Origin of the sequence: Psychrobacter sp. I-STPA10, from assembly GCF_021012795.1 — a bacterium.
Taxonomy (GTDB): Bacteria; Pseudomonadota; Gammaproteobacteria; order Pseudomonadales; family Moraxellaceae; genus Psychrobacter.
In genome coordinates this window covers 1-53,478 of sequence record NZ_VFYU01000033.1, presented here as the reverse complement: position 1 = coordinate 53,478, position 53,478 = coordinate 1, and the positions used below count along the sequence as shown (strand labels likewise).

44 protein-coding genes are annotated in these 53,478 nt (G+C 41.0%); 31 read left to right on the top strand and 13 right to left on the bottom strand.

Annotation, left to right across the window (positions count from 1 at the left end; translation table 11 throughout):
• Window positions 1–185: 185 nt before the first annotated feature.
• From FHK89_RS14855 to FHK89_RS14840, 4 genes are all read right to left on the bottom strand, one after another.
• The gene (locus FHK89_RS14855; protein ID WP_230656588.1) at window positions 186–1,292 is read right to left on the bottom strand and encodes a helix-turn-helix transcriptional regulator; all 1,107 of its coding nucleotides are present in this window, start codon (window positions 1,290–1,292) and stop codon (window positions 186–188) included.
• Window positions 1,293–1,339: 47 nt separating this feature from the next.
• Window positions 1,340–2,281: a PP2C family protein-serine/threonine phosphatase gene (locus tag FHK89_RS14850; RefSeq protein WP_230656590.1), complete on the bottom strand. Its 942-nt coding sequence runs from the start codon at window positions 2,279–2,281 to the stop codon at window positions 1,340–1,342.
• A gap of 174 nt (window positions 2,282–2,455) precedes the next feature.
• Window positions 2,456–5,386, bottom strand: a complete 2,931-nt coding sequence (locus tag FHK89_RS14845; protein WP_230656592.1) for a DUF3427 domain-containing protein — start codon at window positions 5,384–5,386, stop codon at window positions 2,456–2,458.
• Complete coding sequence (locus FHK89_RS14840; protein ID WP_230656594.1) at window positions 5,383–5,781, bottom strand: (deoxy)nucleoside triphosphate pyrophosphohydrolase; 399 nt, start codon at window positions 5,779–5,781, stop codon at window positions 5,383–5,385. The genes FHK89_RS14845 and FHK89_RS14840 overlap by 4 nt, the downstream gene beginning before the upstream one ends.
• Before the next feature lie 349 nt (window positions 5,782–6,130).
• Between FHK89_RS14840 and FHK89_RS14835 the strand changes: the two genes are divergently transcribed.
• The gene (locus FHK89_RS14835) at window positions 6,131–6,706 is read left to right on the top strand and encodes a hypothetical protein (RefSeq protein ID WP_230656596.1); all 576 of its coding nucleotides are present in this window, start codon (window positions 6,131–6,133) and stop codon (window positions 6,704–6,706) included.
• Window positions 6,707–6,818: 112 nt separating this feature from the next.
• On the opposite strand, the gene FHK89_RS14830 is transcribed toward FHK89_RS14835, so the two are convergent.
• Both FHK89_RS14830 and FHK89_RS14820 read right to left on the bottom strand, forming a co-directional pair.
• A complete protein-coding gene (locus tag FHK89_RS14830) occupies window positions 6,819–8,498 on the bottom strand; it encodes an aminotransferase class I/II-fold pyridoxal phosphate-dependent enzyme (protein ID WP_329958678.1) in 1,680 nt (559 codons plus the stop codon).
• A 269-nt stretch (window positions 8,499–8,767) separates the two neighbouring features.
• Window positions 8,768–10,210: an aminotransferase-like domain-containing protein gene (locus tag FHK89_RS14820; RefSeq protein ID WP_230656598.1), complete on the bottom strand. Its 1,443-nt coding sequence runs from the start codon at window positions 10,208–10,210 to the stop codon at window positions 8,768–8,770.
• A 405-nt stretch (window positions 10,211–10,615) separates the two neighbouring features.
• Here FHK89_RS14820 and FHK89_RS14815 point away from each other — a divergent pair, with 405 nt between their 5' ends.
• From FHK89_RS14815 to FHK89_RS14805, 3 genes are all read left to right on the top strand, one after another.
• Window positions 10,616–11,536, top strand: coding sequence for a DMT family transporter (locus FHK89_RS14815; protein ID WP_230656671.1), 921 nt, complete (start codon window positions 10,616–10,618; stop codon window positions 11,534–11,536).
• A 247-nt stretch (window positions 11,537–11,783) separates the two neighbouring features.
• The gene (msrB, locus tag FHK89_RS14810) at window positions 11,784–12,203 is read left to right on the top strand and encodes a peptide-methionine (R)-S-oxide reductase MsrB (protein ID WP_230656673.1); all 420 of its coding nucleotides are present in this window, start codon (window positions 11,784–11,786) and stop codon (window positions 12,201–12,203) included.
• Between the two features lie 182 nt (window positions 12,204–12,385).
• On the top strand, window positions 12,386–12,868 hold the full coding sequence (locus tag FHK89_RS14805) for a glutathione peroxidase (protein ID WP_230656600.1): 483 nt from the start codon (window positions 12,386–12,388) through the stop codon (window positions 12,866–12,868).
• Window positions 12,869–13,042: 174 nt separating this feature from the next.
• Here FHK89_RS14805 and leuA read toward each other — a convergent pair whose 3' ends face one another.
• Complete coding sequence (gene leuA, locus FHK89_RS14800; protein WP_230656602.1) at window positions 13,043–14,806, bottom strand: 2-isopropylmalate synthase; 1,764 nt, start codon at window positions 14,804–14,806, stop codon at window positions 13,043–13,045.
• A 512-nt stretch (window positions 14,807–15,318) separates the two neighbouring features.
• On the opposite strand from leuA, the gene FHK89_RS14795 reads away from it, so the two are divergent.
• The 3 genes from FHK89_RS14795 to argF all read left to right on the top strand — a co-directional run bounded on the left by FHK89_RS14795 (window position 15,319) and on the right by argF (window position 18,071).
• Window positions 15,319–15,831 carry an Lrp/AsnC family transcriptional regulator gene (locus FHK89_RS14795; protein WP_230656604.1) on the top strand — a complete coding sequence of 171 codons (513 nt, stop codon included), beginning with the start codon at window positions 15,319–15,321 and terminating at the stop codon, window positions 15,829–15,831.
• Between the two features lie 277 nt (window positions 15,832–16,108).
• On the top strand, window positions 16,109–16,993 hold the full coding sequence (locus FHK89_RS14790) for a class I SAM-dependent methyltransferase (RefSeq protein ID WP_230656606.1): 885 nt from the start codon (window positions 16,109–16,111) through the stop codon (window positions 16,991–16,993).
• 160 nt (window positions 16,994–17,153) lie between these two features.
• Entirely contained in the window at window positions 17,154–18,071 is a 918-nt protein-coding gene (gene argF / locus FHK89_RS14785) for an ornithine carbamoyltransferase (protein WP_230656608.1), read from the top strand.
• A gap of 268 nt (window positions 18,072–18,339) precedes the next feature.
• Here the strand turns inward: argF and rpiA are convergent, their stop codons facing one another.
• Window positions 18,340–19,023, bottom strand: a complete 684-nt coding sequence (rpiA, locus tag FHK89_RS14780; protein WP_230656610.1) for a ribose-5-phosphate isomerase RpiA — start codon at window positions 19,021–19,023, stop codon at window positions 18,340–18,342.
• Between the two features lie 142 nt (window positions 19,024–19,165).
• Between rpiA and FHK89_RS14775 the strand changes: the two genes are divergently transcribed.
• The 11 genes from FHK89_RS14775 (at window position 19,166) to FHK89_RS14725 (ending at window position 28,871) form a co-directional block, all read left to right on the top strand.
• The gene (locus FHK89_RS14775) at window positions 19,166–20,212 is read left to right on the top strand and encodes a leucine-rich repeat domain-containing protein (protein WP_230656612.1); all 1,047 of its coding nucleotides are present in this window, start codon (window positions 19,166–19,168) and stop codon (window positions 20,210–20,212) included.
• Between the two features lie 160 nt (window positions 20,213–20,372).
• Window positions 20,373–21,926: a threonine ammonia-lyase, biosynthetic gene (gene ilvA / locus FHK89_RS14770; RefSeq protein WP_230656614.1), complete on the top strand. Its 1,554-nt coding sequence runs from the start codon at window positions 20,373–20,375 to the stop codon at window positions 21,924–21,926.
• 115 nt (window positions 21,927–22,041) lie between these two features.
• Window positions 22,042–22,587, top strand: coding sequence for an energy transducer TonB (locus FHK89_RS14990; RefSeq protein ID WP_230656616.1), 546 nt, complete (start codon window positions 22,042–22,044; stop codon window positions 22,585–22,587).
• Window positions 22,588–22,663: 76 nt separating this feature from the next.
• On the top strand, window positions 22,664–23,095 hold the full coding sequence (locus tag FHK89_RS14760; protein WP_230656618.1) for an energy transducer TonB: 432 nt from the start codon (window positions 22,664–22,666) through the stop codon (window positions 23,093–23,095).
• 38 nt (window positions 23,096–23,133) lie between these two features.
• Window positions 23,134–23,559 carry an RNA-binding S4 domain-containing protein gene (locus FHK89_RS14755; protein WP_230656620.1) on the top strand — a complete coding sequence of 142 codons (426 nt, stop codon included), beginning with the start codon at window positions 23,134–23,136 and terminating at the stop codon, window positions 23,557–23,559.
• Between the two features lie 90 nt (window positions 23,560–23,649).
• The gene (locus tag FHK89_RS14750; RefSeq protein WP_230656622.1) at window positions 23,650–24,159 is read left to right on the top strand and encodes a low molecular weight protein-tyrosine-phosphatase; all 510 of its coding nucleotides are present in this window, start codon (window positions 23,650–23,652) and stop codon (window positions 24,157–24,159) included.
• 43 nt (window positions 24,160–24,202) lie between these two features.
• A complete protein-coding gene (murB, locus tag FHK89_RS14745; RefSeq protein ID WP_442966550.1) occupies window positions 24,203–25,312 on the top strand; it encodes a UDP-N-acetylmuramate dehydrogenase in 1,110 nt (369 codons plus the stop codon).
• A gap of 107 nt (window positions 25,313–25,419) precedes the next feature.
• Entirely contained in the window at window positions 25,420–26,256 is an 837-nt protein-coding gene (locus FHK89_RS14740; RefSeq protein ID WP_230656626.1) for a YdcF family protein, read from the top strand.
• Between the two features lie 494 nt (window positions 26,257–26,750).
• Window positions 26,751–26,963, top strand: a complete 213-nt coding sequence (ccoS, locus tag FHK89_RS14735) for a cbb3-type cytochrome oxidase assembly protein CcoS (protein WP_442966551.1) — start codon at window positions 26,751–26,753, stop codon at window positions 26,961–26,963.
• 134 nt (window positions 26,964–27,097) lie between these two features.
• Entirely contained in the window at window positions 27,098–27,961 is an 864-nt protein-coding gene (locus tag FHK89_RS14730; RefSeq protein WP_230656630.1) for a sulfite exporter TauE/SafE family protein, read from the top strand.
• 331 nt (window positions 27,962–28,292) lie between these two features.
• The gene (locus FHK89_RS14725; RefSeq protein ID WP_230656632.1) at window positions 28,293–28,871 is read left to right on the top strand and encodes a hypothetical protein; all 579 of its coding nucleotides are present in this window, start codon (window positions 28,293–28,295) and stop codon (window positions 28,869–28,871) included.
• A 151-nt stretch (window positions 28,872–29,022) separates the two neighbouring features.
• Here FHK89_RS14725 and accC read toward each other — a convergent pair whose 3' ends face one another.
• The 4 genes from accC to FHK89_RS14705 all read right to left on the bottom strand — a co-directional run bounded on the left by accC (window position 29,023) and on the right by FHK89_RS14705 (window position 33,488).
• The gene (gene accC / locus FHK89_RS14720; protein ID WP_230656634.1) at window positions 29,023–30,375 is read right to left on the bottom strand and encodes an acetyl-CoA carboxylase biotin carboxylase subunit; all 1,353 of its coding nucleotides are present in this window, start codon (window positions 30,373–30,375) and stop codon (window positions 29,023–29,025) included.
• A 143-nt stretch (window positions 30,376–30,518) separates the two neighbouring features.
• The gene (gene accB, locus FHK89_RS14715; RefSeq protein WP_230656635.1) at window positions 30,519–30,941 is read right to left on the bottom strand and encodes an acetyl-CoA carboxylase biotin carboxyl carrier protein; all 423 of its coding nucleotides are present in this window, start codon (window positions 30,939–30,941) and stop codon (window positions 30,519–30,521) included.
• A 521-nt stretch (window positions 30,942–31,462) separates the two neighbouring features.
• Window positions 31,463–32,836 carry an MATE family efflux transporter gene (locus tag FHK89_RS14710; protein WP_230656637.1) on the bottom strand — a complete coding sequence of 458 codons (1,374 nt, stop codon included), beginning with the start codon at window positions 32,834–32,836 and terminating at the stop codon, window positions 31,463–31,465.
• Between the two features lie 178 nt (window positions 32,837–33,014).
• Complete coding sequence (locus tag FHK89_RS14705; protein WP_230656640.1) at window positions 33,015–33,488, bottom strand: EVE domain-containing protein; 474 nt, start codon at window positions 33,486–33,488, stop codon at window positions 33,015–33,017.
• A gap of 307 nt (window positions 33,489–33,795) precedes the next feature.
• On the opposite strand from FHK89_RS14705, the gene hemW reads away from it, so the two are divergent.
• On the top strand, window positions 33,796–35,094 hold the full coding sequence (hemW, locus tag FHK89_RS14700) for a radical SAM family heme chaperone HemW (protein WP_442966553.1): 1,299 nt from the start codon (window positions 33,796–33,798) through the stop codon (window positions 35,092–35,094).
• Between the two features lie 159 nt (window positions 35,095–35,253).
• Here the strand turns inward: hemW and FHK89_RS14695 are convergent, their stop codons facing one another.
• Window positions 35,254–35,406, bottom strand: coding sequence for an entericidin A/B family lipoprotein (locus FHK89_RS14695; RefSeq protein WP_230656644.1), 153 nt, complete (start codon window positions 35,404–35,406; stop codon window positions 35,254–35,256).
• A 167-nt stretch (window positions 35,407–35,573) separates the two neighbouring features.
• On the opposite strand from FHK89_RS14695, the gene FHK89_RS14690 reads away from it, so the two are divergent.
• From FHK89_RS14690 to FHK89_RS14635, 12 genes are all read left to right on the top strand, one after another.
• Window positions 35,574–36,155 carry a tRNA (cytidine(34)-2'-O)-methyltransferase gene (locus FHK89_RS14690; RefSeq protein WP_230656646.1) on the top strand — a complete coding sequence of 194 codons (582 nt, stop codon included), beginning with the start codon at window positions 35,574–35,576 and terminating at the stop codon, window positions 36,153–36,155.
• A gap of 106 nt (window positions 36,156–36,261) precedes the next feature.
• On the top strand, window positions 36,262–36,705 hold the full coding sequence (locus tag FHK89_RS14685) for an acyl-CoA thioesterase (protein WP_230656648.1): 444 nt from the start codon (window positions 36,262–36,264) through the stop codon (window positions 36,703–36,705).
• Between the two features lie 202 nt (window positions 36,706–36,907).
• Complete coding sequence (locus tag FHK89_RS14680; RefSeq protein WP_230656650.1) at window positions 36,908–38,665, top strand: AMP-binding protein; 1,758 nt, start codon at window positions 36,908–36,910, stop codon at window positions 38,663–38,665.
• 151 nt (window positions 38,666–38,816) lie between these two features.
• Window positions 38,817–40,562, top strand: coding sequence for an AMP-binding protein (locus FHK89_RS14675; RefSeq protein ID WP_230656652.1), 1,746 nt, complete (start codon window positions 38,817–38,819; stop codon window positions 40,560–40,562).
• 89 nt (window positions 40,563–40,651) lie between these two features.
• Window positions 40,652–42,274, top strand: coding sequence for a carboxyl transferase domain-containing protein (locus FHK89_RS14670; RefSeq protein WP_230656654.1), 1,623 nt, complete (start codon window positions 40,652–40,654; stop codon window positions 42,272–42,274).
• Window positions 42,275–42,451: 177 nt separating this feature from the next.
• Window positions 42,452–43,279 carry an enoyl-CoA hydratase/isomerase family protein gene (locus tag FHK89_RS14665; RefSeq protein ID WP_230661759.1) on the top strand — a complete coding sequence of 276 codons (828 nt, stop codon included), beginning with the start codon at window positions 42,452–42,454 and terminating at the stop codon, window positions 43,277–43,279.
• A gap of 23 nt (window positions 43,280–43,302) precedes the next feature.
• Window positions 43,303–44,151 (top strand): hypothetical protein, encoded by an 849-nt coding sequence (locus tag FHK89_RS14660; RefSeq protein WP_230661757.1) that lies wholly within the window; start codon window positions 43,303–43,305, stop codon window positions 44,149–44,151.
• A gap of 116 nt (window positions 44,152–44,267) precedes the next feature.
• The gene (locus tag FHK89_RS14655) at window positions 44,268–46,490 is read left to right on the top strand and encodes an acetyl/propionyl/methylcrotonyl-CoA carboxylase subunit alpha (RefSeq protein WP_230661755.1); all 2,223 of its coding nucleotides are present in this window, start codon (window positions 44,268–44,270) and stop codon (window positions 46,488–46,490) included.
• A 41-nt stretch (window positions 46,491–46,531) separates the two neighbouring features.
• Window positions 46,532–47,449, top strand: a complete 918-nt coding sequence (locus FHK89_RS14650) for a hydroxymethylglutaryl-CoA lyase (protein ID WP_268993075.1) — start codon at window positions 46,532–46,534, stop codon at window positions 47,447–47,449.
• Window positions 47,450–47,477: 28 nt separating this feature from the next.
• Window positions 47,478–48,653: an isovaleryl-CoA dehydrogenase gene (locus tag FHK89_RS14645; RefSeq protein ID WP_230661753.1), complete on the top strand. Its 1,176-nt coding sequence runs from the start codon at window positions 47,478–47,480 to the stop codon at window positions 48,651–48,653.
• Window positions 48,654–48,940: 287 nt separating this feature from the next.
• Complete coding sequence (gene yidD / locus FHK89_RS14640) at window positions 48,941–49,843, top strand: membrane protein insertion efficiency factor YidD (RefSeq protein WP_230661751.1); 903 nt, start codon at window positions 48,941–48,943, stop codon at window positions 49,841–49,843.
• 16 nt (window positions 49,844–49,859) lie between these two features.
• A complete protein-coding gene (locus FHK89_RS14635) occupies window positions 49,860–53,105 on the top strand; it encodes an Lcl C-terminal domain-containing protein (RefSeq protein WP_230661749.1) in 3,246 nt (1,081 codons plus the stop codon).
• Window positions 53,106–53,478: the final 373 nt, after the last annotated feature.

Below are 53,478 nucleotides of genomic sequence, written 5' to 3'. Positions count from 1 at the left end.
ATATGACCCCTCCCAAACCCTCCCCTTGAAGTAAGGGGAGGACTTAAAAACCAGTTCCTCTCCCTGAGGAGGAATATAGCGAAACACTGTTTCGCCCCGACGCAAGACAAGAGCTATACTCGCGTAGTAAGGGGGAGGTTAGGAGGGGGTCTTATAAGTTGAGAGTGGCGTACTTTTTTATTTTGCTATTTTTTATCGTCCGTTTGTTGATACAACTCCATTGCCTCTTGTAGTCTTGCATAAACCGTATCGCGTACATGCGTTGGCTCTAACACTACTGCCAGTTGTGACATTCCCACTAGCCAATCTTGCAGGCGAGTGGTATTGGCAACGGTGGCAGTGACTTTTTTGTAGGTATCGTCGATATCGGTGATGGTTTGGTCAGTGGATAAAGGGCGTTCATAGAGGTGCTGGCAAGCATAATGCTGTACCTTTAATACCAATTTTATTTGAATGTCTTCAGTGGGCTCTAATTTGCCCAGTTGTTTAAGATTTTTTAATGATAGCCCATCACGAGTGACCCAGTTTGGAATAGGTGTGTCAATAAGGCGGGCAGATTGAATGCGACAGACAGCAAAGTTTCGGTGTTGTTTTAATAAAACATCATCATCAATATGGTCATCAGCAGGGTTAAAGGCAGATAGGTACATCATGTTGTCAATAAACACTAGACCATGCGGATAAACAGTGCGGGTTTTGCCTTGTTGTTGCCATTTGTTGCAATAGCAGATTTCAAGGATTTGTTGATTGAGTAGTGCTTGATGTATGGTAGCAACAACATCATTATCAAGTGTAGGAGCATGAATCACACTGGGTAGGGTGATGAGGTGTTGTTGCCATTGTCCAAGAGTACTGATATTAAATTGCTGTTTTTGTTTTTTTTCAATTTGAGCAAGTTTTTTTTCAATGGTTTGCTGTAATGAGTTGGGTAAATAATGGGTGGTATAGTTGGCTAACATTTGCCAAAAAAACAGAGTTTCATTATTGATAATATCTAGGCTAAAGTTAGGGTTCATATAAAAGCGAGGTGTTTGCCCTTTAATTTTTGTTCCCCAAGCAGGAATACGTAATAGGGCATTATTTCTACCCATTAACTCGCTAAAGATAGTGTGCAGACTTACTAGGTCATTTTCTAAGGTTTTGCGTTCGGAGTCATATTTTTCATGATTGTTACCATAAGATTGCATTAATTCTGTGAGAGTTTTGGCTTTTTCTGGTTGACGCGGTAGTTGTTGATATAACAAAAATAAGCGTTCAGATTTTTTGTAATGAGCCAGTGGATAGGCGGACATATGAGTTTCCTTTTATTGATAAAATAATAACAGTTAATAGTTAACAGCTAATCAAATCGCACCACAATCGCAGTACCATTGTCATAGGCTCTGCCTTTGGAATGATAGACTTGATTTTTCAGGTCTTTAAGCCATGTATCAAGCTTGGTATCTGCATCAATGCTTTGCCAGTCTTGGCAGGGTACAAGGTCATGAATACCATCACTACAAATTAGCAAACAGTCGCCTGCTTGTACAGTTAGCGTTTGCTGTGTACCTTCGTTGCCAATATCTTCTAGATCATTGTCATTACCAAGCATAAAGCATTCAGTTAAGCCATACAAACTGCCTGCCATACCATCTTTGTTGTAGTCATCAGGGTTAACGGCTATGCCTTGCTCGTCAGCCTTTTGCTTGACCAGTTCATTGAGTAAGTTATGGTCACGAGTTAGCCACCGCCAGCCATTTGTGTTTTGGGTGTCTGTTAGCCGTTGCAAATACACCCGACTGTCACCCATATGCGTAATGGTGATGTTATAACTTTTATTGTTGTCATTATCGTTATTGTTATTATTGTTATGAAAGCTATTAGGGCAAGCTTGTACCATAGCTAAAGTAGCACAAGCACCCAACCATTTTGGGTTAAGTTTTTTGCCATTTTTGCAGATATTTTTGGGGTTATTTATCCATTGATAAATATCATCAATGCTGACGCTGTGCTTTTGTTGCCAAAGAGTGGCAATGGCTTTTACTACCGCTTTGGCACAGTGCTGTGAATAGTTAGAGCTGGCAACGCCATCGGATACCGCAAGGCAAAATTGCCCGTCAATGTCTTGTATTGGCATGATGCCTAGCGTTTCTTGATACCAATCATCTAAAAAGAAAAAGGCATCTTGTTGTAGTCCATTGCTGGCATTACCTTGAAAGGTGATAGCACAGGCTTGTACTGTTTTGATGCAGTCATGGTGATTGATGGGGGATAGGGAAGAGACTATAGGTGAGGTATTCATGAGTATTGCCTTATGGTGAGAGAACAAAGGGCGCATGGAGTAAAAATAGTATGTATTTAGATATTATATAGCACAACCTAGAAAAAAAACATCTAGGTTATGATTTGTTATATGTTATTTGTAAAATAAAGACAGATGAGGTGTAGAAAAATGGGGGAACGTATTTTTAAGAAGCTAATTATCAAGTAGGTAATGATAAATATCACTTCGAACCTCTGTGTGCATATCAAATTCGACTTTTACGACAGATTTACCAGAAATGGTGGTTTGCTCAAAGCTGTCTGGTCGTGGCGACATATCGCCCATATAGTAAAAATCACCGCCTTCACCATTGTGTTTTTTTATAAATAAAAGAATACGGCAATGCTGATTATTGTCTTGAAATAACTTGATTTCTGGGCTGTTTAGGGTGCGATTCGATTTGGACATCCAGCTTAATCTAGAGCTGCTGATAAATCTGTCTTCATATTTTATGCTATCTGCAATGTCATCAGCTTTATGATAGTTGATAAAAATGGGGCAGTTGCTTTTATCTGTGCTAACCATATAGCCACCAACATTTTGTGCCACTGGATTGGTGGCTGCGTTTAAAATTCTAAACACATCTTTACGTGAATATTTTTGATATAGCTGAAAACCATCAATAAAATCAGATCGTTTAAACTGCTCAGTGTATTGATAAATAGCGTAATCCGTGCTATCTGTTAAAAATTTTACCAATGTCTGATTGGCCAAGTAGGGAAGAAAATCTGGGTGCCAGATAAATTCATCACCATCAAGTTGCACAATATTAAAGCCATAGATTTCTTGTATGCTCTTTAATTGTTTGTTATGTTGTTCGGTGACAAATCCTAAGTTAAGATTATTAAGCACTGATGGTATGACGTTGGGATTCATCTGATAACCATATTGCTCTTTGATATTTTGCGCTAATGTATCCACTGTGATAGGTCGGTGTGCAAGTAGTTCACGCAATACCAAGCTTTCTTCAATACGCTTACTGTTATTAATTTCTTTGGCAAATGTCGTCAGTAGTTTGCTTTCATTGTTATTTAAAGTTGGTAGCGTCTCTGGCTCTTGTTGTTTTGCAAAATGGTAAAGAGAACCTGAATAGTCAACATAAGAGAAGGGATCACGCGAGCCATGTTTGACAAAATCCATCATCATCGGACTATGACCTAACTTAAGTTTGAGTAGGTCATAGTCTTTTGAAAGCTCTCTTTTTGTTTGTAAGTTGGTTGTATCAATGGCTTGATAGATACGCTCTTTTGCAATTTTATCAAAGCTGACGGTTGATGTACCGGGAAGATAAGCGCTTTCGGTTGATAATAAGCGACGCAGGGTATCTTTGTTATATGATTTATCACCATATAAAGCAATGGGTACCATAAAGTTATTTTTGTAGTTTCCAATAAAGTCGATGACAGTGAGATATTCTTTATTCGCTGCTTTTCTTAAACCACGGCCTAGTTGTTGAACAAAAATGATGGCCGATTGGGTGGGTCGTAACATCACAATTTGATTCACACAAGGAATATCAATGCCTTCATTAAAGATGCCAACAGAAAAAATATAATGCAGCCGCGTTTTGGGGTCATTAGATTCTAAACGCTCTATGGCGTGTTCGCGCTGGGCCTCTGAATGCTCTCCAGTAAGTGCCATCGATGGCAGGTTATGAGTACTAAAAATATCTGCCAGCGCCTTACATTCTTCAATGCTAGAGCAAAATACCAGCCCGCGTATTTCACCATTATCACAGCCATAACGCTGAATATAGTTTAAGATATGCTGAACACGCTCTTTGCTGACCAGCATATTGAGCTTAGAGGTATCATCTATCGTCTCTCCATTAACCGTCAGGTCGGTAACGCCGTAATAGTGGAAGGGTGCCAAAATACCCATCTCTAGCGCGGTGTGTAGGCGAATTTCATAAGCAATATTATGATCAAAAATTTCAAAAACATCATTATTATCAGTTCGCTCTGGCGTTGCCGTCATGCCCAAAAGAAATTGAGGCTTAAAATAATCCAATATTTTTTTATAAGTGGCTGCGCTGGCGCGATGGGTCTCATCAATGACGATATAATCAAAGGTGTCAGGTTGAAAGCGGGTTAAATGCGCCTCTCTAGAGAGGGTTTGTACGGTTGAGAATATATAATCACTGTCAATATCAGTATCTTGGCCACTATATAAACCAAAGGTTTTGTTATTTTTAAAAATGGTTTGATAGGTTTGTAATGCTTTTTTGGCAATATTGGCGCGGTGGACAATAAACAGTAAGCGGTTGGGGTTCATACTCAAGGCGTCAAACACTGACAGATACGTTTTTCCAGTGCCTGTCGCAGAAATCAATAATGCTTTGTTTTTATCTTGCCTACGTAGCGTTGCTAAGTTGCTTAAAGCTTCCTGCTGCATGATATTGGGTTCGATGGCATTATCTTGCTCTTGCCGCAATTCTTTTTTTATTTGTTGTGCAATCAATTGTGCTTTTTGATATTGCAACTCATAGTGTTCGATAAAATCAGGGGTAACCAGTTGTGCCGATTGAAATTCATGGGTAAATTCATCGATGGCTTGCTGAATAATAGCACCCGATTGGGTAGAGCTCACCTTTAAATTCCACTCTTTATTAGATGTTAAGGCATTAGCAGTTAGATTGCTGCTGCCAATGATTAAATGGTGAATATTAGCGGTACGAAATAAATAGCCTTTTGCATGAAAATTTGATGCTGTGGCAATACGAACGGTTAGATTTTTAAATGCTAATAATTCACGCAATGCTTCTGGTTGGGTGAAGTTAAGGTATTGTGAAACAAGTATGTGACCTGAAACTTTTTTTGTTTCAAGCTCTAGTAATTGCTGTTTAAGGCACGCAATACCACTGGTTGTGACAAATGCCACAGAAAACCAGAATTCATCACAAGTTTGTAAATGTGTACTGATTGAATTTAATACCTTTTTGCCTTGACCATCATTGGTAAGTAGCTCTGGCTTGAGGGTTTGTTTTGAAGCTTGTGTATGGTCTATAAAGCCAGAAATTAAAGCGTTTTGTAGTTCTTGAATGTGGCTGTTTGTGACATCATTATTCATAATATTAGTGCTCATGACATTATTGTTTTAAGCTGTTGCACAATTGGCAAGTCAGCGGCTGCCCAGTCAAGGGTATCAAGCTGTGTTATATCCAGCCAAAGTGCTTGTAGATGCTCATTTAATGTGAGAGTTTGGCTTTGGGTATGGCATATAAAAGCATGCATAATAATCTTAAAATCTGGATACTGATGCTTAACTGTTTGCAAAAAATCTGCGACAGTGATTGATATGTTTAGCTCTTCTTGGATTTCGCGAATTAAGGCTTGTTCAAGCGTTTCATCTTTTTCTAGTTTGCCACCAGGAAACTCAAATTTCCCTGAAAGATAGGCTAATTGATTGTTACCACGTTGCGCACATAAAATTTTCCCATCATGGATGATGATGGCAGCAACAACTTCGACGGTTTTCATTTATTTTCCTAATTAAAGATGAATGGTTTGTGTTTTGTTGTCTTTAGAACTTATAGGTAAAAAGTTATTATTGTGGGTTTTGAATACAGGTTCTAAGCATATATTAATAACAAAGATAAGTTAACAGAAAATATATAAAATTGGGTAGTTTGCGTGGAGAGTTTACGACAATAATTGTCGTTTATTTTAGGTGCTTGCATTAAGGCATTTGGGTTGATTAAGGTAGGTATGTTGGTTTTTAAGGTATTATTTAAAATATAACCTAACAAAATTTTATTGTTATAATAGCAATCATCATATTTCACTAAATTCATAATGTTTTATGGATAAAAAGTTCTAAGGATAAAAAATGCACCTAGATTGTTATTGTTGTAAAACGCACCCTTTAAAACCCACCAAGTTAGACTATGCCTTACCTGCACTGCGTTGTGAGGCGTGTCAAGGTACATATCTGGACTTGCTGACTTATCGTACATGGCTTGAAAATAACCTTGCTAATATTGAACAAGAAAAGATGGCACAAGAAAATACTGGCGATAAGACAGTCGCCATTGATGCGTTAACCAATAGTGAGGGGGCATTAATATGTCAGCGTTGTAGTAAATTTATGTTGAAATACCGCATTAATAATGAGCAGGATAATACCATCAATGTGTGTCATACCTGTGATGATGTGTGGCTTGATCAAGGCGAGTGGGAGCTATTAAAGCTGCTAAAAATTCAAGATAAATTGACCCAAGTGATGGGTGAGCCTTGGCAACAAGAGCTGCGTAATCAAGAGCGTGAGCAAGCATTTAAAAAACGCTATCAACAGCTTTTGGGCGAGGACTTTGAGCAAGTTGAGGCGTTTGCTACATGGTTACATAATCATCCTAAAAAAAGTGAAATTCAACATTATTTATCAGCGTTTAAACCTATAGCGTGATGAATGATTGATGAATAAATTACGTGGGTTAATTTATTAAATTGCTATATGACCCCTCCTAAACCCTCCTCTTGAAGATAAGGGGAGGGCTTAAAAGCAAGTTATTTATATTTTATTCCGTCCCAAATTCTCTGCGTTTTTTGGCAAAGAAGCGATCCAATCTGTCCATCGCATCTTCTAAATCAAGCAAATTGGGCAAAAATACCACTCTAAAATGGTCAGGTGCGTCCCAGTTAAAGCCTGTGCCTTGTACCATCAACACTTTTTCTTCTCGCAATAAATCCATCATAAACTGCATGTCATTTTCAATAGGATATACCTCAAGGTCTATCTTAGGGAAGCAGTAAAATGCGCCTTGTGGCATGGTACAAGAGATGCCTTTGATGGCATTAAGACGCTCAATTGCCATGGCGCGTTGTTTATATAGTCGTCCTGTCTCATTAGTGAGATCTTGCATACTTTGATAGCCACCCATTGCGGTTTGAATGGCATATTGTGCAGGCACGTTGGCACATAGACGCATCGAGGCAAGCATATCTAGCCCTTCAATAAAGTCGCTGGCATGGTCTTTTTTGCCCGATAGCATCATCCAACCTGCGCGAAAGCCTGCAATACGATGTGATTTTGACAGCCCATTATAAGATAAGATAAGCACATCATCACTTAGGGTACACATCGGTGTGTGGGTGACATTGTCATATAACACACGGTCATAGATTTCATCAGCCATGATAACCAGATTGTGCGCTTTTGCGATGGCAATGATTTCACGTAATTTATCATCGGAATACAATGCCCCTGTGGGGTTATTGGGATTAATCACCACGATACCTTTGGTTTTATTGGTGATTTTGGCTTTGATATCAGCAATATCAGGTTGCCAGTTATCTGCCTCATTACAACGATAATGCACTGCCGTACCCCCTGCTAAGTTTGCGGCGGCTGTCCATAGTGGGTAGTCAGGCATAGGAATTAATACCTCATCACCATCATCCATTAAGGCTTGCATGGTCATTACAATCAGCTCAGATACCCCATTACCCAGATAAACATCACGTACATCGACGGCGGATAATAATCCTTTGGCTTGATAATATTGCAAGATGGCTTTGCGGGCTGAGAAGATGCCTTGTGAGTCTGAATAGCCTTCGGCTTTGGTAAGATTCATTGCCACATCATGAATAATCTCTTGTGGGGCTTGTAGTTTAAAAGGTGCAGGATTACCAACGTTAAGCTTGATAATACGATGTCCTGCTGCTTCCATCTCCATGGCAGTTTTGAGCAAAGGACCACGAATGTCGTAGCAGACGTTTTGTAATTTGGTGGATTTTTTCAGTAAATGAGTAGATGAACTGGGTTGCATAGCAGTACCATAATGTTGTGATGTTGGTGAATTTGTGTTTGATGAATGTGGTTGTGCTTGGGTTTTTTTACCATTTTTAAGCTGAGTCGTATCTGAGGTATTAGGAGCGTCACCACGTAATAGATAGCCTTCGCTACAGTGTAAAATCTTGGCGAGTGTGGGCAGTTTTGAGGAGACAATACCATTAATGCCACGCTCCCAGTTAGAGATAGCACCCCGACTCACTTTTGCACCCGCTTTGGTCATTTGTTCGGCTAATTGCTCAGCGGTCAAACCTTGAGCGTGTCTGAGTGCCGCTAGGCGTTTGCCTTGCTCAATATATTCATGGCATTCAAGATTGCTACTTTCTGTTGTGGGTTCTGTTGTCGTTTCACCTTGCTTATCCTCAGTAGGGTTTGGCAGGGTGTCTGTATTTATGGGTGATTTCATAGTAAATCAATCAGTTAGTGGAGAAAATATAGACACAGTTATACAATTATCTAAATTTTTATGCAAGTATTTATTGCGCTATTTTGTAAAATTTCTAGCTTTCAATTTACTTTTAAATATAAATGCAAGAAAAACTTGCAAAGTCATTACCTTTTACTTGCTTTATTGCAATTTTTTGATAATAGAATAGAGTTGCGCCACACGGAACTTTATTTTTTTAAAGTTATATAGAGCCCTCCCAAACCCTCTCCTTGAAGTAAGGGGAGGGATTAAAAGCCAGTTTTCCCCATAACCTCAGCCAATACCTCAAATATACGTCCATCATTGCTCTGTGCCACATTAAAACGCATAAAATCCTCTGCATTTTGTGCTTGGCTAAAGGTATTGCCAGGGGCTAAGACGATACCGTGTGCCAGACATTGCCTTGCCAGCTCTGAAGCTCGGTTATGCTTGGGTAGCTTGCTGTCTGTAGGCAGTTGACACCACAAAAACATGCCTGCTTGTGGCAGTATCCAAGGGGTGATGCCAAGTTTTGCCAGTCGCGGCAATACATGGGTACGTGCTTGTGCTAAGCGGCTGTGCAAATGGCTTAAATGTTTGCGATAGCCACTGTCACTAAGTGCCGATAACACCACACTGGCAGCCAGTTGTCCACCACCAAAACCTGTGGCAATTTTTAAGTCCAGTAAGCCTTCTAAAAAACGGGGATTGGTGGTAATAAAGCCACAGCGCAGTGAGGCAGATAAGGTTTTAGAAAAGCTGCCAATATAAAATACCTGTGATGCGCCTTGTAATCCAGCTAAAGCGGCAAGTCGAGGCGCAGGGGTTATTTCAAAATCAGCAAAAATATCATCTTCAATAATATAAGTCCCTGCCGCTGATGCCAGTTGCAAGATATGATGCGCCGTTGTTGCGGATAAAGTTGCCCCTGTGGGATTGTGAATGGCAGCATTGGTGATATATAGGCGCGGTTTGTGTTCATTTAATATGTTGGCATAGGCGGTGACATCTGCACCATGAGCGGTATACGGCACACCAACTACTTTGACCCGATGCGCCCGTAGCAGGGCATGAAAATTAAAATAACACGGGTCATCTACCACAACAGTATCATTTGGGCGCAATAAATATCGGCAAATAAGGTCGATGGCATGAGTACCCGAATCGGTGAGCATGATTTGGGTAGGCTCAGCAGTGATGCCCACATTCGCCATACGTCGAGCGAGAAACTGGCGTAATTCAGGCTGACCCATTGGGGTGGCATAGTTGCTCATCACGCTGGCATCTGCTTTGGCAGCCCGCCTCAGTCCTCGGCGCATACCCTCTTCATAAAGCCAATCAGCAGGTAGCCAACCACAGCCGGGTTTGAGTGCTTCATCAGATGATTCCAGTGCTTGCCGTGATACCCAAAGTGGGTCAACCACACGGTCAAGTTTTGGTCCAATCTCTGCCAGTGAGAGAGGGGTAGTAGGCTCAGCCACATAAAACCCTGCCCCTGCTTTTGCATAGATGATGCCTTTAGTGACCAAGCGTTCATAAGCTTCTACCACGGTAGAAGGGGAGACTTGGTGTGTGTTGGCAGCGGCACGTACAGAAGGCAGGCGTGTACCGGGTAAATAGGACATGGTGGCAATTTTGGTTTTGACATCTGCCATTAGGGTTTCAATTTTGGTGAATCCAGAGTGCATACCGATTCCATCTTTAATTATCATTGATTGGTTCATTATCTTTTAGTTACCACTGTTTTTAATCACGCTTGTAAACTTGGGTTTGACCACATTAGGCTTTAACTGGGCTTGTGTTGTGCCTACCGAGTGTCTAGTGTGGCTGTATGGGTAGATGATACCAAACAGTTTGGCTAAATTGTATTGGATTGTACATGGTTGTGATAGCACACTTTTGTTTTAATCATCGAGGTTTTGTTGGTAATTGAGGTTTTGTTGATATTAGAAGCTTAGTAATACCAAGCCTAGTCAATACAAAATTTAAACATAAGCTAAAAATCTAAGGCAGCGATAATGAAACACCCAGTTAACAATCCAGTTCCAGTTCAGAAAAAATCAGAAATAACAGATACAACTATCAGCCAACCAGCCAGTGAGCCAAACACCAATGAGATGGCAAACACCAGTACACAAGACTGGAGAGGTTGGATAAGTGGCTTTATTGGGGTAGTTATTTTTGCAGGCTCATTACCTGCGACTCGCTTGGCAGTGATGGAAATTGACCCTATCTTTCTGAGTGCAGCCAGAGCCAGCATTGCTGCGTTGGTCAGTGGGGTGGTGTTACTGTGTATAAAGCAGCCATTACCAACAAAATCAGATTTGCCTGCATTAATGATGGTTGCATTTGGGGTGGTGATTGGATTTCCATTGTTTAGTGCCTTGGCATTGCAGTATGTGACGTCGGCTCATGCCATCGTATTTTTGGGTATTTTGCCTTTATGTACTGCCATATTTGCTGTGTGGCGTGGTGGTGAGCGACCCTCAAAGCAGTTTTGGTTATTTTCGGTGTTGGGCAGTGTTTGCGTGATGGGTTATGCACTATTTAGCAATAGCTCAGTTATCCTGACCTCAGTAAATGGCACACATAAGGCATTACTTGGGAGTTTATTAATGCTTGTAGCGGTGCTGACATGTGGTTTGGGTTATGCCGAAGGTGGACGTTTATCCCGTACATTGGGTGGCTGGCAGGTAATCAGTTGGGCGTTATTACTGTCTGCACCTATGATGCTGTTACTGGCATGGTGGACACTACCAAATAATTTGCAACAAATCAGCATGTCAGCGTGGGCAGGACTGCTATATGTGTCCTTATTTAGTATGTTTATTGGCTTTGTATTTTGGTATCGTGGGCTTGCATTGGGTGGTATCGCGGCGGTGGGGCAACTACAATTGCTACAACCATTTATGGGGCTTGCCCTTGCTGCCCTATTGTTGCATGAGACGGTGAGCTTTGCGATGCTGATAAGCACCCTCGGTGCGGTGTTGTGCGTGATGGGCGCAAAAAAAGAAGCAAAAAGAGGGGCAAAAAAATAGCAAAAGAAGGGGCAAAAACAAGTACAAAGAAATTTGCCAAATCTTAATTGCTTGTTTTTATTAGAAGTTGTTAGGATTTTGTGATTCTAAGTGTGGTTTTATGATGAGTTGATAATGGTTGGCGTACGCTGTTAATCTATAAAAACCAAAGCGAGTGTGGTAAGTTAGTCTCTAATATTTTAATGATATTTTAGGCACAGTTTAGGAGATAGATAGTATGACAGATAATTCACACAGCTCATCACAAATTAGTTCATCACAGCTTAGCTCTGAGCAGATTGCTCAACTTACCGATGCCGATTGGCGCGAACGCCTTGATGACGATGCGTATCATGTATTGCGTCAAAAAGGCACTGAGCGACCTTTTACAGGTATGTATACAGATAATAAAGATGAGGGTATTTATCGCTGTAAAGGCTGTGGGGCAAAGCTGTTTACGTCAGACAATAAATTTGACTCAGGCTGTGGTTGGCCAAGCTTTGATAAAACCATTGACGAGAGTGCGGTTGAAGAGCATTTAGACACCTCGCATGGTATGCGCCGCGTGGAGGTCACCTGTCGTAATTGTGGCGGGCATTTGGGGCATGTATTTCCTGATGGACCACAACAGACCACAGGTATGCGCTATTGCATTAACTCAGTGGCGATAGATTTAGATAAACAATAAAACCAACCTAAAATAGCCTAAGCAAAAATAAATTACAGACAATCTAATATAATTTCACCACAAGACAACTGAGTGCAGATAGTACACCCATCTAGCGAAGTTAACACCGGGGTGAATTTATAGTAGGCAGACTATAACCACGCATAACCAACAACACGTATAATAAATAATAGGAAAGTATTATGAGCAGTATCTATGATTTTAACGCCAAAGATATTACAGGACAGACAGTGAATTTTGCCGATTATCAAGGCAAGGTATTATTAATTGTCAATACCGCCAGTAAATGTGGATTAACGCCACAATTTGAGGGGTTAGAGGCGTTATATCAACAATATAAAGACGAGGGGCTGGTGGTGATTGGGTTTCCATGCAATCAATTTGCCAATCAAGACCCCGAAGATGCCCAAGCAATTGGAGCGTTTTGCCAAAAAAATTATGGGGTTAGTTTTCCAATGATGGATAAAATCGAGGTCAATGGCGATGAAGCACACCCTATTTTTGTTTGGCTAAAACAGCAAAAAGGAGGCGTATTACTTGATGCCATCAAGTGGAATTTTACGAAGTTTTTAATTGGGCGTGATGGACAAGTAATTGCCCGTTATGCCCCCACTACTAAGCCAGAAACGATTGCAGAGGATATTAAAAAAGCATTGGCAAAATAAGTGAATGGCTATTGATTTATTATTCATTATTCACTGTTATTTGCTGATTGATATTTTGTATAAAAAACCCCTCACTATCAAAAATGATAGCGAGGGGTTTTTGGCTTTAATGGCTTTAATAGTTTTGTTATTTCATCAAGGCCATCATAACCACTGACAGTGTCTATATCAGATTTATAACGCCTGAGCCAATGCCGATAACGCCCCTTTTAGCATCGCAGAGACAGTACTGGTACAGGTACCAACGCCTGAATAAATTTGACCATCAACATTGAGCTGAATATAGGCCACGGCATTGGCATTGGTTTTATCACTGCTACTATCATAGTCTTCATCAGGTTGTCTTTGTTGACTGATGGCGTGTTCAGAATAATTAGCAATATGTAAGCGTTTGCCAGTATGACGTGCCATGCCATCAATAAAGGAAGATAAAGGACCATTGCCTTTGCCATCTAGGGTGATGCGCTCACCATTGATATCCACTTCACCAGTAAACATCACTTCACCGCCTTTATTATTAACGCTGTAGTCGTGTAGGCTGAGGGCGGTTTGTGCAAGATAGGTGTCTTCAAAGGTCTGGATAATCTCTTCCGTTTTTAGCTCACGCGCCACTTCTTCGGCTTGATTTTGTACCACTTTACTAAAGTCAATCTGCATCCAGCGTGGTAGCTTAAAGCCATAATGACGCTGTAAAATATATGCCACACCGCCTTTACCTGATTGGCTATTAATGCGTACCACATCTTGATAAGTACGTCCAATATGAGCAGGGTCGATGGGCAAGTAAGCCACGTCCCAGACGTTTTCGGTTGCCTCTTTATTCCTCTCATTATAATCAAGCGATTTTTTGATGGCATCTTGGTGCGAGCCGCTAAAGGCAGTAAATACCAACTCACCCACATAAGGGTGGCGTGGGTGTAATGGCAAGTTATTACATTCACCGACTATCTGCGCAATCTCACTCATATTACTAAAATCAAGCTCAGGGTCGATGCCTTGGCTGTATAAGTTCATCGCCATCACGATGATATCCATATTACCTGTGCGCTCACCATTACCTAAAAGTGTACCCTCGATACGGTCAGCACCTGCCAATACCCCAAGCTCAGCGGCAGCAACTGCACAGCCTCTATCATTGTGGGTATGCAAGCTGACAGTAATTAGGTCACGCTGCTTTAGGTTGCGACAAAAATACTCGACTTGGTCAGCAAATAGGTTTGGCATGGAAGACTCGACGGTGGCAGGCAAGTTGATAATTACTTCTTGACCTGTTTCGGGCTGCCATACTTCTAGCACCGCATCACACACCTCAACGGCATATTCAGGCTCAGTTTGGCTAAAGCTCTCAGGAGAATACTGAAACACCCATTCGGTTTCGGGGTATTTTTCGGCATATTTTTTCAGCAAATTTGCACCATCAATGGCAATTTGCTTAATCTCTGCTAAGTTTTTGCCATAAACCTTGTCACGCTGCACACGGCTGGTTGAGTTATACACATGCACAATCGCTCGTCTTGCGCCTTTTAAGGACTCAAAAGTACGCTCAATTAAATGCTCACGTGCTTGTACCAATACTTGCAACGTCACGTCGTCAGGCACATGATTTTCTTCAATCAATTTGCGAGTAAAATCAAACTCAACTTGTGCTGCTGAGGGAAAACCAATTTCAATTTCTTTAAAGCCCACTTCAACGAGCAGCTTAAAGAAGGTCATTTTTTGTGGAATGGTCATAGGGTCAATTAACGCCTGATTACCATCACGCAAGTCTACGCTTGCCCAAATCGGTGCTTTGGTGAGGGTTTTGCTTGGCCAAGTACGGTCATCAAGCTTGGGTGCAAACGCAAATGGACGATATTTGCGAAAGTCAAAAGCGGCATTCTTTGGTTTAATTTTAGGCTCGACGATTGCTTGAGTGTTTGTTTGTGCTGGGCTGCTCATGGAAGTTCCTTAAATGAGTGGCGAATAATGACCACAGTACTTATGAATAAATAAAACTTTTAATAAATAAAAAATTGCTGTTATTAGGGTCTGTTAAACTTTCACCCTGTTAGGCTAATATCTATAAGGGAGACAGCTGTTTTTTACTTTCATGTAAAAATTGGCTAAATTTACCTTATTCTGCGTTAATGAACTTGTTAATATCCCGATATTACCTACGTTCATTGCCTTGACTAAGCCACCGTTTATTAAAATCAGTATCTCAATTTTTCCTATGAAGATGAATGTTCAACAGACCCTAGCAATATTGGTTTGTAGTCTATGAGCAAATTTGCATCACTTTGAATAAGACCACAGAACTGATTTTTGATTGTGAATATGATAACAAAAAGTGAATAGTGAAAAACGGCAAAATATTTATAAAATTCAGAGAATTTGATGGATTTATCTAATTTTTACGCTAATATTAGAGAATTACTTTAATTTTTCCTATTATTAATGGGTGTGAGTAGATGAAGACTGACCTATCTGTGCAAACAAGAGAAAAAAGTTTAGACAAGCCATTAGAGAAGCCACTGGATAAAGTTGATAAGCAATTATTGGCATTATTACAACAAGATGCCCGTTTAAGCATTACTGAGATGGCAGAATACGTCAATTTATCACCCACACCTTGTGCTAGGCGTATTAAGCAGTTAGAAGAGCAGGGGGTCATCACCGGCTATCATGCCCATACCAATGCACAAAAGCTTGGTTATAGTTTGGCAATTTTTATCGCTGTGGGTATGGATAAGCATACCGCAGAGCGTTTTGAGCAGTTTGAACAGCAAATCCAAAGTTTTGAAGAGGTGGTGAGCTGTAGTATCGTCACAGGGCGTAGTGAGGATTATTTAATCAAAGTGGTGGTGCGTGATATGGCACATTATGAGGAGTTTTTGTTGCATCGGCTCAATCGTATCGAAGGGGTGTCGCAAGTGCATACCAGTTTTGAGTTAAGAGAGGTGTTTAGCCGTTCAGTGATATAAATGATATGAGCGATATGAATGATATAAGTGATGAAGGGGTTTGTGAAAGTGAGATAAAACAGGGATAAAAAAGAGATAAACGCTGTAATTAATATATAAAAAATAGTTTCCTATATTACTATAATAACTCACTTTTATTTATTATTTTAACTTGTTACTCTATTTTTAGCGTTTGCAGTGACCTCTTGTTTCTAATGCATTTTTAATGCGTTTTTAATGTGTTTTAAGGGGGTGCTTATGTGTTTTTAATACCACTTATTGAGAGTAAAGCATTTTTATGAATCATAATAACGATATGGTAAGCCAGCCAGTTCAATCAGAGCAGTTAGCCGCCAAGTTAGACCAGACAACTTCATCAGACAATCAAACCCAACAATCATCTCAACTTAGCCATAATGAGAATGTTAATAAACAGTTTGGTGAGCGTGCCAATGCGTATCTAAGCAGTGCGGTACATGCTAAGGGACGTGAGCTACAATTAATGGCGCAAAAAGTAGCGCAAATAAACGCTGCCACTGTGCTTGATTTGGGCTGCGGTGCAGGGCATGCCAGTTTTGCCGTTGCTCCCCATGCCAAATCAGTAGTAGCATACGATTTATCTGGCGAGATGCTGACCGTGGTCGAGCAAGCAGCAGCAGATAAACAATTAACCAATATCAGCACCAGTCAGGGCGTGGTAGAAAAATTGCCCTTTGCTGATAATAGCTTTGATGTGGTGGTCTCACGCTTTTCTGCGCACCATTGGCAAGATGTGCTAGTAGCCTTGCAAGAAGCAAAGCGGGTATTAACCGCTGATGGGCTGTTTATCATGGTCGATGTGATTGCGCCGTCTAATCCTGCGGCGGATAGCTTTTTGCAAACCATTGAGCTGCTACGTGATACCAGTCATGTTCGAGATTACTCGCTTGCCGAGTGGCAAAGTTTTTTGAGCTTAACAGGATTTCGGGTAAATGAGATGCACACTCAGCGTCTGCCTTTGGATTTTGCTACTTGGATTGCCCGTATGCGTACGCCTAAGCATTTTGCAGTGGCGATAACGGAGCTGATAAAAACCAGTAGTCAGGAAGTCAAAACTTACTTTGATATTCAAGCTGATGGCTCATTTAGCAGTGATATGCTGGTGTTGAGCGCACAGCCTAATCATTTATCAGGGAGCATATAGGTTCACTTAATGGATATTCAGGCAAAAACATAATTTACATTGGTATTATTTTCGCTATACTGGAGCTTTGAGCAGTTATTTCTAATTTATCGATATATTATTAAGAAATTAATAGACTAAATTAATTGCAAACTGAACGATAGCAAAAAATAGGATAGCCATGAGCGTGCGTCATTTTTTAACCCTACTTGATCTCTCAAAAACCGAACTTGATCAGCTAATAAAACGGGCATGTGAGCTGCGAAAAATGCAGCATGCAGGCGAGATTTATCAGCCGTTTGTGGGGCGAACGCTGGGAATGATTTTTGAAAAATCCTCGACTCGTACTCGTATCTCGTTTGAAACAGGCATGGGGCAGTTTGGTGGGCAAGCGATATTTTTATCACCCAAAGATACCCAGTTAGGTCGCGGTGAGCCGATAGAAGATTCTGCTCGGGTGATCTCAAGCATGGTTGATATCATTATGATTCGTACCTTTGAGCATGAAAAGGTGCAAAAATTTGCTGAATATTCTTCGGTACCGATTATTAATGCACTCACTGATGAGTTTCACCCTTGCCAGTTATTGGCAGATATGCAGACCTTTTATGAGCATCGGGGCAGTATCGAAAATAAAACGGTGACTTGGGTTGGTGATGGCAACAATATGTGTTCCTCATTTATGCATGCAGCGCATCAATTTGGCTTTGAGCTGCGGGTAGCCTCACCTTATGGTTTTGAGCCTGATCCTGATTTGACCGAAAAATTTTCGCATTGTGTGACACTTATTGAAGATGTACAAGAAGCTGCCAAAGATGCACATTTAATTGTCACTGATGTGTGGGCAAGTATGGGGCAGGAAAATGAGCAAAATACCCGAGCCAGACGTTTTGCCCCCTATCAAGTCACGCCTGCGATGCTTGATAAGGCAGACCCTGAGGTGCTGTTTATGCACTGTCTGCCTGCCCACCGTGGTGAGGAGATTTCACATGACTTGCTTGATGACCCACGCTCGGTGGTCTGGGACGAAGCTGAAAACCGCTTACATGCGCAAAAAGCACTGATGGAATTGTTGTTGCAGGATAAAATCAAAGTTTAAATTTTATTTGATAGTCGATTTAACAAAAATAAAAAAGCCCCTAAAAAGAAAAATTTAGGGGCTTTTTGATTTTTAGTTTTGGTATTTAGAACCTGTATTCATAAGTCAAAATTAGGATATTTTTAGATTAAAATGGCGTAATATAAGGCAAATTTGGGGCAAATAGTTATTCTATTTAACCCAACATTTAACGCAGTAGTACGTCTATTTTAGGCAAAAAGCCACTATTGTGGGTTGTGAATACAGGTTCTCATAGACTTAGCTTAGATTAGCGTTTTAATGTCTCAACCCCACTGGCTTTGGCAAGCAATAATGTATCGGCTTGATTGGCAGCAAAGATACCATTACATACCACGCCAACGATGTTATTGAGTCGTTGTTCCATCTCACTGGGGCTAGTTATCTCAAGGTCATAAACGTCCAAAATCAAATTGCCATAATCAGTGACAAAGCCTTCTCGATACTCAGGTTCACCGCCTAATTTGACCAATTCCCGAGCCACATAAGAGCGTGCTTGTGGTAGCACCTCAATAGGAACAGGAAATTCACGTCCGAGGGTATCTACCCATTTGCTTTCATCAACCATACAGATAAACTTCTTGGAAGCGGCAGCGACGATTTTTTCTCGAGTTAATGCACCGCCACCGCCTTTAATTAGTTGTAAGTTTGGATTGACCTCATCTGCACCATCAATATACAAATCCAGCTCACCAACAAAGTTTAAATCCATCACTTCAATCCCCAATGCCTCTAGTTTTTCTTGGGTGACTTTAGAGCTGGCAACTGCGCCTTTTAAGCGAACTTTGGGCAATAAATCGATAAGGCAATTAACCGTACTGCCTGTCCCAACACCCAAAATCATACCATCTTCGATGTGACTAAGGGCAGCGGCGGCAACGGCTTGTTTGAGTTGTTGTTGGTTAGAGGCTTGATCAGATGATTGGTCGCTCATAAAGAAAAATCCTGTTATTGTGTGATAAAGATAGGTATCGATAAATTATAGAAAGCTATAGTTATTCTAGCCAATTTATGTAGATATTTCATCCATCAAGCAAATCTGGCTATGCATAAATTGATGTTAAAAAGGAATAACCATGCAAACTGATAACTGGATAAATAAAATATTTGACTGGGCAGATGAGTTTGAGATTGCAGATAATCAGCTATCCCGAGATAAGCAGCAATTATTACAAATGACTGAGTTAAATGTTCAAGATAATAATATTACTTATCTTCCTGATGAGATTGGCAGGCTGACTAATCTAACATTATTAAGTATTGGCTGGAATCAATTAACTGAATTACCCAGTAGTATCGATCAGCTTAATAATTTAATTTTACTAAATTTTGGACAAAATAATATTCGTGAAGTTCCTGAGTCTATTGGTAACCTTAAAAAGTTAAACTTCCTAAAAATGTATGACAATCAAATAACCAAACTGCCGAAATCTATTGGGCAACTTCATGATTTGATAGAGTTGGATATAAGTTATAATCAGCTAACTGACTTACCTCAATCTCTCATACAAATTAAAAATTTAGACTTATTGGATATTAGAAGTAACAACTTTACTAAAATTCCAAATTTTATTAATGAGTTTGATAATTTGGGATTCTTATCTATCAGTGACAATCCATTAATTGAATTACCAGAGTTTATTGGTGATTTTAACAATTTAGACTGGTTAGACATCAGTTCTTTACAACTAAAAGAACTACCAAATTTCATTAAAAAATTAACCAATCTTATAACATTAGATATTAGTGACAATAAATTAACAGAATTACCAGAATTTATTGCAAATCTTGTCAACTTGCAGGAAATTGACATTAGCGGTAATAAACTAAGTAGTTTACCTACTTGTATTAAGGGATTAAGGCATTTAAATGAAATAAATATCAATGATAATCAATTTAACCAAATCCCAGAAGTTATAACAAACATGGTTAATCTAACACAGCTTATACTCTGTAATAATCAACTAACGATACTACCTGAGTCTCTCACTAAACTTACAAAATTAGAATATTTGTGTGTTCAGGGCAACCCCTTAAATGAGCTGACACCGAGTATCAAAGCGTTTTTACAGACGATAGACTATGTGGATATTTTTCAAATTAAGCAAAAATTCAAACTCTGACGCCAACAGCGTACTTTTTTTGTCCTTCTTTTTTTGTCCTTTAACGCTCAGTTCCTTTATAATAGCCAGATTCACTATAGATGCTGTAAACACAGATAAATTATCAATTTTTTTAAGCACATAACTTTTTTTAAGCACATAATTTTAATTAGGACGATTTATGCTATCACGTTGGGTTCGAGCCATTTTGCAAGCTACGGTATACGATGCCGCTATCCAAACACCCCTTGATCATGCTCCCAAGTTATCACAACGCTTTGGTAATGACATTCGCTTTAAGCGTGAGGATTTGCAGCCTGTATTCTCTTTTAAGCTGCGTGGTGCATACAATCGAATTAGCCAGTTAAGTAAAGAGCAACAATCGCGTGGGGTGATTTGTGCCTCAGCGGGTAACCATGCTCAGGGTGTGGCGTATTCTGCTGCTAGACTTGGGTTAAATAACACCATTGTGATGCCAACTACTACCCCTGATATTAAGGTAAAAGCAGTAAAAGCGCTGGGTGGTAATGTCGATTTGTATGGTGATAGCTTTGATGATGCTAACCGCTATGCCATTGAACGTGCCGAAAAAGAAGGCTTAACTTTTGTACCACCTTATGATGATGAATTGGTGATTGCAGGGCAGGGGACGATTGGACTTGAGTTAACTCAGCAGTGGCGAGACATGGATTATGTGTTTGTCGCTGTTGGTGGTGGCGGTCTGATTGCAGGTATTGCCGCATTTTTGGGCGAAGTTGCTCCCCATGTCAAAGTGGTTGCTGTTGAGCCCGCAGAAGCAGCCAGTCTAAAAGCGGCATTGGCAGCAGGTGAACGAGTGCGTTTGCCACAAGTGGGGCTGTTTGTTGATGGCGCAGCGGTAGCGCAAATCGGTGAGCTACCCTTTGATGTGGTACGCACGCAAAAAAGCAACGGCAAAGGTATGGTGATTGAAGAAGAAGTGGTCACTTGTAGCAACGATGAAGTATGTGCGGCGGTCAAAGATGTGTTTGAAGAGAATCGCAGCATTGTTGAGCCAGCAGGGGCATTGGCAGTGGCAGGCATGAAAAAATATCTTGCCAAGCATGACATTCATGATAAAAACTGCATCGCTATTATCAGCGGTGCCAATATGAACTTTGACCGTTTGCGTTATATCGCTGAGCGTACCGAGATTGGTGAGAAAAAAGAGGCAATTTTTGCGGTCAGTATTCCTGAGCAAACAGGCGCATTTTTAAACTTCTGTCGCACCTTAAAAGGTCGCAATATTACTGAGTTTAATTATCGGGTGCGTAGTCGCCAATCCCCTGATTCGATGCAGCCTGCGGCAATTTTTGTCGGTATTGCTCTTAAAGAAGGCGATAAAGAGCGACAAATCATTGCCCAGTCTTTGGCAAAGGCAGGACATGATGCGCATGATTTGACTGAGGATGAAATCGCGAAAACCCATATTCGCTATTTGATTGGGGGACATCCTGATTTAAATGATGAGCAGTTATTTAAAGTGACTTTCCCTGAGCGTCCTGGTGCATTGCTTAATTTCTTAGAAAAATTGGGGCAGGATTTTAATATTACCTTATTCCATTATCGCAATCATGGGGCGGCAGAAGGTCGAGTATTGGTCGGTTTACAAGCATCTGATACCAGCTCACGTGCGTTGCAAGATGCGCTGCAAGATATTGGCTATGAATGTGAACCAGTTAATGATAATGTAGGTTATCAGTTATTTTTGCGTTAACTATAAGTTTTTGTGTTAAACACAATTGCCATAACATAGTGTGATTGTGTTTGCTTGAATGACTTATAACTTAAAAAATATAACTATTTAAAAAATATAACAAGGAATGTTTATTGTGAAGAAGTTAATGAGGTTATCATCTGTTTTGCTGGGTAGTATATTGATGTTTGGTATGACTGCGCAAGCAGAGCTGATTGATAATAGCAATACCCACACCCATACTGGCTTAGATAGTAAGGTGACTGCATCTAGTAACCAAAATGCTACTCAAAATAGGTCGGCACGTTTGTTACGAAATCCTCTTCATAGAGGTAGAAATCATACTAATAGCTCTATGGTATTTCGTCATTTACCAACGTGTGATTGTAATGAAAAAGGTCAGCCACTGCCACTTGATAGTTGTCGACGACAACAAATAAATATGACAGTAGCTATGGTAGTTGATGAGCAAGGAGAAGTAGTTGAAGCCTCATTAGATAAAAATAGTGGCATTGCTGCACTTGACAGAGCCATCGTTGAGGATATGAAACAAGCAAAATTCGCTCCCTTTATTGTCAATGGACAGCCTGTTATGGGCAAGGTAAAAATTCCCATACAATATGATCATACACCAGATATGCCCGCAAGCTGCTATGCTTTACGTGATAGTCTGCAAGAGTAAGAGTCGTCAGCATTGGGACAGTGATTACTTGCGCCATTAGAACGAGTAAAAATTAAACAAAACCAAGGAAAAAACTTTGAAAAATACAACATGGAGTTCAAAGATATTTATACGCAGTTTAATAGCGACTAGTTTAGTTGGTAGTAGTGTATTGGCACAAGCGGAACTGATTGATAGTTCGACTTATACCATTGGTACACAAGAGTTTCCATTAACAGGTGACAGATGGCTTATTAAACCTAAGTTTAGCTTTCCTCAACTTGCCATGAGAAGAATGAACCCAGGTGAGACTGATACGGTAACGTTACGTTTAACTGTGGATACTCAAGGTAATATTGAAAAGGCAGAAGTTGTTAAAAGTAGTGGTAATCTTCATGTAGATAGATTTGCTCGACAGCAAGTAAGAAGGGGTAAAATTCTTCCCTTTATACATGAAGGTAAGCTGGTAAAAGGGATGGTTACTATACCAGTAACTTATGTTAAGCCTAAATATGAATCTAGTGAATAATTAAAGTCTTAAATTTTAACCTGAGAACATACTAACTTATGACACAAAATAATCAACACTCTGATACTTCCAACAATCTAACCAAAGTCCGCCTTGATAAATGGCTATGGGCAGCCCGTTTTTATCGTACCCGCAGCCTTGCCAAGCAAGCCATCGAAGGCGGCAAAGTTCATTTTGATGGTAGTCGAGTCAAGACCAGTAAAGAGATTGGCGTGGGCGATGAGCTCACCATTCGCCAAGGTTCGGCCTCCTCAATGAATGAAAAAACGGTGCTAGTCAAAGCGTTATCGACCGAGCGGGGCAATGCGACCATTGCACAAACGCTTTATGAAGAGACCGAAGAGAGTATCAAACGTCGTGAGTACTACAGTGAGCAGCGTAAACTGGCAAATCTTGCTCGCCCTGATACTAAGCCTAATAAAAAGCAACGCCGTGAATTGCAACGCTTTAAGCATCAAGATTAGCATCCGCGGTATCAATACTTAGTAACTATCAATACTTAGTAATAACTATTAATGACCCTCTTTCATTGTTAAATCTATAAAGGTTTTGTTATGCCAATAAAAGTAAGTGCTCCAAAGTCTGTTCTATTGGTGTGTTTGGGTAATATTTGTCGTTCTCCCACTGCTGAAGAGGTATTGCGTCAAAAGGCAGCCGTAGAAGGTATGTCATTGACAGTCGATTCAGCGGGTACAGGAGATTGGCATATTGGCAAACATCCTGATGATAGAGCCATTGCCCATGCTAAGGCTTATGGCTATGCTATTAGTAAATTGGTGGCTCGCCAAGTTCAGCCTGATGACTTTTATCAGTTTGATTTAATTTTGGCAATGGATAAGCAAAACTTGCAGGATTTACAAGCCATCAAAGACCGCTTAATCAATGAAAATCCTGAGCAATCCGAAACATTAGCCAAATTGGTATTATTTAGTGAAGAAGACCCAATACATGCAGGTGAAGATGTACCAGACCCTTATTATGGTGGTGATGAGGCATTTGAACGCTGTATTGCCCATATTGAGTCAGGGGCGAATGCGTGGATAGAAAGTTGGAAAAGTTGCTAGTAAAACCTTATCAAAACATCAATGATAACCGTATTATCAGTGTATGCCAAATATGACCACAGTAAAGACGACCACACAACCCAGCATACAGACAGAAGTCGACTTGTCTACATATAATACGATGGCATTGCGTAGTGTGTGCCATACTGCTTATTTTTTGCAAAATGCAGCAGATGTGCAGGTGGCATTGGCAATGGCAGAAGCTCAGCAGTTGCCTGTTTTGGTGCTGTCAGGCGGTAGCAATGTTATTTTGCCAGATTATCTGCAAGCAATGGTGTTATTGCCTAGAATGCGTGGTATTGAGGTGATTACAGAAGATGCGCATCATGTTGATATCTCTGTGATGGCAGCAGAAAATTGGCATGAGTTGGTGGTTAGTTGTGTGCAAAAGGGCTGGTATGGACTAGAAAATCTTGCCTTAATTCCGGGTATGGTTGGTGCAGCGCCTGTGCAGAATATTGGTGCTTATGGTCGACAAATTGAGGATAACTTACTTAGCGTCACTGCTTATCATATACCATCAAAGCAGTGGCAAACATTAAGTAGGGCACAATGTGAGTTTGGCTATCGCGATAGTATCTTTAAGCAGCAAACAGGGCAGTGGTTGATTACTCAAGTAAACTTACGTTTACATAAAGATGCATCTATAACTCATGCTGGCTATGGTGATGTTAAGCAGTATGCTGAGACGTTAGCGGCAGCAGCAAATAGAGAGCAGATTAATCCTGGTGATGTAATGGCAGCTATCATTGCCATTCGCCAAAGTAAATTACCAGACCCTAAGCAGCTACCTAACTGCGGCAGCTTTTTTAAAAACCCCATTATTAGTACGGCGCAATTTGAAAAATTACAGCAACAGTATCCTGATGTAGTGGGATATGTGGTATCACCCACCCAAACTAAAATTGCAGCAGGTTGGTTAATTGATAATGCAGGATTAAAAGGGCAGGGAATACCGCCTATTTTGACTCATGATAAGCAAGCGTTAGTTTTGACCAATCATGCTCCTCGGTTGGAGATAAAGCATGCAAGTCAGCAAGATATTTTGGCAACTCAAAGCTATATTCAGCAACAGGTTTTTTCCCGTTATGGTATTACTTTACAGCGTGAGCCAGTTTGGATAGCCTCTGATGGCTCGGTTATTGAGCAGTAGTTTCTATTTGTAGTTTCATTTATTGTGAATAGTTGTTGCTGTATTTTAGTTAGACAGTTAATTGAAAATCATCATTTACTTAGTGTTAATAAAGAAAATATTAGCGTATGCGTCAGCAGTTTTTACAGCGATTTCGTTTATCCAAAAATGATGGCTCTGCCCGCCGACGGTGTTGCAGGTGGTGGCTTGGTGGCTCAGTGATGGTGGTAGGCTTAATAGCCGCTAGCGCATTGACCCCAGTATTTTCTAATATGGGTTTGTTAATTTTGCAGCGGTTACCTGTACCCCTTCCTGATACTGACAATCCCAATTCTACTAGCAGCAGCACGGCCACTGAGACTAATACTAATCATAAAATTGATACTGAGCCAACTGCATATATTGTCTTGGGTGGTGGTTTGACCGAACAAGAAGGCAATAGTGAGTCAGATAAGCACTCAGCAGATGAATCTTCAATTGTTATTAATCAATATACCCGTAGCCGTTTACAGACAGTCTTACAGCATTATCAACAGCACCCTTTACCCATTATTTTATCGGGTGTGGAGTCACCGTGGATGCAAGATTGGCTGGCAGTACAAGGTGTCACCAATGTGGTGAGTGAAAATGCCAGTATGAATACGTGTGAAAATGCCCGTTTTACTGCCAAGCGTCTCGCCATTAAGCACGCTTATTTGGTGACAGATGCCTATCACATGCGCCGTGCACAGCGGCAATTTGCCCTAAATGGGGTGTATAGTATTGCGCTGATTGCGGCGATGCCTGAGCCTAAAAGCTGGCAGGATTGGCGGGTAAACTTGCGCCATTCTCGTCGTACCATCTATGAATTGGCTGCTTATATGCGTGATATTATTCAGCCACAAGATAATTGCCGTCACGCACATACAGTGTCTATGCAGACATTAATGAGTAGTCGTAAACCGCAGGATATAAAGTTATTTTAATGCTTGCAATTAAAGATGATAGGGACATTATCAATGTATCTTATAAGTTCTCTAAGTTTATGATTGCTGTTTATATTCAATCCCTTTCTTCTGTTGTAGGACTGATGCAATCTTATAGATTGTCGGCGACTGGTAAACATTGTTTTTTATCAAGTGGGCTGGTTGTACGTAGTTTCAGAGGCTCAATATAATTTCCAGTCGTTTTATCAGGCTAATATTGTGTTTTTGCGTAAGTCCTATCGATGTTGTTTATATTGTCAACAGAGTTAAAAGAAAACTCAGTAGTTTGAATAAATATTAAATACACACTTTTTGTAAGGCTTTAAAGTGATACAATATTTGAATAGGAATAAAGATATTCTTATGGTGAGTTGTGACTATAAAAACTGCCAACAAAACGATGTGATTTATCTTGGGTCTATATCACCTTATTGATTTATTATTGGTTTATTCAAGCTTCTATTTACACAATACCAGAGGGCACTATGGTTAGCATGTATTTATTAATTCCCCTTAGCCTAATGTTATTTGTTGTGGGTATTTGGGCGATTCGTTATGCAGTAAAGTCCAACCAATTTGAAGATTTGGATAATGCGTCGCAGCGTATCATTTTAGATGATAGGCAAGAGCGTCGCCAAAATTTAACACAAGCCACTCAAAGTACGAAAGAGCAGCCATCACCTAGTAAACCACACTCCAAACAATAAGTGTAATGACATACTCAGTCTAACGTTGGTGCAGTTAAGTGTATATGATTCACACATGCTGCAAAATTTAGCAAGGTATGAAGATGGGATAACATTTGCTTTCGTGCATTACTTTTGATTTTGGAGTCATCATTATGTCTTTTGCTTTATTAGCAGCTGCCTTTGCGATGGGATTGTTTGGTTCACCACACTGTTTAGGTATGTGTGGTGGGCTGGTAACTGCCTTTGGGCTATCAATGCAAAATGTCAGTGCCCGTAAACGTCGAGCTTTGATAGCCACATATCATTTTGGTCGTTTAAGTAGCTATGCGTTGCTAGGGTTGCTTGCAGGTTTGATTGGTACAGTATTGCTTGCGCCAATTATGAATAATAACTGGCCTCGAGTACTATTGGGCATGATGTTGGTATTTATTGGTATGGCAATGTTGGGCGCACCCTTTTTAAATAAGCTTGAAAAAGTGGGCATGCGCTTTTGGCAAAAGCTATCACCCATTCGTCAAAAAGTATTTCCATTGACTACGTTTCCACGTGCGTTGGCAGCTGGTTTGCTTTGGGGATTTTTGCCTTGTGGTCTTGTGTATGGTGCATTATTGATGGCAGTGGTGGGGCACAGTGCGCTGACAGGTGCGGCGTTAATGTTTACCTTTGGCTTGGGTACGATTCCTATGTTGGTTGCTACCCATGAAGCGGTGGCATGGATGCGTAATCATATTGGACGATTGCGTTTGCGGCAGATGAATGGTGCCTTGATGGTGGTTTCTGGGTTGGCAGTTATTGCTGTACCAGTGATGATGAGTACCATGCATGGTGGACATCATCATGGCGGACATCAAGCAGGTATGGCATCTATGCAGCATAACCATGATATGGCTGATCACTCAATGCATGACATGGCATCGGATATGGATAGTGATATGCATACAGATCATGAGATGTCGCACATGGATCACATGGAAGGTATGGATCATATGCAGCATGAGCACCATCATTCACATTAATCAGCCATTCTATTACGATAGTATACCTCACTCTCAACTTCAACCCCCTGCTAGATTCCCCCTTTCTTAAGGGGGAGGGTTTGGGAGGGGGTATATATCAATTTAGTAAAATAAGTTGAGAGCGAGGTATAGGATATAAAATAGACAGTCACTGCACTGAATGATGCTGTTGTTAAATTTATCTCATACTTTAGTGTCTATAGATCGGAGTAAGTTTTGACTATACGACACTTGTTGACGTATAGAAATGACTGTTTTATGAAATACCTTGTAATAATTTGCATTTGACTTTAAGCTAAAGCCAATATTTTTAATCATGGTATTAGATGATATGGAAAGCTTATCTCTTGCATCACTGTCATTGGCATCAATATTGGCAAGTGTATCTGCTGGTACAGATAATGAGCCAGTAAGCCAGTCTGTTATCGAGACACACATAAGTCCAGCAATTGCAGGCTCATGGGTGTTGCAGTTGCCGACACCTTCACAATCTGCCCCATCTTCTCAGCATACCCAGTTATCTGAGGGAGATTTATTAGGTGTGGATATTAATCAGGCACAAAGTGTTGTGTCAGAGGTGATTACCATAACCCCGACTAAAACACCATCTCAAGCAGAATGTAAAGAGGCTTATACTTTTGCTGCAGATAATATCATGTGGTCTGTCAGTGGTGCGGAGTGGACGTATGGACGTTATGTGTTAAGTCATCAGGAGGAGGGATTACCTCTGATTGCAATTAATACTTTATATGATAATAATGAAGTGGATTGTTCAGGTAATCAAGTCGACCAAACAGGTGAAATGATGTTGGCATTTGTGGATTATCAATCAGATGAGCCTTATATGTATTGGTGTGCAGACAAAGAAGGTAAAGATTGTTTTATGACATTTAAAAAGCAATTGCCATAAGTGATTAGTGACTAAAGCAAATTTGAGTAAAAGAAGTAAAATTAAGTAAAAAGAAGCACAAATCTGTGCTTCTTTTTTTATGAATATGAATACCTGATGGTTATTGATAGACAGAAGTTATACCACACATGCCTTACAGGTTATGAGCAGGCTATGAGGTGGCAGTTTTTTTAAGCAGGTGCTTTTCTAAGTAATGGATATTTTGTGCTTGTTTGACAAAATCTTCATCAGGTAATATCACATCACGGTGCAGCGGTATATTGGTATTAATACCACTGATAATCAGCTCATCTAAGGCATGGCGGGTTTTGGCGATGGCTTGTTGGCGTGTCTGTCCGTGACAGATAAGTTTGCCCACCAAAGAGTCGTAAAATGTGGGAATGTGGTAGTTTGGATATAGGTGCGAATCAAAACGCACGCCTGCACCACTGGGTGCAAATAGCTGCGTGACCTCGCCCGGTGACGGTACAAAGGTGGCAGGGTCTTCGGCATTGATACGACATTCAATGGCATGCCCATGCATCACAATTTCATTTTGGCGATAAGACAGACCATATTCTGAGGCAATTTTAAGCTGTTCAACCACCACATCAATGCCAGTAATCATCTCCGTGACAGGGTGTTCGACCTGCACACGCGTGTTCATTTCGATAAAAAAGAATTCATCATTTTCAAATAAAAACTCAAATGTGCCTGCGCCGCGATAGCCAATTTGCTCGCAAGCTTTGACACATGCTTGCAAGATAGGTTCACGTACATCATCTGGAATGTCAGGGGCAGGGGCTTCTTCTAGTACCTTTTGATGGCGACGCTGCAATGAGCAATCACGGTCATACAAATGAATGGCATTGCCATGTCCATCGCCAAGCACTTGTACTTCAACGTGACGAGGGTTTTGCAAATAACGCTCCATATACACACTGTCATCACCAAACCATAGCTCAGCTTCTTGCTTGGCTGCTTGTACTTGGGTCTTGATTTCATCAAAGCGTTCAACAATGCGCATACCACGTCCACCACCACCAGCGGCTGCTTTTATTAATAGTGGAAAGCCAATATTTTTTGCTTGCTCTTCGGCATTGTGAATGGTCACAGTACCTACTGAGCCGGGAACAGTGGGTACACCTGCTTTTTTCATCGCATGAATGGCAGATATTTTATTACCCATTAAGCGGATATGGTCGGGGTGAGGGCCAACAAAGGTAAGTCCTGCTTCCTCAATTTGCTCTGCAAATTCAGCATTTTCGGACAAAAATCCATAGCCAGGGTGAATGGCATCTGCACCTGTTACTTCTGCTGCGGTTAATATCGCATTGATATTTAGATAGCTTTGGTTGGCATTGGGTTTGCCAATACATACCGCTTCATCAACAAAGCGTAAGTGCATTAAGCTCTCATCAGCAGTTGAATAGACACCAACGGTTTGTATCCCTAACTGTTTACACGCACGTACGATACGTAGTGCAATCTCGCCACGATTGGCAATGAGTAGTTTTTTTATCATTTGCTAAACTCTCTCATTAGCATTTCCCTGTCAATGCAAAGTCATTTGTGCAAAATCCATGACATTGATATTTGTCCTATGTTCATGGTTGCTAAAATAAAATGCTGTGTTTGAATTATTTGAGTAAGAATAAGGCGATAAGGTTAGTTTTTATAACGTACAACAGGCTGCCCAAATTGCACCACATCACCATTTTCGACCAATATTTCTTCGATAATACCACTTTGAGTGGCTTCTAGTGGATTCATGATTTTCATCGCCTCGATGATGCCTAAGGTATCGCCAGCCTTGACTGTCTGTCCAACTTTGACAAAAGGAGGGTCATTAGGGCTTGGTGCGGCGTAAAACACACCAATCATTGGTGCAGTCTCGACATTGCCTGTTTTAGCCGCACTTTTTGGGGTAGCAGTAGGAGCAACTTCTACAGTAGGTGCGGACATCATGGTTGGCGGAGTAGCGTAATGGCGAGTAAGGCTAATACGCTTCTCACCAGAGGCTACCTCCATGCTAACTAAGTCCTTTTCTTCCATTAGCTCTATCAAAGTACGAATTTGTTCAATATCCATTGTTTTACCTGTAATCATTGGTAGCCGTTTTGAACCGTTATATGGGTTATGTCATTGTCATTACTACTAAACTACGAACTTATGCTTATATACGCTTAACCTTGGTTGTTACATGACATTGGTTTTCACGTAACATGTAACATTGTCACTATAAAGATTATCACTATTTATCTGCTGCCTATATTTAGGTATGAACACGATAGACTGTCATATATATGTGAAAAATGTACTATTGTGCTGCCACAAATGTACTTATCTTATGCAGATAATGCTTCAATGATAAGTTTTATAATATGCCTGATTTATAGCAAAATTAGTAGTCAGATTGTATAAGATAAACTTTTTCAGTACAGTTGTACACTATCTAGACGATATAATAACCGCAAAAAGGGTGTATATACCATATTGTAACAAAATTTTTCATAAAAAACTTGACTTAACTATTCGCTAAGCAGTGAGTAATATGTATTAGTGACTGTTTTTTATTTGTATATAGGATTTTATATATATGGTTAAGCAGATTATTGATATAAATTGGCAAATAGACTGCGTTGGCGATGACGTAAGCGCAAGGAGAGCAAGACGGCTGCTAAAAATAAACCAGTGACCAGTGCTATCCAAAATCCTTGTACCCCAACTGTGGTATAGCGTACCAGATAAATCCCCAATGGTAAGGCGACGAGCCAATAACAAAATAAAGTAATCCACATTGGTATTTTGGTGTCTTGCATACCACGTAGAATACCAGCAACATTCACCTGCCAACCATCAAAAATTTGATAAGCAATGGCATAAATCAGTAGGTGCATTGCCAAATGTTGTACCTCAATATTTTTGGTAAAAGCGGCGGCAAGTTGTGGTCGTAAAAACCAGACACTGACCATACTGATACAGGCAATCAGTACTGTCCATATAAGCCCTGTTTGCTGCACATGACGCAATGCCAGCCAGTTTTTTTCACCATAACGATTGGATACCATGATGGTGAGTGCCATGGCAATAGAGATGGGGAGCATAAACAATTGCGAAGTGACTGATAATGCGGCTTGGTGGGCAGCTACTGCAAGCTCCCCTAGCGGACTAATCACCAGTGATGCAAGGCTAAACAAACTGGCTTCAAAAAAGATGGCAATGCCGATAGGCAGACCTAAATGAAACAGTTTGCGTATTTGTATTGGATTGGGTCTGGTAAATGAATGAAAAAAGCGGGTAGAGGCAAAAGTAGGGTTAGATGACCAATGCAAATAAGCCGCGAGTAATGCCACATTAATCCAAAGTACCAAGGCGGTGGCAATACCACAGCCAGCCCCGCCCATGGCAGGAATAACACCAAAGCCACCATGAATAAAGAGATAGTTTAATGGAATGTCGGTTGCTAGCCCGATTAAACTAATCACCGTCACAGGCTCAGGACGAGATAAAGCTTCACAATAGCTGCGCAATACGGCATAGCAAGCAATGGCAGGAAAACCAAAAGATACCCCATGCAAATACTGCGTCGCTTTTGGCTGAATATTATCGGGTACACCAAGCACGCCTAATACATTTGGCATCAAATTAACAATCACAAACCCCATCAATCCAATGACCAAAGCTGACCATAAAGACTGCTGAGTGATGTGGGGTATGTGATGATGATTATCTTGTCCTAAGGCTTCACCAATGAGTGGAGTGGTGGCAATTAAAATACCTGTTGCCAATAAAAACAGGGGTAGCCAGATGCCTGAGCCGATAGAGACGGCTGCTAAATCTAGGGCAGAGACTCGCCCTGCCATGATGGAATCAATCACCCCCAATGCTGCTTGAGAGAATTGGGTAATCAAAATTGGCAATGCCAATATCCAAAGACGACGACTATATTGGCGAAACTCTGCCCATGATAAAAGTGTGTGCATAACAATAACCGATTTATTTGTGTTTAACCGTTTTAAATATTGATAGGGATTAAACCAACTTTATTTTAATAAGTGATAAAACGAAAAAAATTATGACTATAAATAAGCTGAGCGAAGATAGAAAGTTATCTATCTTCGCTCAGCTTCAAGTCTTTAGGTGATATTTATCAAGCAATAATTATAATAATCCTTTTTGTTCTGCCAATTGCATAATCGCTTGCCAATGCTTTACTTGTAATGGCATCACAGAGAGACGAGAGCCTTTTTGGGTTAATAGGCAATCATCAAGTTGTGGCAGTGTTTTTAGCTCAGATAATAATAAAATATCGCTAAAGGCTTGTTCAAATTGCACATCGACCAAATACCAACGTGGGTTATCTTCAGTGGATTTTGGGTCGTAATAGTAACCACATTCTGGGTTAAATTGTGTTGGGTCAGGATAGCCTGTCGAGGCAATGCTCATGATACCAGCAATACCAATTTTCTTCGTATTAGAATGATATAAAAAGGCTTTGTCACCCACTTGCATCGCATCACGCATAAAGTTACGTGCTTGATAGTTGCGCACGCCGTCCCAAGGCTCACACCTCACTTGCTGCAAATCATGGATACTAAATGAGGTGGGTTCTGATTTCATTAACCAGTATTGCATGACTTGCCTCGTGAAGATTGAAAACGTCTTTGTTTTAGTAAATTAGTTAAGCAAACCCTGTAAGCAAAATAGCTTCAATGGTTTAGGTGAGATAACGCAGTTTAAGATACTTAATATATTTACCTTAAGATATTTGGGGGTATTCATAATAGCTGATTCAGCGTATCCTAGCGTTTATTTTTTAATTTACCTATCTTTTTAAGCTTTTTAAGTTAAGCTTTTTAAGTTGTCCATTTTGCTTGGGTGTATGCAAACAGCCCAATGTTTTAACTTTTCGCTATTATAGCAAACCTATCACCAATATATGATGAATATGTACTTAGACAGCCACAAGCCATCACAGCCATACCCATTATCGCATCAGCTTGATATTACTCAGATTCCATTAGCACTTTATATTCATATCCCATGGTGTGTGCGTAAATGTCCCTATTGCGATTTTAACTCGCATCAAATCTCTGCCCCTGACAAAGATTTGTATCATCGTTATGTTACTGCGCTGATGGCAGACATTGACTCGCAGCTGCATTGGTTACAGGGACGACAAATCAGCAGTATTTTTATTGGTGGTGGCACGCCCTCATTATTACCGATTCAGCAGTATCAACGCTTATTTGACTATTTACAAAAGCGTTTGCCCTTTGCTGATGACATAGAAGTGACGATGGAGGCCAATCCTGGTACGCTTGAGCATGCGCCTTTTGCCGAGTATTTAGAAGTAGGTATCAATCGTCTGTCTATTGGGGTACAAAGTTTTGTTCCGCATCATCTTAGTAAGCTTGGGCGTATTCATAATCCACAGCAGGCAGAAAATGCCATTAAAGCGGCTCGGCAGGCAGGGTTTGAGCGTATCAATGTTGATTTGATGTATGGATTGCCGTCACAAACGGTAAGTGAAGCAGTCACTGATTTGCAACAAGCGCATACAGCAGGCGCGACGCATTTATCATGGTATCAGCTTACCATTGAGCCAAATACTGTCTTTTATCGGCAAACCCCTGTATTGCCTGATGAAGACATGCTGGCAGATATTGAGCAAGCAGGGCGAGCACAATTAATAGCGATGGGCTATGATAATTATGAAGTCTCAGCATGGTCAGGGCAGACGGATAAGCCATGTCGTCATAATCTAAACTATTGGCAATTTGGTGATTATTTGGCGATAGGGGCAGGGGCACATGGTAAAATCAGTTTGCAAACAGACAAATGGCAAGCAGAACACTTACAACCTTCACAAGGAATTTATCGTTTTAGCCGTTCACGTCTGCCCAAAGATTATATGAATTTTGATAAAGCACCTAAGCTGGTCGGCTGGCAAGCCATTACTGATGAAGAGATGGCAAGTGAATTTATGATGAATGCTCTACGCTTGACTCAAGGTGTGCCAAAAGCCATGTATGGTGAGCGCACAGGTCAAGATATTGCAGTGATTGAACCAATATTACAACAGTTAATACAGCAAGGATTATTGCTTGAGACAAAAGCTGATGCGCTAGGCAAAAATAAAAAAAATGGGCAATTAGAGATAACACAGGTAGAAACAAACATAGTGGCAACGGCATTGGGTCAGCGTTATCTAAATCATGTGCTGCAAGCTTTTTTGTAGTAGGGTAGGGTCTGTTAAACTTTCACCCCGTTTTCCTATGAAGATGACTGTTCAACAGCACCTACTTTAATAACAAAAAAATACAAAAAAACCTGCCATGTTGACAGGTTTTTTAAGCATTAATAATGCTAATAAAAAGGTTTAGAAGCTCAATTTGGCTTATAACTCTTCTTTAATTTTATCTTCAGTTTTGTCCGCAGTTTTGGTCACGCCATCACCTGCTTTAGAGATGTCTTTACCCAAACCTTTAAAAGTATTACAGCCAGTTAAAACAATCATCGCAGCGATAGAAGCAAGAATAACTTTTTTCATCATTCAATCCTTAATAATAGTATTGTTAAGAGTTAGTAAAACCTAGCTTTTGCCATTTAATTCTGATGACTCATTAGGTTATGATTATCATAGTAAAAATGATAATATCATCAAAGTGATAAAATGTAAGTAATTATAATTATTTGTATTTTAAGGCTGATCATATCATGAATATTCATGTTGTTTTAGTACAACCAAAAATTCCTAGTAATACGGGCAACATCATACGACTTTGTGCCAATGTGGGGGTACAACTGCATCTGGTGAAGCCACTAGGCTTTGATTTAGCAGATAAAAAACTACGCCGCGCAGGACTGGATTATCATGAATATGCCAGTCTTTTAGTGCATGAAAACTGGGCTGAGGCTCGGCAAAGTTTGACTGAGCATGGTTGCCAAAAAATTGTGGCATTAACCACCAAGTTAAGTCGCAGTTTTTATGAATATGACTTTGGGGTATCCCCTAAGCAAGAACAAAGCCCTCAGCAACAAGCAACCATAGCCCCTACAGTCATCACTACTACCGCATTGGTATTTGGCTCGGAGACGGCAGGATTGGCAGAAGAGGTACGCGCTGATATTGGTAGCGATAACTGGCTAAGATTGCCAATGCGTCCTGATTCTCGTAGCCTAAATTTGGCAAATACAGTGGCAATTTGTGTCTATGAGTTATGGCGACAACAAGGTTTTATTGGTGATGTGGGTGCCAGTGTGGGTTATGATGATTTAACCCCTTATGACCCTAAGTAGTTATTGTTAATTATTTTTTACATTAATCGTTATTAATGAGCAACAGCAAGCAGTGATCGTTGAGAGTGGCGTAATTGTAACAAGGTATATAACAAGGGAATAGAAAATGAATGACAAAATATTTGCGACTGGGCGTAGCGCAGTACATAGTTGGCAGTGTGACCACATGGGGCATGTCAATATTCGTACTTATAATGACATGTTTGAAGAATCCATTTGGCATGCGTTCAATCATATAGGCATTACCCCCAGTGTATTGCGCCAAGGTGAGATTGCGATGGCGACGGTTGAACAAAATCTGCGTTATTTTAAAGAGTTGTTGGCAGGTGATGTGGTTTATATTGAGTCTTATATTGATAAGGTCAGTAAAAAATCAGTGACTGTGGTGCAGGATATGTATAACGCTGAAACCAATGAGCGTTGTGCAAGTTGTAGCATTACGGCGGTTTGTATTGACCCTATCATGCGTAAGTCTCGCTCTTTTCCTGCTGATATTTATGCCAATGCCATGAATTTAGTTGATGCCCCCATCTCAGGTAATGCCTCTTAATATGTAAATATCATTAGATGATACGATTTGTATCGTTATTATAAAGTTAGTGATTGACAGTGCCAATTAATGAGAGTTATATTAAAGTCATATACAAGGAGTATGATATGTTTTTGGTAGAGTATCATTAGGATATTCAGACTAAAGGCGTATTCTAGCTAGTATCAATTCATAAATAGAATATAAATTGAAAGGATTCATGATGACTGCCAAACTTTCTACTAATAACATCTTAGAGACACTCACCCATATCAATATGGGCGCAAAGTCTGCCAACGCACCTCTCACCATGAGCCATGATAAAGGCCCACAAGTGCCTTTGATTGAGGCGACCATTGGTGATTTTTTTGATGCCATTTGTGACAAATACCCTGAGCGTGAAGCCTTGGTGGTGCGTCAGCAAAACATTCGCTGGACGTATCGGCAGCTGCAACGCAAGGTCAATCAGCTTGCCAGTGCCATGATTGAGATGGGGCTTGAGGTGGGCGACCGTTTGGGCATTTGGTCACACAACAATGCAGAATGGCTGTTGCTACAGCTTGCTACTGCAAAGGTTGGGGTGATTTTGGTGAATATTAACCCTGCTTATCGCACCTTTGAGTTGCAATATGCGTTAAATAAATTGGGCTGTTCGGTATTGGTGCTGATGCGTCACTTTAAGAGCAGTGATTATGCACAGCTTATCCGTGAGCTATGCCCTGAGATTTATCACAAGCCATATCATCAACTTGATTTGGTAGAAATTCCGACCGTTGAGCGTATTATCTGGATTGATGAGCCAGATACTGATGAAACCTTTGGCTTTATGCAGAAGTTTTCTAATTGGCTTGCTGAAGGCGATGCCGATGACCCCCGAGTGGCTGCGCGTCAAGCAACCCTTAAAAATACCGACCCGATTAACGTACAATTTACCAGTGGCACAACTGGCACACCGAAAGGGGCAACACTGACTCACCGCAATATTTTAAATAACGGCTATTTCATCGGTGAGGCGATGAACCTAACCCATGAAGACAGGCTATGTATTCCTGTGCCGTTATATCACTGCTTTGGTATGGTGCTGGGCAATTTGGCGGTGCTGACCCATGGCGGTTGTATGGTTTATCCAAATGATGGTTTTGACCCATTAACCGTATTGCAAACGGTTGAAGAAGAGAAGTGTACAGGTTTGCATGGTGTGCCAACCATGTTTATTGCTGAGCTTGACCACCCTGATTTTAAACAATACGATTTGTCCAGTTTGCGTACAGGGATTATGGCAGGCTCAAGCTGCCCGATTGAGGTGATGCGTCGGGTGATTAATGAGATGCACATGAATGAGGTTACCATCGCTTATGGTATGACCGAAACCAGCCCTGTGTCTTGCCAGACCAACGAGCATACTCCATTAGAGAAGCAAGTCTCGACCGTGGGCTTGGTACAACCTAATATTGAGGTGAAAATTGTTGATACCGAAACAGGCGAAGTTGTGCCGATTGGAGAAACAGGTGAGCTATTAACTCGCGGCTATTCGGTGATGAAAGGCTATTGGGGCAGTCGCTTTAAGACCAAAGAGGCAATCCAAGATGGCTGGATGCACACAGGCGATTTGGCAATCATGGACGAAGAAGGCTATATTAAAATTGTTGGACGTAGTAAGGATATGGTTATTCGCGGTGGTGAGAATATCTATCCTGTGGAGATTGAAAACTATCTATACCGCCATCCAAAAATCCGTGATGTGCAGATTGTCGGTGTCCCAGATGACCATTATGGCGAAGTATTAGCAGCGTGGATTATCGCTAAAAAAGATGCTGAGCTGACCGAAGAGGAGGTTAAGCAATTCTGCCGTGATAACATTGCCCATTATAAAGTGCCAAAATATTATCGCTTTGTTGAGGAATATCCGATGACCATCACTGGCAAAATTCAAAAATTCAAAATTGTTGAGGCAATGAAAGAAGAATTAGGACTTTCCTAGGCTAAGGGGCTAAGGTTGGTTTGTATAGAGTTAGAAATCACTTGCCGCTAAACTTTCCTATCATGGAAAGGTTAAGGAGAGTTTGGTTGCAGTGATAAAGTGGTAGATTTGTCAAGTTGCAAAGAGCAAAAAAGTATTGAAAGGATTTATAATGGCAGAGACTATATTTATTGATGACATTGCTAGCGTGGAAATGGGTGCAAAATCAGCGAATACGCCACTAAAAATGAGCCATGATAAAGGCCCTAAAATACCCCTCATTGAAGCCACTATTGGCGATTTTTTTGATGCTATTTGTGACAAATATCCTGAACATGAAGCACTGGTTTCTTGTCATCAAGGTATTCGCTGGACATATCAGCAGCTACAAGAGAAAGTCAATCAACTAGCTAGCGCTATGATAGAAATGGGGCTTGAAGTAGGTGACCGTTTGGGTATCTGGTCGCATAATAATGCTGAATGGCTACTGGTACAGTTGGCGACTGCAAAAATTGGCGTTATCTTAGTTAATATTAATCCAGCCTATCGCAGCTTTGAGCTGCAATATGCCCTTAACAAGTTAGGCTGTTCTACCCTAGTATTGATGCGCCATTTTAAAACCAGTGATTATGCAAAAATTATCCATGAGCTTTGCCCTGAGATTTATCACAAAGATTATAAGCAGTTGGATCTAGTTGAGATTCCTACCATTGAGCGTATCATTTGGATTGATGAGGCTGATACAGATGAAACGTTTAACTTTATGCAAAAGTTTTCTGAATGGATAGCAGAAGGTGATGCCAATGACCCCCGAGTTGCCGAGCGTCAAGCAAGATTAAAAAATACTGACCCAATTAATGTGCAGTTTACCAGTGGGACGACAGGTACACCCAAAGGGGCAACCCTGACCCATCGTAATATCTTGAATAATGGGTATTTTACTGCTGAGACACTGGGTTTTACTCATAAGGATCGACTATGCTTACCACTGCCGTTATATCACTGCTTTGCGATGGTGCTTGGTAATATTGCGACGTTTACTCATGGTGGGTGCTTGGTCTATCCTAGTGAAGCTTTTGATGCAGTTAGTGTGATGCAGGCGATTGAACAAGAGCGTTGCACAGCCATGCATGCAGTACCAACGATGTTTATTGCTATGCTTGATCATTCAGACTTTGAGCAATATGATTTGTCATCATTGCGTACTGGTATTATGGGGGGATCGAGCTGTCCGATTGAGCTGATGCGCCGAGTTATGAGTGACATGCATATGAGTGAGATTACCATTGCTTATGGTATGACAGAAACCAGTCCTTTATCTTGTCAAACCACCAAGCATGTATCGATAGAAAGAAGAGTCTCAACTGTTGGCTTAGTTCAGCCAAATATAGAAATCAAAATTGTCGATACGCAGACGGGTGAAGTTGTACCGATTGGAGAGACAGGAGAAGTGTTAACGCGTGGTTATTCAGTGATGAAAGGTTATTGGGGTAGCCGTTTTAAGACCAAGCAGGCTGTTCAAGATGGCTGGATGCACACTGGCGATTTAGGTGTTATGGACGAAGAGGGATTTATTAAAATCGTCGGACGTAGTAAAGATATGGTGATTCGTGGGGGTGAGAACATCTATCCTGTAGAAATTGAAAACTATCTATATCGTCATCCGAAAATTCGTGATGTACAAGTTGTTGGTGTACCAGATGACCATTATGGCGAAGTATTGGCTGCATGGATTATTCCCAAAAAAGGTGTCACATTGACGCAAGAGGAAGTGCAGCAGTTTTGCCGTGATAACATTGCTCATTATAAAGTACCAAAATATTATCGCTTTGTTGAAGCGTACCCAATGACAGTCACTGGCAAGATTCAAAAGTATAAAATTACTGAGATGATGAAACAAGAGTTGGGGATAAAATAGGGTTTTTAAATTTATCTCTGCTCAAACTTGATCCAAGACTTAATACTATTAACCCGATTACATCAATTAAATAAAGAAAAAGAGCATTTATGACTTCTGTAATTACCAGCAAATTGAGTGTTAATTCTGCCGAATTTGGGCAAAATGCGGCTGCCATGCAAGCGGTGGTTGATGATTTATATGCACATCTAAAAACCATTGCTGTTGGTGGCTCAGAGCGGGCAAGGGCAAAACATCTGGCTCGCGGCAAATTATTGCCCCGTGAGCGGGTTGAGCAATTGCTCGATGCGGGCACGCCATTTTTAGAAATCTCGCCGATGGCAGCATTTAATATGTACGATGCTGATATTCCTGCGGCAGGGCTGATTGCTGGTATTGGGCGTATTGCAGGTGTCGAGTGTATGATTGTGTGTAATGATGCCACGGTTAAAGGTGGTACTTATTATCCAATGACAGTGAAAAAACACCTGCGAGCACAAGAGATTGCTAAAGAAAATAACTTGCCATGTGTCTATTTGGTGGATTCAGGGGGAGCAAACTTACCCAACCAAGACGAAGTATTCCCTGATAAAGAGCATTTTGGACGTATCTTTTTTAACCAAGCCAATATGTCAGCAGCAGGTATACCACAAATTGCGGTGGTGATGGGTAGCTGTACCGCGGGTGGGGCGTATGTGCCAGCGATGAGTGACGAGTCGATTATTGTCAAAGAGCAAGGCACCATCTTTTTGGGAGGGCCACCACTGGTCAAAGCTGCCACAGGTGAGGAAGTCAGTGCTGAGGATTTAGGTGGTGGTGATGTGCATACCCGCTTGTCGGGTGTGGTCGATTATTTGGCACAAAATGATGCGCACGCATTGTCATTAGCACGAGATATTGTGGCTAATTTAAATCGTCCTACCAAGCAGACTGTCAATCAAACTTTTAACCAAATCAGCCCCCGTCCACCTAAGTATGATGCCAAAGAGCTATACGGCATCATTCCCACCGATACTCGCAAACCGTTTGATATTCGTGAAATTATTGCTCGTATTGTCGATGCCAGTGAGTTTGATGAGTTTAAAGCACGTTTTGGTACGACGTTGGTATGTGGCTTTGCCCATATTGAAGGTATGAAAGTGGGTATCATTGCCAATAATGGTATTTTGTTTAGTGAGTCAGCACAAAAAGGCACTCATTTTATTGAGCTGTGTTGTAAGCGCAAAATTCCGTTGGTATTTTTGCAAAACATCACGGGCTTTATGGTCGGGCGTAAATATGAAAATGAGGGCATCGCTCGCCATGGGGCAAAAATGGTGATGGCGGTGGCAAATGCCAATGTACCGAAGTTTACAGTGATCGTTGGTGGCTCATTTGGGGCAGGCAACTATGGTATGTGTGGACGTGCGTATAGCCCTCGCTTTTTGTGGATGTGGCCCAATGCCCGTATTTCAGTGATGGGGGGTGAGCAGGCTGCCTCCGTATTGGCAACGGTAAAACGCGATAATTTTGAGCGTAAAGGCGAGACTTGGAGTATGGAGGACGAAGAAGCCTTTAAAGCCCCCATTCGTGAGCAGTACGAAGCTCAAGGACACCCATATTATGCCACGGCTCGCTTATGGGACGATGGCATCATTGACCCTGCCGATACCAGACAAGTATTGGCGTTGGGGTTAAGTGTCGCTTATAACGCGCCAATTGACGATACCACGTATGGTATTTTTAGAATGTAAAGTTAATATATCTTACTCACAACTTTAACTCCCTCCTAGCCGCTCCCTTATTTTAAGGGCAGGGTTTGGGTGGGGTCATATATGACCTTAGAAAATTAAGTTGAGAGTGAGGTGTTAGGGTATAAATTTAGGGTGTAAAAGTAGCAATATAAAAGGGCATAAAAAAGAGAATCTATTATGAGTAATCAGCAAAGCAATTATAAAAATAAAAACAGTTATCAGGGGTTGAATACATTATTGGTCACTATTGACAATCAGGTGGCAACGGTGACCCTAAATCGTCCTGACAAACGCAATGCTTTTAATGATGAAGTCATTGCTGAGTTGCAGCAAGTCTTTAGTCAGTTAGGCACAGACACTCAAGTGCGAGCCATTGTATTAACAGGGGCAGGCAAGGCATTTTGTGCAGGGGCAGATTTAAACTGGATGCGAGCAATGGCAGACTATGACCACAGTGAAAACCTTGCCGATGCAAATAAACTGGCACAGATGCTTAGCACCATTTACCATTGTCCTAAGCCCACAGTGGCTGCCATTCAAGGTGATGTCTATGCAGGTGGTGTTGGACTGGTCGCAGTTTGTGATGTGGCAATCGCTGTGAAAACTGCCAGCTTTTGCTTAAGTGAGGTGCGTTTGGGTTTAGTACCTGCTACCATTAGCCCTTATGTGGTACAAGCGATGGGCGTACGTGCTGCCAGACGTTACTTTTTGACCGCAGAAGTATTTGATGCCAAAGAAGCAAGGCGGATTGGTTTAATTCATGAGCGAGTTAGTGAAGAAGAGTTACAAGATGTGGTTGCTAATATTGGCCAAAAACTGTGCAAAGTAAGCCCTAATGCAGTGAGTGTGTGTAAAAAACTGCTCGATGAGGTGGCTTATCAAGATATTGATGAGTCATTGATACAGTATACCGTAGAAGGCATTGCTGATATTCGTGCCTCTGATGAAGGAAAAGAGGGCGTACAGGCGTTTTTGCAAAAGCGTAAGCCAGATTGGTTGGGATAGATATAGATAAGGCAAATTTATATATGAAATACTCAAAAAATGTTAGTTATTTGCTGATATCGTTAGCATTATTGGCAACTAGCCATGTAGTGCAAGCTGAGCCAACGCCATCTGAAAAACTACCCACCGAGGCGGTGACAAAAATTGAGCAGATTTTGACTCAATATTATGGCAATGATTATGATAATCAGCATCAATGTTTGCGATATACCTATAAATACACCACAGATTATGGCACTACTTATCAAGATAGATATTGCATGAAGATTGATAGCATCACCCAAAAAACAGTCAATGGTGAGCCTATTCTGTATATGATGGTATCAAGTGACATGGTCGAAGATGACGAGCAGCCTATAGGACATGTCAGTCAAGGATTGGATGGCTTATTTATATTAGGTCAACAGCCAACTAATGGTCAATGGCGCTTGTCTGCCAGTACCCCTTATATTCCCAATGGACAATGGGGCAAGTCACAAATGAGTATGAGTAATGGTGATGATGGCTTTAAGTTGGTGGCTGTGGGAGCCGATAAATTTGGCTGGGTTGGTGAGTTTTATGGCTCAGGAGCAGGTGGAGAAAGCAGCAGTCAATGGGTGATGTATGCACCGATTGGCAATAAAATTCAAGACGTTGCTGAATTGGAGCTTAGCCACAGTTATATGGGATATGAAGAGTGGACAGAAACGGAAGGTAACGTCAAAATATTAGATACAAGTAAAATGAGTAATGGTTTTTATCCATTACGAGTGAACTTGATTCATCAGGTGACCCCAGCCATTGAGGGTGAGCCAGTAGAGTCAAAAACGACGACAACCCGAGAAAGCTATTGGTTAACATTTGATGCACACAGTAATAAGTATGTACGTTAATACCTCGACTCAGTTATAAATTTAAGTAGAAATAAGTAGAAAGTTGTTTAAATAGCCAAATAAGTCGCAATATATTTATTTAGCCAAAACAAGGTCTAGCCAAAACAAGGAAGGTTATGTTTTCAAAAATCTTAATTGCCAATCGTGGAGAAATTGCTTGCCGTGTGGCAGCCACTGCCAAACGCATGGGTATTCGTACCGTAGCGGTGTACTCAGATGCTGACCGTGATGCCAAGCATGTTAGTGTCTGTGATGAAGCTGTTTATTTGGGTGGCTCATCGCCCAAAGACAGCTATCTGCGAGGCGATGCCATTATTGAGATTGCCAAACAAACCAATGCCGAAGCCATTCACCCCGGCTATGGATTTTTAAGTGAAAATGATGCCTTTGCTCAAGCTTGTGAAGATGCAGGTATTGCTTTTATTGGGCCTCCAGCTTCGGCAATTACGGCGATGGGGCTAAAAGCTGAGTCGAAACGGTTGATGGAGCAAGCCCAAGTACCGCTTATCCCCGGTTATCATGGTGAGAATCAAGATCCTGAATTTTTGCATCAGCAAGCTGACCAGATTGGCTATCCTGTACTTATCAAAGCCAGCTCAGGCGGTGGTGGTAAAGGTATGCGACTGGTTGAACGTAGTGAAGATTTTATTAGCTTGCTAGACTCATGTCGCCGTGAAGCCATTACCAGTTTTGGCAATGACAGTGTATTGATTGAAAAATACGCCCTAAAACCTCGTCATATTGAAATTCAAGTCTTTGGTGACAAACATGGTAACTATGTACATTTATTTGAACGTGATTGCTCGGTGCAGCGTCGGCATCAAAAGGTACTAGAAGAAGCACCTGCTCCTGATGTTGATGAGCAGATGCGTCAAGCAATGGGGCAAGCTGCCATTAATGCTGCACAAGCGGTTAACTATGTCGGTGCTGGTACGGTAGAATTTATCGTTGAGCAGCGTCAAGGGCAGATGAGCTTTTATTTTATGGAGATGAACACCCGCTTGCAGGTGGAGCACCCTGTCACCGAAGCCATCACAGGGGTGGACTTGGTCGAGTGGCAATTGCGAGTGGCAGCAGGTGAACCATTGCCCAAGCGTCAAGATGAGCTAACAATTAATGGTCATGCTATCGAAGCGCGTATCTGTGCCGAAAACCCTGACAATCAATTTTTACCTGCCACAGGCACGCTATTTACCTATCAAAAACCTGAACATCAAAGTTTCGCCATTGCTGATGTGCGTATAGACGATGGTGTCGGTGAGGGTGATGTGATTAGCCCCTTTTATGATTCGATGATTGCCAAATTGATTGTCCATGCCCCCAGTCGTGAGCAAGCCCTAGCCAAACTTGACCAAGCATTAGCTCAGACTCGTATTGTCGGGCTGCCTAATAATGTGGCATTTTTGCGTCATATCTTAGCAACCGAGTCTTTTTCACAAGCCAACTTAGACACTGCACTGATTGAGCGAGAAAAACAGCACTTGTTCCATCAGCAACGTTTGTCTTTACCATTATTGGTGACAACTGCCATTAGCCAAAAACTTGCCAGCGAATGTAGCGGTCAATCTGGTAGACAAGCGACTGGATACAGCAATGACCCATTTAGCAAACAGTCAGGCTGGCGGGCATATACCCCGTATCAACGTCATTTCCAATTGATTGTTGAAGATTATCAGGGCGATTTACAAGATGACCAAAATGCTCAAAGTAGCAATAAGGAATTAATATTAACTGCAACCCTTAGTAACTGGCAACCTAAAGATAACACCACTGCTGATATTCAAGAACAAGGTCAAAGTCAAGGTCGATTTACCCTAAGCATTTATCAAAATCAGGCGTTAGATGGCGACGAGAAAGAGGATGGTCAGCAAAAAGCCAGTCAGCAAAAAAACAATGAGCCACTATATACAGGGCAGGTTGAGTATCAAAATCAAGATAAACATACCCATATCTTATGGCTTGATGGCATACGCCAAAGCGTGCAAAGTTGGCAACACCCAAGTAGTGCAAATGCCTCTCATAATGGCGAAAATATCGCTGTATTTACCGATAATGGTAGCGGACATATTATCCTGATTGACCCAAGAGCCAATACAGGTGAAGAAGCTCAAGCAGGCGGTAGCCTAAAATCTCCCATGCCGGGGCAAGTGGTTGCCTTTAAAGTTGCAGTGGGGGATAGCGTTAAACAAGGTGAGCCATTAGCCGTTATCGAAGCGATGAAAATCGAACATACCATCACTGCCCCAAGCGATGGCGTGGTCGCCGAGCTGTTATTTGCGGCAGGTGACCTTGTTGCCGATGGCGATGAATTATTACGCTTGACTCCGATTGATGACTAAGTTGCCAATTTTTAACCATCGCAAGGTATAAGGATATTGCCATGAGCATAGACTACCCCCAGCAAGTCACCATTATTGATGTGGGTGCAAGAGACGGCTTACAAAACGAAAAACAGCCCGTCCCCACAGAAGTCAAACTACAGCTTATTGATGGTTTGATTGATGCAGGTATCAAAAAACTCGAAGCCACCAGCTTTGTCTCGCCCAAATGGGTACCCCAAATGGCAGATAACAGCGACATCATGGCACACATTGCCCAAAACCGCCGTGACGATGTTTGCTATTCCGTACTCGTACCCAATATGCGCGGCTTTGACAATGCTGTCGCCTATCGCCCCGATGAAGTGGTGATTTTTGCTTCAGCCAGTGAAGCCTTTAGCCAAAAAAACCTCAACTGTAGCATTGCTGAAAGCATTGAGCGTTTTGCCCCCGTTGCTGCCGCTGCTAAAGCCCAAGGCTTTAAAGTACGAGGTGTTATCTCTTGTACGGTGGGTTGTCCTTATGAAGGTGAGGTTACCCCCAGTCAAGTTGCTACTGTCTGTAAACAACTGATTGACATTGGTGCAGAGCATTTGGGCATTGCCGATACCATTGGCGTTGGCACCCCCATCAAAGTACAAAACGCCCTAAAAGCCGCCTTTGATTATATTGATGTTGCCAACATCTCAGGGCATTTTCACGACACCTACGGGCAAGCCCTCGCTAATACCCTTGCCGCCTTACAGCTAGGCGTCAGTCAGTTTGACACCTCAGTTGCTGGTTTGGGTGGGTGTCCCTATGCCAAAGGGGCAACGGGTAATGTCGCCACCGAAGATGTCGTCTATATGCTGCACGGCATGGATATCGAAACAGGCATCGACCTTGACAAACTGGTCAGCGTTGGCGAGCGAATCAGTGAATTTTTAGGCAGAGACAATGGCTCACGAGTCGCCCGAGCTTTAATTAATAAACGTAAATAAAAATACTACCCAACACAAGGAAATACTTATGAACTTAGGATTAGACTACCAACTTGGTGACGACATTAACGCCCTACGAGACAGCGTACGTAGCTTTGCAGACAGTGAAATTGCCCCCCGAGCTGCCGAAATTGACAGCAGTGACCAATTCCCAATGGACTTATGGCAAAAAATGGGCGATTTAGGTCTGCATGGTATCACCGTTCCTGAGCAATATGGCGGAGTGGACATGGGCTATGTTGCCCACATGGTCGCCATGGAAGAGATTAGCCGAGCCTCTGCCTCAGTTGCCTTAAGTTATGGGGCTCACTCAAACCTCTGCGTTAACCAAATCAAACGTAATGGCGATGATGCGCAAAAACAAAAGTTTTTGCCCAAGCTGATTAGTGGTGAATTTATCGGTGCGTTAGCAATGAGTGAACCTGGTGCGGGTTCAGATGTGACCAGTATGAAGCTAAAAGCGACCCAAGCTGATGGTGGTTATGTATTAAACGGTACCAAAATGTGGATTACCAATGGTCCTGATGCAGACGTAATGGTCGTCTATGCCAAAACTGACCCTGAGCTTGGGGCAAAAGGTATCACCGCCTTTTTGGTCGAAAAAGGCATGGAAGGCTTTGGCACGGCACAAAAGCTTGACAAACTGGGTATGCGGGGTAGTCACACTGGCGAGATGACCTTTGAAAATGTCTTTGTTCCCGATAAAAATATCCTAGGTGGTTTAAACAATGGCGTTAAAGTATTGATGAGTGGTTTGGATTATGAGCGTGCGGTATTGGCGGCAGGTCCTGTTGGTATCATGCAAGCAGTGATGGATAATGTCATTCCATATATTCATGACCGTAAGCAATTTGGGCAGTCTATTGGTGAGTTTCAGCTTATCCAGGGCAAAGTGGCGGATATGTATACCGTCTTGCAGGCAGGACGCAGCTATTTATACACTGTCGGCAAAAACCTTGACCAGCTTGGGGCAGGACATAGCCGTCAAGTGCGTAAAGACTGTGCCAGTGTTATCTTATGGTGTGCCGAAAAAGCCACTTGGATGGCAGGTGAGGGCATCCAAATCTTTGGTGGCAATGGCTATACCAACGAATATCCACTTGGTCGCCTATGGCGTGATGCTAAGCTGTATGAGATTGGTGCAGGTACAAGCGAAATCCGCCGTATGCTCATTGGGCGTGAGCTATTTAATGAGACCAAATAGATAGCAATAGATAGATTTCATCTTATTAAGTTAACACTAAAAAACCCGACTTTATGGTCGGGTTTTTTTATATTTATTGTTCACTTAATATTTAAAAAAATAGCAATTTATACCCAATGAATTTTATAGAAAATTTTTTTTCTAAATATTTCATTTGGTTATGAAATATAGTGAAAAGTGTCCGACTATTCGGACAGATTTTTGTTTATTTTTATGGTATAAAAGATACATAAGTTAAATTTTTATACATTTTATATATAAATTAGTAAATATAAGGATACAAGGAAATGAGTAGAAAGAGATTATTGCCTCAAGTCACCTTGAGTCAGCAGGATAAAGATCAGGTGCAAATGAAGAAAAGAGACCATTTGTTGAGTGCATCACTAGCATGGCTACTTTTACCTCTGCTAATGGCAGTGATTGATTGGTATCAAAAACACATATCACCACGTAAGCAGTACCAGTGCGCCCATACTCAGAAAGGGGAGTTAAGCTGTTCTGCCCATGCAAAACAAGTGTTGCAGTCAGAATCATTTAATGTTGCCGTCAGTCAAATTTTGGCTCGTCGCCAAGCGTGTCAATATCTGGCTTATGAGCATGGTTTTAGTTATCGTCAGGCATATATGAAATCGGGTGTGGCAGTCGTGACATTGATGATGGTTACGGGGTGCTGTACAGGGAGTGAATGTAAGGATGATACAACTGAAGTTGAACATACCAAGCCAGTAGAAGTGCCAATCAAGATTGCAGTGGCAAAAGAGATATTACCTGCTAATGATACGGGATATACAGTGATTGCGAATGGTGAGGCGAAGGCTTTGGTATCACCTGTGGTTGAGATGGCGGAAAAAAATGACGCTTTGGATGTTGTTGGAGTGAGTAATGAGTCTGGAGAACCTTTTTTAATGGCTTGGAAGCATCCTAATACTACTAATCTGACTGTGGATGTGGAATCTAGTGCGGTGGTATTTTTTCTTAGAAGACCACAACTTGCTGGGGTGACATTTACTAATACTAAAGCAGTTGAAGCAAGAGTTAGAGCGCATGAACATTTTCCAAAATTAGTGGCGTTACTAGAGAGTGAAATTAAAGATAGTCCTTGTCCTTTAGACCCGTTTTGTTCAACTGAAGCCATGGTTCTATCAGATGAAATGTACGATAGTATGAATTTTGACGATTTGATTCAATAAAATAGGGATAGCCATCATGAAAAAAACATATATATCAGCTTGTATTGCCTTGAGTGTCTTGGTTACTAGCAATACTTTTGCAGTTGAGTCTTCTACACAGATTAGTGACGCCATGACTTTAACCTTAGATGATAAAAAACTGACTGTTGATAATCATTATTTGACTTATCATTTGATAAGAGGGGTTAATTCACAAACAGGAAAAGAGGGTGATTATCGTCTTATTAGTCCTAATGAGCAATGGGTTAGCTTTAAGGTGGATTGGGATAAAATAAAATGGAATGGTTATTTCCCAGACTTAGAAAATATTGAAGATTTTGATATAACTAACCGTTTAAGCTCAAAAAAAACAACAATTATTAATATAGATACTGCTTTATACCCACCTCATACAGACTGGCAGAACTCAAAGTTAAGAGTACACGGTGGTGGTTTGAATGATATCTTTGCTAATACTAATTCGCCACAAGAAAAATATGATCGAGTTGGATTGTTATTCTTAAATTCATTAAAGTTTATGTCATTAACCACGGAAGCTTTGACGGGTCGGGATAATTATACAAAAGCAAGTGGTGCAAAGCTTAATAAACAGTTTCAGCAATATAAAGAACTAGCTAAATTAGCCAAAGATTCTAAAAAAGTATTGAATGATATTCAAATACTTTTAGTTATTAGTGAAGCATATATTGATGAAGTAGAGAAATATGCTGCGGCAGTGGGAGTTGACCCAAATACTGACCCTAACTTTGCACCGCTTTATAAAAACTTTAAACAAACTAAAACAATGTATGATGAAATAGCTAAGTCAATTAATTATGTTGCCAATGTAAGTGAGGAAAAAAAGCAGTTAAAACAGACCATTGCTGTGCAATACCAAAAGGCAATGGCAAAAAGTGGTAGAAAGGTAGTAGGAAATGTATTTTCGGCTGTTGAAAAAGAGTTTGCTAAAGACTACAAAAATGCTAAGACTGAGCAAGAAAAAAAGAAGATTTTTCTTACTAATATTGTCGGTAATCTAAATAAGTCTATTTTTAAATATAAAGAAAATTATATAAAGCATACGGGCAGTAAAGAGGAGCAAATTAGATTAAGAAGGAATTTGGCTATTGGAAATGGATTACTGACGGTAAGCTATATTTTCTTAGTGTGGGATAGTGATTCATTTAAAAAGAAGCTTAAGGAAGATCCAGAATCTGTGGTACAAGCTTTGATGCGTATTTCTATTGGCGCTGTCACTTCGTCGCTCAGTGTTGATGATACTGAAAAGGCTGTCAAAAACTGGTATCAAAGAATGGCAGAAATTGATGGACGTAGCACACAGATGCATCGCCTAAGAGGAATATTAAAAGAGGGTAAAAAAGCTATAATTGCAGTACAAATAACAAATACAATCATGAATAAAGTATTACCATTTTTATGGGATATTGGATTTGCTCCCAGTGCATTAGAGACCAAAATAACGGATGGAAAGATAAAGACATATCCAAATGCGGATGTCTTTATGCAGGTGAACTCTATAGATGCTCAAGGTAAGATGCAGGTTTTATCTTATTTTATGAATCAAGATAAAACCATAGAGGTAGAGCCAAATACTAAGATAGTCATGGGTGTAAAAATAGAACGTCCTGTTATATTTTCGCAATTTGCACCATGGAAGCAAAATTCGCTTATTTTCTCTAGTGTCTTGCAAAAAGTAACTATTATTGAGTCTGGTAAATCTCTGACGAATTTTGCATCAACAGCTTTATGTCTTAGAAAAATTGTACCCAAACCAACAGGATATGCAGATTTTTCTCTACATAAAGCAGGTATCCAGTCAGCTAATCAAACTACATTACCAATAGTCGCAGATGGTAGCAATAGTTTAGGCAATGCTTGTAATGTAGGTACTGTCTGGGGTAAGCCATGGTATAAAGAAACAGCCTATGATTACCAAATAGCAGATCAATATTTACTAAATAATAAAACTTCAACTCCCTTTACAAAATATTATTTTAATATTCCTGCCAAAGTTGAGAATGCCAGACCTATTATTGTGACTTCACAAGGTTTTGATAACGATTTTCAAACTTATACCATTAAGTTTATTCCATTAAAAACGAATATTAACAAAGTCTATCTATCCAACCCAAATCCCACACCGAATGAAGTATTTAGAATTACTATTGAAGGTATTGGGCTATCTAATAACGCTTATCGTCTAACTGGTTGTTATCAACAAAAAGCCATTGTGAAGTCAGATACCAAACATATCTATGAATGTACAGCACCAGATAAAGAAAAATCAGTGAAATATAGTATTGAGACAGTTACTGGTAAAGTGTTATATCAGGGAGCTTATCAGATGGAGTTCTCCTTGGGTAACTATGATTTGCCTAAAACCATTCAGACTGGTGAATTATTCAAGCTAAAATTAAAAAACACCCACGCCAATGCTTGTTTTACAGGATATAACATTAATTGGGGTGATGGAAACTTGCAACAGACAAAAACGGTGAGCAATAGCTGTCTTAGTGTAGATGCACTGCCTACGCATGTTTATAGCAAAGCGGGTCGATATGATGTGAAGCCAGTTTTGATAAGTCGTGATGGACGCAAATTAACCACCACTCAAAATTTGATAGTGACTAAAAAACAAGTCACCACCTCCAAACTCACTGCCACAGGCATTACATTATGTGGTAATGCTGATAAAAACATGCTTGAATGTAGCCTACAAGCCTTAGGTAAGGACTGGTTTGGTCTGGGTCAAGATGGCGAAATACAAGCAGGTCAATCAATGGAGTATGAAGTATTAACTCGCAATGGTGAAACCTGTGTCAAAGATAAGGTAACAGGGCTTATCTGGGAGCAGAAAACCGATGATGGTGGCTTAAGGGATAAAGACAATACCTATACATGGTATAACCCTGATAGTAGCAAAAATGGTGGTCATGCAGGCACACAAAACGGCGGTGTTTGTACAGGCTCTGGCTGTGATACCCAAGCTTATATCCAAGCACTAAATAATGCCAACTACTGTGGCTATAGTGATTGGCGACTACCAAAACGTGAGGAGTTACGCAGTATTGTAGATTATGGGCGTTATAATCCTGCTGTTGATACTACAGTTTTTCCTAATACACAGTCTAGCTACTATTGGTCGTCCTCGCCTGTTGTTAACTTTAGTGGCTATGCGTGGGACGTGTACTTCTATCATGGTGGCGCTTACGGCTACGATAAGGGCAATAATGATTATGTGCGTGCCGTGCGGTCAAAATAGGCTTTTTGGTTTTTTGTCATTGGTTAAATAATTGATATTTGGCTGGGTAATAAAGATAGCCAGCCAATCCTTCTTCCCACAAGGAAGGCTTAGAATTATCAATAATTGAGTAGGTTGGGAATTATCTCAGCAAACCACCCCCCTTGCGGAGCAGTGCTCCTCACCTGCCTTAAAAAGGAGGGGGGACGTAATTTTTAAGATTGGGGGATAGAGCTAGATTGTGGAATACAGTTATCACTATTCCCCCACCTAACCTCCCCCTGAGGGGGAGGAACAGCACTTTTCAGGTTTTGTTTATAAGGGCAAAGCTAGAATACTTTTAAAAGTTATGCAGGATATAGCTCCCCTCCCTTAGGGAGGGGCTGGGGGAGGG

Bases quoted from the DNA above. Each gene is read 5' to 3' on its own strand.
- FHK89_RS14725 (WP_230656632.1), top strand. From the start codon at position 28,293: ATGGAAAGCTTATCTCTTGCATCACTGTCATTGGCATCAATATTGGCA.
- FHK89_RS14650 (WP_268993075.1), top strand. From the start codon at position 46,532: ATGAGCATAGACTACCCCCAGCAAGTCACCATTATTGATGTGGGTGCA.
- FHK89_RS14690 (WP_230656646.1), top strand. From the start codon at position 35,574: ATGAATATTCATGTTGTTTTAGTACAACCAAAAATTCCTAGTAATACG.
- argF (WP_230656608.1), top strand. From the start codon at position 17,154: ATGAGCGTGCGTCATTTTTTAACCCTACTTGATCTCTCAAAAACCGAA.
- FHK89_RS14695 (WP_230656644.1), bottom strand. From the start codon at position 35,406: ATGAAAAAAGTTATTCTTGCTTCTATCGCTGCGATGATTGTTTTAACT.
- FHK89_RS14755 (WP_230656620.1), top strand. From the start codon at position 23,134: ATGACACAAAATAATCAACACTCTGATACTTCCAACAATCTAACCAAA.
- FHK89_RS14685 (WP_230656648.1), top strand. From the start codon at position 36,262: ATGAATGACAAAATATTTGCGACTGGGCGTAGCGCAGTACATAGTTGG.
- accB (WP_230656635.1), bottom strand. From the start codon at position 30,941: ATGGATATTGAACAAATTCGTACTTTGATAGAGCTAATGGAAGAAAAG.
- FHK89_RS14790 (WP_230656606.1), top strand. From the start codon at position 16,109: ATGAATCATAATAACGATATGGTAAGCCAGCCAGTTCAATCAGAGCAG.
- yidD (WP_230661751.1), top strand. From the start codon at position 48,941: ATGAGTAGAAAGAGATTATTGCCTCAAGTCACCTTGAGTCAGCAGGAT.
- hemW (WP_442966553.1), top strand. From the start codon at position 33,796: ATGAATATGTACTTAGACAGCCACAAGCCATCACAGCCATACCCATTA.
- leuA (WP_230656602.1), bottom strand. From the start codon at position 14,806: ATGAGCAGCCCAGCACAAACAAACACTCAAGCAATCGTCGAGCCTAAA.
- FHK89_RS14710 (WP_230656637.1), bottom strand. From the start codon at position 32,836: ATGCACACACTTTTATCATGGGCAGAGTTTCGCCAATATAGTCGTCGT.
- FHK89_RS14665 (WP_230661759.1), top strand. From the start codon at position 42,452: ATGAGTAATCAGCAAAGCAATTATAAAAATAAAAACAGTTATCAGGGG.
- FHK89_RS14670 (WP_230656654.1), top strand. From the start codon at position 40,652: ATGACTTCTGTAATTACCAGCAAATTGAGTGTTAATTCTGCCGAATTT.
- FHK89_RS14655 (WP_230661755.1), top strand. From the start codon at position 44,268: ATGTTTTCAAAAATCTTAATTGCCAATCGTGGAGAAATTGCTTGCCGT.
- FHK89_RS14795 (WP_230656604.1), top strand. From the start codon at position 15,319: ATGAAGACTGACCTATCTGTGCAAACAAGAGAAAAAAGTTTAGACAAG.
- FHK89_RS14850 (WP_230656590.1), bottom strand. From the start codon at position 2,281: ATGAATACCTCACCTATAGTCTCTTCCCTATCCCCCATCAATCACCAT.
- ilvA (WP_230656614.1), top strand. From the start codon at position 20,373: ATGCTATCACGTTGGGTTCGAGCCATTTTGCAAGCTACGGTATACGAT.
- FHK89_RS14660 (WP_230661757.1), top strand. From the start codon at position 43,303: ATGAAATACTCAAAAAATGTTAGTTATTTGCTGATATCGTTAGCATTA.
- FHK89_RS14705 (WP_230656640.1), bottom strand. From the start codon at position 33,488: ATGCAATACTGGTTAATGAAATCAGAACCCACCTCATTTAGTATCCAT.
- FHK89_RS14750 (WP_230656622.1), top strand. From the start codon at position 23,650: ATGCCAATAAAAGTAAGTGCTCCAAAGTCTGTTCTATTGGTGTGTTTG.
- FHK89_RS14835 (WP_230656596.1), top strand. From the start codon at position 6,131: ATGCACCTAGATTGTTATTGTTGTAAAACGCACCCTTTAAAACCCACC.
- accC (WP_230656634.1), bottom strand. From the start codon at position 30,375: ATGATAAAAAAACTACTCATTGCCAATCGTGGCGAGATTGCACTACGT.
- FHK89_RS14645 (WP_230661753.1), top strand. From the start codon at position 47,478: ATGAACTTAGGATTAGACTACCAACTTGGTGACGACATTAACGCCCTA.
- ccoS (WP_442966551.1), top strand. From the start codon at position 26,751: ATGTATTTATTAATTCCCCTTAGCCTAATGTTATTTGTTGTGGGTATT.
- FHK89_RS14730 (WP_230656630.1), top strand. From the start codon at position 27,098: ATGTCTTTTGCTTTATTAGCAGCTGCCTTTGCGATGGGATTGTTTGGT.
- FHK89_RS14845 (WP_230656592.1), bottom strand. From the start codon at position 5,386: ATGAGCACTAATATTATGAATAATGATGTCACAAACAGCCACATTCAA.
- murB (WP_442966550.1), top strand. From the start codon at position 24,203: ATGCCAAATATGACCACAGTAAAGACGACCACACAACCCAGCATACAG.
- FHK89_RS14680 (WP_230656650.1), top strand. From the start codon at position 36,908: ATGACTGCCAAACTTTCTACTAATAACATCTTAGAGACACTCACCCAT.
- FHK89_RS14775 (WP_230656612.1), top strand. From the start codon at position 19,166: ATGCAAACTGATAACTGGATAAATAAAATATTTGACTGGGCAGATGAG.
- FHK89_RS14815 (WP_230656671.1), top strand. From the start codon at position 10,616: ATGGCAAACACCAGTACACAAGACTGGAGAGGTTGGATAAGTGGCTTT.
- FHK89_RS14840 (WP_230656594.1), bottom strand. From the start codon at position 5,781: ATGAAAACCGTCGAAGTTGTTGCTGCCATCATCATCCATGATGGGAAA.
- rpiA (WP_230656610.1), bottom strand. From the start codon at position 19,023: ATGAGCGACCAATCATCTGATCAAGCCTCTAACCAACAACAACTCAAA.
- FHK89_RS14805 (WP_230656600.1), top strand. From the start codon at position 12,386: ATGAGCAGTATCTATGATTTTAACGCCAAAGATATTACAGGACAGACA.
- FHK89_RS14820 (WP_230656598.1), bottom strand. From the start codon at position 10,210: ATGATAATTAAAGATGGAATCGGTATGCACTCTGGATTCACCAAAATT.
- FHK89_RS14830 (WP_329958678.1), bottom strand. From the start codon at position 8,498: ATGAAATCACCCATAAATACAGACACCCTGCCAAACCCTACTGAGGAT.
- FHK89_RS14635 (WP_230661749.1), top strand. From the start codon at position 49,860: ATGAAAAAAACATATATATCAGCTTGTATTGCCTTGAGTGTCTTGGTT.
- FHK89_RS14855 (WP_230656588.1), bottom strand. From the start codon at position 1,292: ATGTCCGCCTATCCACTGGCTCATTACAAAAAATCTGAACGCTTATTT.
- FHK89_RS14740 (WP_230656626.1), top strand. From the start codon at position 25,420: ATGCGTCAGCAGTTTTTACAGCGATTTCGTTTATCCAAAAATGATGGC.
- FHK89_RS14675 (WP_230656652.1), top strand. From the start codon at position 38,817: ATGGCAGAGACTATATTTATTGATGACATTGCTAGCGTGGAAATGGGT.